Consider the following 42,391-nt stretch of genomic DNA (forward strand, 5'->3'; position numbering starts at 1 on the left):
CCCCGGGCGCCGGCGCGTCGCTGCCCGCGCCGTCCGCCGCGGCCCCCGCGCCCGGCGCCTGGATCGCCGGACACGTCGCCGAGATGACCCTTGAGGAGAAGGTCGGGCAGCTGTTCGTCCCCACCTTCGCCAGCGCCGCCGACGCCCGGGCCATGATCAAGCGCTACCGCGTCGGCGGGCTCATCTACTTCCCCGCCAACTTCGCCGGCGGCCCCGCCGCGACCGCCCGGCAGTCCAACGCGCTCCAGCAGGCCTCCGAGCTGCCGCTGCTGCTGTCGGTGGACGAGGAGCAGGGCCTGGTCAGCCGGGCGCCGTTCCTCACCCGCTTCCCCGGCAACATGGCGCTGGGCGCCACCCGCGACCCCCAGGACGCCCAGGCCGCCGCCCGGATCACCGGCACCGAGCTGCGCGCGGTCGGGATCAACCAGGACTACGCCCCCGTCGCCGACGTCAACGTCAACCCCGCCAACCCGGTGATCGGCGTCCGCTCGTTCGGGTCCGATCCCGCGCTGGTGTCGCAGCTGCTCACCGCGGCCATCGGCGGCTACCAGTCCGCCGGCGTCGCCGCCACCGCCAAGCACTTCCCCGGCCACGGCGACACCGCCACCGACAGCCACACCGGGCTCCCCGTCATCCCGCACACCCGCGCCGAGTGGGAGCGCGTGGACGCGCCGCCCTTCCAGGCCGCGGTGCGCGCCCGCGTGGACGCCATCATGTCCGCCCACATCGTCGTCCCGGGCCTCGACAGCTCCGGCGACCCCGCCACGCTCTCCAAGACGGTGCTGACCGGGCTGCTGCGGCAGCGGCTGGGCCACCAGGGCGTGATCGTCACCGACTCGCTGCAGATGCAGGGCGCGCGCAGGAAGTACGGCGACGGCGCGGTCGCCGTCCGGGCCGTCAACGCGGGCGCCGACCAGCTCCTCATGCCGCCCCGGCTGGCCACCTCCTACGGGGCCGTGCTGCGCGCGGCGCGCGACGGCACGATCCCGCGCGCCCGCCTCGACGACGCCGTCACCCGGATCCTGCGGCTCAAGGAGGCCCGCGGGCTGTTCCGCGGCACCACCGCCGACCCGGCCCGCGCGGACGCGGTCGTCGGGGCCGCGGCGCACCGCGCCACGGCGCGGCAGATCGCCGAGCGCGCGGTCACGCTGGTGCGCAACGACTCCGGGCTGCTGCCCCTCAGGAACCGGACCGTCCAGGTCATCGGGCCGCGCGGGGACGCCCTCATGGACGCGCTGCGCCGCAACGGCGTCCGGCTCGCCGCGTCCCCGGCGACGGCGGACGTCGTCGTGCTCACCACGCTGAACGCGGGCGCGGCGACCGCGGCGCGGATCCGCTCCCCGGGGCCCAAGCCGGTGGTGGTCGCGGCGCTGGGCAGCCCGTACGACCTCGACCGCTCCACCGGGGCGGCGGCGACGCTGGCGACCTACTCCTCCGGGTCGGCGGCCGTCATGGCGCTGGGCAAGGTGCTGGCGGGCACGGTGAAGCCCGCCGGGAGGCTGCCGGTGAAGGCGGGCGGACGGCCGTTCGGGCACGGGCTCACCTACCAGTAGCGCCGCGGGCGCCGGGCGGTCGTCGACGGCGGGTGATCGGACGCGCACCGAATGCAGTGACCGTGTGGACGGGCGCCCCGGAGCCTGGGAAGATCGCGCGACGGCCGTGCCTCGTATCGCAGCAGGAGGTCCCGTGTTCCCCCGCTCCCCGTTCCGGACGTCCAGGGCGTTCCGGGCGCTCGGCGCGCTCCGGGCCCGCCCGGTGCCGCTCGCGCTGCCGGTCCTGGGCGTGGGCGTGGCGCTCGGCGCGTCCCTCAGCGCGTGCGGAGGGACCGACGAGGTGACCATGCCCCCGCTGACGCCCGAGCCCGGCGACGCGCATCCTGCCGCGACCGCCGCGGCGGCGGCGCCGGCCGCGCGGACGAAGGCCGCCAGGGTGGTGCTCTACAAGTACCTGCGCGGGGTGGCGTCCGGTGACGTCAAGGTGTGCGCCTCCCTGTCGCCCGCCTACGAGCGCGCCACGTTCGGCCGGCCCGGCGGTTGCCGTACGGGACTCGCCCAGGTCAGGAGCAGGCTGCGGGCCGAGGACGTCACCGCGCTGCGCGGCGTGACCGTCCCCGCGGCCGAGGCCGGGCCGGGGGACGGCGAGGTCACCGTGCGCTTCGAGGACCTGCGGTGGAAGACCGCGCCGGCCCGTCCCGGAGGGGTGATCGCGGCCCGGTACACGCTCCAGCTGACCGGGGCCCGCTGGCTCATCATCGGCTGACCGGAACCGGCCAGGGACGGCCCGGCCGGCTCCGGACCCGTCCCCGGCCCTGTCAGAGACCGAGTTCCGGCAGGACGGGCAGCAGGGCCCGGGCGCTCTCCCGCGCCTCCGCGGCCGACCGGGCCGCCCGCGCCGCGCCCGCCGCCGCGCGGCACTGGTCCAGCGTGTGGCGGGCCAGCGCGGCCCGTACCAGCGGAAGCGTGGGCGCGCTCATCGACAGCGACGTCACGCCCAGCCCGACCAGCACGCACGCCAGCGCCGGATCGCCCGCCGCCTCACCGCAGACGCCGCAGCCCTTCCCGGCCTCGCCGGCCGCCCCGGCGGCCATCGCCACCAGGTCGAGCACGGCGGGCTGCCACGGGTCCTGGAACCCGGCGAGCCCGCCGATCTGCCGGTCGGCGGCGCACGCGTACTGGGTCAGGTCGTTGGTGCCGATGCTGAAGAACTCCACCTCCGGCGCCAGGTCGCGGGCGCGCAGCGCCGCCGCGGGCACCTCGACCATGACGCCCGGATACTCGATCCCGGCGTCGCGGCACGCACCGGCGAAGAACGCGGCCTCCGCCGCGTCCGTCACCATCGGCGCCATGACCTCCAGCTTCGCCGACGCCCCGGACGCGGCCCGGGCCAGCGCGGCGAGCTGGCCGCGCAGCACGTCGGGGTGCAGGCGCGCCATCCGCAGCCCCCGCTCGCCCAGCGCCGGGTTGGGCTCCTCCCCGGGCGGCGGCAGGAACGCCAGCGGCTTGTCGGCTCCGGCGTCCAGCGTCCGCACGACCACGCGGCCGTCCGGGAACGCCTCCAGGACCTCCCGGTACGCCCGCTCCTGCTCCTCGTCGCCGGGGGGCGTGGCACGGTCGAGGAACAGGAACTCGGTGCGGTAGAGCCCGACGCCCTCGGCGCCGTTCATCACCGCGGCCTCGACGTCGCGCGGCCCGCCGATGTTGGCCAGCAGCGGCACCCGGTGGCCGTCCGCGGTGGCGCCCGGCCCGGTGACCTCCATCAGCAGCGAGGCACGCGCGGACGCGGCGTCGCGCGCCGCCGCCACCTCCTCGTCGGCCGGGCCGACCAGCACCGTGCCCGCGCCGCCGTCGACCAGCACCCGGGCGCCCTCGGGCAGCCCGGTCGCGCCCGGCAGCGCCACCACGGCGGGCACGCCCATCGTGCGGGCCAGGATCGCGGTGTGGCTGGTCGGGCCGCCCTCCTCGGTCACGAACGCGACCACCAGCGCGGGGTCCAGCAGCGCCGTGTCGGCGGGCGCCAGATCCCGCGCGACCAGCACGAACGGCTCGTCCGACTCCGGCACGCCCGGCATCGGGAGGCCGAGCAGCCGGGCGACCGCGCGGTCGCGGATGTCGTCCAGGTCGGCCACCCGGGCGGCCAGGTACTCCCCCGCCCCGGCGAGCATGTCGCGGTAGACGCCGAACGCCTCGAAGACGGCCCGGGGCGCGGCCGTCCCCTCGTCGACCTTGGCGGCCACCCCGTCGGCCAGGCCCGGGTCGCGGGCCATCAGCGCCTGCGCGCCCAGGACCTCCTGGCCGTCCTTGTTGCCCCGCGCGGCGGCCTGCTCGCCGCGGGCCTCCAGATCGGCGGCGACCGCCTCCAGCGCCGCCAGCGCCCGCTGCTTCTCGGCCGCCGCGTCACCGCCGTGCCGGTCGCCGGCGGGCGGCTCGGGGACCGCGCCGGCGACGGTACGGACCGGGCCCGCCCCGATCCCGGGGCTGACACCGGCGCCCCGCAGCGGCTCAGGCACCCTCGGGCTCCGGCTTGTTCAGCAGCCCCTCCAGACTGTCGAGCAGTTCGTCGGCGCCCTCGCCGTCGGCGCTGATGACGACCTCCTCGCCGTGGCGGGCGTCCAGGCCCAGCACGGCCAGGATGCTCTTGGCGTTCACGGGGGCGCCCCCGCGCCTGGCCACGGTGACGTCCATCGGGGCCTTGGCGGCGGTCTGCACGAACAGCGCGGCCGGCCGCGCGTGCAGCCCCACCTTGGACTCGATCTTGACCTTGCGCTCGGTCACAGCAACTCCCTCGTCATCGCTTCCCGGTACGGCCCGGATCTCATCGGACCGGTCTCATGGGGCCCCGGCCACCGGTCACCCGCAGCGCGGGCCCCGGGACGACGTCCACTTCCTTCAGGTTCGCCACGACGTGATCGGCCCCCGCCAGCGCCTCGGCGGGCAGCGTCGTGGTGACGCCCACGCACGTCATACCCGCGGCCTTCACCGCGGCCACCCCGGCGGGGGCGTCCTCGAAGCCCACGGCCCGCTCCGGCGGCACGCCCAGCCCGGCGCACGCGGCCAGGAACCCCTCGGGGTCGGGCTTGCCCGTCGTCACGTCGTCGGCGGTCACCACGGCCGCGAAGCACTCGCGCAGCCCCAGCTCGCTCAGCAGGCCCTCGGCGTACGGGCGCTGCCCCGAGGTCGCCACGCCCAGCGGGACGCCCTCCCGGTGCAGCGCCCGCACCAGGTCGGCCGCCCCCGGCACCGGCGCCACCGCGGGCGCCCCCGGGCCGTGCTCGTACGAGATCGCCTGCTGGTACAGCTCCTCGACGCCGCGGCCCGGGAACAGGTGCAGCAGCTCGGCCAGCACCTCCCGGCCGCGCCGCCCGGCGAACGAGGCGATCACCGCCGGGTCGTGCGCGGCGCCGTGCTCCTCGAACAGCCAGGTCCACATCACGCGGTTCCGCGGCTCGGTGTCGATCAGCGTGCCGTCCAGGTCGAAGACGGCGGCGCTCAGCTCCACACGAAAAGCTCGGCCCCCCTCTCGACCGCACCGGACTCCACCACCTGGCTGAGGGCGTCGGCGCCGGCGTCCAGCGCCACCACCGCGGTCACCGGCGACCGGCCGCCCGCCTCGATCTCGGCGGGGTTCCAGCCGACCAGCGGCTGGCCCGCGACCACCTGGTCGCCCTCGGCGGCGAGCAGCTGGAAGCCCGCGCCCTTCAGCTGCACGGTGTCCACGCCCAGATGGACGAGCACGCCGTGGCCCTCCGCGTCGACGACCACGAACGCGTGCGGATGCAGCTTGACGATCTTGCCGTCCACCGGGGACAGCGCCTGGCCGGGACCGCGCTCGGGGTCGATCGCGGTGCCCGGGCCCACCATGGCCTGCGCGAACACGGGGTCGGGCACGCCGGCCAGCCCCACCGCCCGGCCGCCGACCGGGGAGAGAACACGCGTCATTGCTCCGGACTCCTTCGGTCGGGGGGTCAGTCCAGGATGTCCTCGATGTCGCTGGCGATGGTGTCGGCCTCGGGGCCCACCACCACCTGCACGACCCGGCCGCTGCGCATCACGCCGAACGCCCCGGCCGCCTTCAGCGCCGCGTCGTCGACCTTGGCGGCGTCCGCGACCTCGGTGCGCAGCCGGGTGGCGCAGGGCTCGATCTCGACGATGTTGTCGGCGCCGCCCAGCGCCGCGAGGATCGCCTCGGCCTTGTCCATGTTCACTCCGTTTTCTCTTGCGCGGATCGGGGCCCCACGGCGGAGGCGGGGGTTCCGGACGGTCAGTCGGTCTGGGTCACCTTGTTGAGGCCGCGCGGGACGTCGGGGTCGACGCCGAGCTCGCGGGCCAGCCGTTCCACCAGGATCTGCCCCGGCACGATCAGCCCGAGCGGGGCGACCCACTCGGGCAGGGACGGACCCGGCAGCGACCGCGAGCACGCCTCGGCGAGCCCCCGTCCACCCCCCACACCGTACGCGCGGGCGCCCGCCCCGCGGACCCGGTGCGCCAGCGCGATCGTGCCCTGCAGGGTCGGGCCGGACTCGGCCGCCACCAGCAGCGCCGGGGTCCGGTCGTCCACGACGGCGATCGGGCCGTGCAGCAGGTCGGCGTACGACAGGCCCATCGCGTGCAGGTAGCAGGCTTCCTTGATCTTGAGGGCGAGTTCCAGCGCGGTGCCGAACGCGATGCCGCGGCCCGACACGACCGCGCCCTGCACCTCGGCCAGCTCCGCGGCGATCGCGGGCAGCTCCTCGGACGCCTCGGTCAGCGCGATCAGCCGCCCCACCTCGTCCGGGACGCGGCGCAGGTCGTCCGCGTCCGCCCCCTCGCCGGGCCCGAGGCCGAGGCCGAGCACCGCCAGCGCGGCGAGCTGGGTGGTGTAGGTCTTGGTCGCCGGGACGGCCAGCTCCTCGCCCGCGTCGGTGACCAGCGCGACCTCGGCGGCCTCGGCCAGCGGCGAGCTCGCGCCGTTGGTGATCGCCACGGTCCGGGCGCCGCAGCCGGCCGCCCAGTCCAGCGTCTCCACGATCTCCTCGGTCTTGCCGGACTGGCTGATCGCCACCGCCAGCACCCCCGACAGGTCCAGCCTGCGGCCGTAGGCGGTCGCGATGGACGGCGCCGCCAGCGTGCCCAGCCGCCCGGCGTGCGACTCCACCAGGTAGCGGCCGTACACGGCGGCGTTGTCGGACGAGCCCCGCGCGATGAACAGCACCTGCCGCGACTCGCGCGCCAGCGCCGCGATCTCCGGCCGCCGCGGCAGGAGGCCGTCGATCGTGCGGCGCAGCGCCTCGGGCTGCTGCCCGATCTCGGTGCGCATCCGGGTCGGGCCGGTCGTGGTCATGATGCCCCTCCGAAGACTCTCTCCCCGGCGATCCAGGTGGCATGCGCCCGGTGGTCGGGCCCCAGCCACACCAGGTCGGCCGCCGCGCCGGGGGCGATGCGGCCCAGGTCGGTCCGGCCGATCAGGTCGGCCGGGACGCGGGTGGCGGCGTCGACCGCGGTGACCGGGTCGACGCCGATCGCGACCGCGTTGGCGACCGCCTCGTCCAGCCGCAGCCCGGAGCCGGCGATGGTGCCGTCGGCGCGCAGCGGCGGGCCCTCGGCGGGCATCGTGATCGGCTCGCCGCCGAGCTCGTAGGTGCCGGGCGGCATCCCGGCGGACGCCGCGGCGTCGGTGACCAGCACGGTCCGTCCGGCCGCGGCCCGGAACACCATCCGGCAGACGGGCGCCGCCACGTGGTGCAGGTCGACGATGAGACCGGGGCTCAGCCGGTCGTCGATGAGCGCCTGCACGGCCACGCCCGGGTCGCGGTGGTGGACGCCGGACTGCGCGTTGAAGATGTGGGTGACCTTGCGGGCCCCGGCGTCGGCGGCGGCCGCGACCTGGTCGGCGGTGGCGTCGCTGTGGCCCACGCTGACCAGCACGCCCGCGGCGGCCAGGGTGCGGATCGCCGCCGGCGCGCCGTCCCGTTCGGGGGCGAGCGTGACCAGCCTGACCAGCCCGGTCTCCAGCAGCGTCGCGACGGCCTCGGGGGTGGGGTCGGTGAGCCAGTCGGCGTTGTGCGCGCCCTTGCGCTCGGCCGACAGGAACGGCCCCTCCAGATGGACGCCCAGCACGCGGGTGCCGTCCTTGGGCAGGCCGGGCAGCAGGTCGCGGGCGCGGCGCAGCGCGGCGGCCTGGATCTCGACGGGCGCGGTGATGAACGTGGGCAGGAACGCGGTGACGCCGGTCTCGGGCAGCCGCCGGACGACCGTGTGCCAGCCGGTCTCGTCGGCGTCCACCAGGTCGTGCCCGTAGAACCCGTTCACCTGCAGGTCGACCAGGCCGGGGGCCAGCAGCCCGCCCTCCAGGTCGACCGCGGGCGCGCCCGCGGGGCGTCCCTCGCCGACCTCGGTGATCACTCCGTTCTCCACGCGGACGTATCCCGGGGACAGGACGCGGGTGGGACCGCCGTCCCCGGGAGAAGTGATCAAACTGCTCGCGGTGATGAGGAGTGATGCCATGCGTGCGCACTCTCTGTCCCGCCGCGCCGGCGGCCGACTGGTCAGGTACTGGTCTAGTCCGGACTAGACCAGTACGCACCATACTCCACGAAAGAGATGGAGCGACAGATAGCGCGACGTAACAGCTCGGCGTCGCGTCCGGACCGGCACCGGCCCGGGGCGGCGCCCGGGGGGCCCGGCCGCCCGACGTCCGGCCCGCCTTCCGCCGACCGGCTGTGACCTGCGAATTCTCCGATCTTGGCGGGCCCGTGACGCGATCCGGCCGTTATCCTTTCGTGCATTGACAGGGCTTCGAGGGCTGTGGTCTAGTCCGGCCTAGACCAGCACTAACAAGGCGAAGACGGCGAACCGGTAACTCCACTCATCGGCCCGGCCACGAGGAAGCCCGTGACGACCATCGACCCGCACAGCCCGGTGCCCAAGTACTTCCAGCTCCGGGCCATCCTGCTCGACATGATCGAGGGCTCGGAGCTGCCCGTCGACGCTCCGATCCCCTCCGAGCGCGAGCTGTGCGGCCGCTACGGGCTGTCCCGGATGACCGTGCGGCAGGGCGTCGACCAGCTCGTCTCGGAGGGACGGCTCTACCGCGTCCCGGGCAAGGGCACCTTCGTGGCCAGGCCCAAGATCGAGATGCCGCTGCGGCTCGTCTCGTTCACCGAGGACATGCTGGCCCGCGGGCTGCGGCCGGGCGCGGTCGACCTCGACCGCCGCACCGTCCCCGCCGACGCCAGGCTCGCCCGCATCTTCGAGGTCGAGCCGGGCACCCCCGTCCACGTCATCGAACGGCTGCGCACCGCCGACGGCGAGCCGATGGCGCTGGAACGTTCGCACATCCTCGCCTCCCTGGCCCCCGACCTGCTCGACCGCAGGCTGGCCGACCGCTCCCTGTACGGGGTCCTGGAGGCGGTCTACGGACTGGTCTTCGACGCCGGCGACCAGACCATCGACGCCGGGCTGGCCGACGCCGCCGAGGCCAGGCACCTGCAGATCTCCCGGGGCAGCGCCGTGCTGCTCCTGCAACGCCGCTCCTACTCCGGAGGTGTCTGCGCCGAACTGGGCGTGTCGACCTACCGGGCCGACCGCTACCAGGTCCACACGGCCCTCGGAAACCCGCCCAAGCGCACCTAGCCCCAGACGCCGACCGGTTCGGAACCCCCAGGAAGAACCCCGGTATTGGAGGAACCCCTGATGAGTTCGACAACCGCAGTGGACGGGAGCGCTGCGCCACGCCGAGGGTCGAGCGCCCTCGCCGTGCTGCAGCGCATCGGGCGCAGCCTCATGCTGCCGATCGCCGTGCTGCCGGCCGCCGCCCTGCTGCTCCGGCTGGGCCAGGCCGACATGCTCGGCAAGGACGGGCTCGGCTGGAACGAGGTCGCCAACGTCGTCGGCAACGCCGGCGACGCGCTGTTCGCCGCGCTACCGCTGCTGTTCGCGGTCGGCGTGGCCATCGGGTTCGCGCGCAAGGCCGACGGCTCCACCGCGCTCGCCGCCGTGGTCGGCTACCTCGTCTTCGACCGGGTGTCGAAGGTGATGTTCTCCTACAGCGACGAGCTCAAGGGCAAGGTCCTCATCACCAAGGTCGTCGACGGGGCGCCGACCGAAGTGATCGACTGGGGCGCCAAGAACCCCACCGACGTGCTGGGCGGCATCCTCATCGGCGTCCTGGCCGCGCTGCTCTACCAGCGGTTCTACCGGATCAAGCTGCCCACCTGGCTGGCCTTCTTCGGCGGCCGCCGGTTCGTGCCGATCATCACCGCGGTCGCCGCGCTCGGCCTGGGCGTCGTCATCGGGTTCCTCTGGCCGGTCCTCGGCGCCTGGCTGACCGACTTCGGCAACTGGCTCACCGGCGCGGGCGCGGCCGGCGCCGGCATCTACGGAGTGGTCAACCGGCTGCTGCTGCCGTTCGGCCTGCACCACATCCCCAACTCGCTGATCTGGTTCGTGTTCGGCGACTACCAGGGCCCCGACGGCGTGGTGCACGGCGAGATCAACCGCTACCTGGCCGGCGACCCCGACGCGGGCGGCTTCCTCGCCGGATTCTTCCCGGTGCTGATGTTCGGCCTGCCCGGCGCGGCCCTGGCCATCTGGCGGGCGGCGCCCGCGCACCGGCGGCCCGCGGTCGGCGGCATCATGATCTCCGCCGCGCTCACCGCGTTCGTCACCGGCGTCACCGAGCCGATCGAGTTCGCGTTCATGTTCGTCGCCCCGGTCCTGTACGCGGTGCACGTCGTGCTGACCGGCATCTCGATGGCGCTGCTGGAGGCCGCCGGAGCCCAGCTCGGCTTCAGCTTCTCCGCGGGCGGCATCGACTTCCTGCTCAACATGACCAAGGACAACACCAAGGGACTGCCGCTGATCGTGGGGCTCGGAGTGATCTACTTCGTGCTCTACTACGTGATCTTCAAGTTCCTCATCGAGAAGTTCGACTTCGCCACCCCGGGACGGGAACCCGAGGGCGAGGAGTCGGTGGCCGCCGATCCCGGCGCGTCACCGGAACTGGCCGGCGCCGGAAAGACGGACAAGCGCCCGAAGGGCGGCACCGAGGCCAGGCCGGCCGCGGAGGACACCACCTGACGGACCTTCCCCCAAAAGCGGGCCCTCCTTCCTCCCACACTTTCGGGAGGGCCCGCTCCGGAACGGCGGCGGGCGTCCCCACACAACGCCCGCCGCCGTTCTCCGTGCGCGGATGACCGGATACGGCCAGCCGGTATCGGCCTCCCCGCCTTGCGCTCTGGTGAGCGATTCCTCACCGCCAGGAGGCGCCTTCATGCCCGACCGCCGTCACCGTTCCCGAGCCGAACTCCGTCCCGGCACGTCCAGCCCGGCCGCCCGGCGGCTCACCGTCGTGCGCATCGTCCAGGACGGTGGCGCGCCCGCCACGGACGGCTCCCTGGCTCTGGCACGGCAGGCGCCGCCCGAGGCACCGCGAAGACCGCACCTCTCCCTGGTCGGCGACGACGACCGCCGCCCGTCCCACGAGGAGGAGGCGGCGGCCATCGTGCGGCTCGTCCTGGAAGTCCTGGCCGGCACCCGACCGCCGCGCCACCTCGCCGAGCGCGCCGTCCCGGACGTGTGGCAGGCCCTGGCCGCACGGCGGCGCGGGCCGATCACGCCTCCGCGCATCGCCCGGACACTGCTCCAGGAGCCGACGCCAGGGGTGCTGGAAATCGCGGCGGTGGTCGTCCTGAACGGCCGCACCCACGCACTCGCGCTACGCCTGGACCACCACCGCGGCCGCTGGCGGTGCACCGCCATAGAGACCACAGCAATACAACGGCCATAAACCGGCAGTCAGAAAGAAAGCGACGCCCCAGGTTAAGAGACGGCCGTGAAGAAGCGGCCATCAGGGAAAGCGACGGCGGGCTCCCGGGATATGCATCCCCGAAGGCCGCCGCCTTTCCGTCCTCACGCCCCCGCTTCACACCGGGGCGGCCTGCCGAACGCCCCTACTTGTTGCGGGGGTCGCCGTGGCAGCGCTTGAACTTCTTGCCCGAACCGCACGGGCACGGGTCGTTCCGGGAGACACCGGCGTACTCGTCCGGAGCGTCCTCGCTGTGGTGCTCGACGCCGCCCTCACCGTCGACGGTCGGCGCGGAGTACTCCAGCTTCTTCGCCCGCTTCGGCTTGTCGAGCCCCTTGGCGCGGATGACGGGGGCCTCGGTCTCCTCCTCGTCGGAGGGCACGGTGTCCTTCTCGCCCTTGGCGAGCGACACCTCCTCGTCCTCGTCCTCGTCCGCGGGCGCCTTCGCCGGGGCGGTCGTGGAGACCTCGATGACCTTGGTGCCGACCACCGGGGACTCCGGCTGCTCCTCCACCTCCACCTCGAGGTTGAAGAGGTAGCCGACCGACTCCTCCTTGATGCCGTCGAGCATGGCGTTGAACATGTCGTAGCCCTCGCGCTGGTACTCCACCAGCGGGTCGCGCTGCGCCATGGCCCGCAGGCCGATGCCCTCCTGCAGGTAGTCCATCTCGTACAGGTGCTCGCGCCACTTGCGGTCGAGCACCGACAGCACCACGCGCCGCTCCAGCTCGCGCATGACCTCCGCGCCGAGCTCCTCCTCGCGCTTGTCGTACGACGCCTGCGCGTCCTCGCGGATCTTCTCCGCCAGCGTCTCGGCGTCCAGCCCGGAGATCTCCCCGCCGACCTCCTCGACCAGGTCGTCCACCGCCACCGAGATGGGGTAGAGCTGCTTGAACGCCTTCCAGAGCTTGTCCAGGTCCCATTCCTCGGCGAAGCCCTCGCCGGTGGCGCCCGCCACGTAGCCGTCCACGACCTCGTCGATCATGTTGCGGACCTGCTCGTGGAGGTCGGCGCCCTCCAGCACCTTGCGGCGCTCGGCGTAGATGACCACGCGCTGCCGGTTCAGCACCTCGTCGTACTTCAGAACGTTCTTGCGCATCTCGAAGTTCTGCTGCTCGACCTGGCTCTGCGCCGAGCGGATCGCATTCGAGACGATCTTGGACTCGATCGGGACGTCGTCCGGGATGTTCAGCCGCGTCATGATCGACTCGACCCGGGCGGAGTTGAAGAGCCGCATCAGGTCGTCCTCCAGCGACAGGTAGAACCGGGATTCGCCCGGGTCGCCCTGCCGGCCGGAACGACCGCGCAGCTGGTTGTCGATCCGCCGCGACTCGTGCCGCTCGGTGCCCAGCACGTACAGGCCGCCCGCCTCGACGACCTCCTCGTGCTCGCCCTTCACGGCCTCCTTGGCCTTCTCCAGCGACTCCGGCCAGGCCGCCTCGTACTCCTCCGGAGTCTCCAGCGGCGACAGCCCGCGCTGGTGCAGCTCCAGGTCGGCGCGGAAGTCGGGGTTGCCGCCGAGCATGATGTCGGTGCCGCGGCCGGCCATGTTCGTCGCCACGGTGACCGCGCCCTTGCGGCCCGCCTCCGCGACGATCGCCGACTCCTGCTCGTGGTGCTTGGCGTTCAGCACCTGGTGCGGGACGCCGCGCCGCTTGAGCATCTTGCTCAGCCGCTCCGACTTCTCCACCGACGTGGTGCCGACCAGGACCGGCTGGCCCTTCTCGTGCCGCTCGGCGATGTCGTCGACGCACGCCTCGAACTTGGCCTGCTCGGTCTTGTAGACCACGTCCGCGACGTCGTCGCGGACCATCGGCCTGTTCGTCGGGATCGGCACGACCCCGATCTTGTAGGTCTTGTTGAACTCGGCCGCCTCGGTCTGGGCGGTACCGGTCATCCCGCTGAGCTTGCCGTACAGCCGGAAGTAGTTCTGCAGGGTGATCGTGGCGAGCGTCTGGTTCTCGTCCTTGATGGGCACGCCCTCCTTGGCCTCGATGGCCTGGTGCATGCCCTCGTTGTAACGCCGGCCGTGCAGGATGCGGCCGGTGAACTCGTCCACGATCAGGACCTCGCCGTTCATGACGACGTAGTCCTTGTCGCGCTTGTACAGCTCCTTGGCCTTCAGCGCGTTGTTCAGGAAGCTGACCAGCGGCGTGTTCACCGAGTCGTAGAGGTTGTCGATGCCGAGCCAGTCCTCGACCTTCTCCACGCCGGACTCGGTGATGCCGACCGTGCGCTTCTTCTCGTTCACCTCGTAGTCGCCGGGGCCGTACTGGTCGACCTGCCCGGCGGTGCTGACCAGCTCGGCCCGCTTCAGCCGCGGCACGATCTTGGAGAACTCGCCGTACCACTTGGAGTTCTGCTCGGCCGGCCCGGAGATGATCAGCGGGGTCCGGGCCTCGTCGATCAGGATGGAGTCGACCTCGTCGACGACGGCGTAGTAGTGCTCGCGCTGGACGAGCTCCTCCAGGCTCCACGCCATGTTGTCGCGCAGGTAGTCGAACCCGAACTCGTTGTTCGTGCCGTAGGTGATGTCGCAGTTGTAGGCCACCCGGCGCTCGTCCGGAGTCATCTGCGGGAGGATGACACCGACCTCGAGGCCCAGGAACTGGTGGATGCGGCCCATCCACTCGGCGTCGCGCTTGGCCAGGTAGTCGTTCACCGTGACCACGTGCACGCCCTTGCCGGCCAGCGCGTTGAGGTACGCCGGGAGCACGCAGGTGAGGGTCTTGCCCTCACCGGTCTTCATCTCGGCGATGTTCCCCAGGTGCAGCGCGGCGCCGCCCATGACCTGCACGTCGTAGTGGCGCTGGCCCAGTACGCGGCGGGCGGCCTCACGGGCGGTCGCGAAGGCGTAGGGCAGGAGCTCGTCCAGGACTTCCTTCTCGGCGTCCTTCTCGGACTTGCCCTTGTCGGTGAGCTTCGCCACCTCCTCGGCGAACTCTTCCCGGAACTTCTCGGTCTGCTCGCGCAACTCGGCGTCGCTCATCTCGAGGTAGTCGTCCTCGATCGAGTTGACCTGATCCGCGAGCTTCTTGAGCTTGCGCAGGATTTTTCCTTCGCCCGCACGAAGGATCTTATCGATGACTGGCGGCACTCTCGGAGGCTCCTTGCAGATCGTGGGTCACCGCTCCCGGCGGTACGCACACCACACGTACGATGCCCATCGTAGGCGAGACCCAGAATGGTCTAGGTCACGTCGCGACGCAATCCACAGCGCGTCCCGTTTGACCCGGCGGGTCGGAGGAAGATCTGTCGGTGCAGATCCGAGGGAGCGTGAGCATGACCGAGAAAACGCACGACGACCACCACGGCTCGCACGCGGGCCGCCCCAGCTCGTGGATCGCGGTCGGCATCATGGTCGCCGGCTTCATCGTCGGCGGCGTGGCACTGTGCGTCGGCCCGTCCTGGATCATGTTCTGGGCCGGGGTCGCGATCGTCGTCGTCGGCTTCATCGTGGGCGGAGCGGTCCACATCTTCTCCGACGTGGTGGTGGACGCCCCCCGCGTCATCCCGGAGATCGTCGACTACTCCGTCTTCGGCGGCCGCACCACCAAGCGCCGCGGCGGCGCCGCCGGAGAGACCCTGGACAAGCCCAGCGCCACCGACCCCCAGACCCACCCCCACGGCTGAACCCCGCCCCCGGCCGCAAAGCCGGGGGCGTTCTCCCCTACCCGGGCGTGTCGAGCCCCAGCGCCGACAGGGCCGTACCCGCCTCAACCGGGTGAATCCGCTCGACACGCACGTCATCGCAGCCGACCCAGGACGCGGCCTGCCGCAACGCCGTGCGCAGCGCCGCCACCGACGCCTCCGCACGAGCGGCCGTCCTGGTCGCCCACGGCTCGAACGACACCTGCCTGGCGACGAGCGTGCGGCCCTCGCGGCCCGGGTCGACCCGTCCGATCAACCTTCCACCGGCCAGGAGCGGCATCACGAAGTACCCGTGGACCCGCTTCGCCTTGGGCACGTACGCCTCCAGCCGGTGATCGAACCCGAACACCCGCGACGTCCGGGCCCGATCCCACACCAGGGAGTCGAACGGCGACAGCAGCGTCGTCGCGTGCCGCCCCCGCACCGGCGCCCCCAGCGCCTCCGGGTCGGCCCACGCCCCGTTCTTCCACCCCTCGACCCGCACCGGGACGAGCCCCGCGGCCTCCACGACCTGCTCGACCTGGTCGGCCTTGATCCGGTAGTAGTCCGCCAGATCCGCGCGCGACCCCACGCCCAGCGCCCGCCCCGTCCGCTCCACCAGCCGCGTCAGGCACTCCGCGTCGTCGGGCTCCCGCTCGAGGAGCCGCGCCGGGACGGCCCGCTCGGCCAGGTCGTACACGCGCCGCCACCCGACCCTGCGGACGCACACCACCTCGCCGATGTCCAGCAGCCACTCGATCGCGATCTTCTGGTCGCTCCACTGCCACCAGTCGCCGCCCGCCTTCGCCCCGCCGAGCTCCTTGGTGGTGAGCGGGCCGTCCACCCGGAGCCGCTTGAGGATGTCGCCGGTCACGCCCTCGGGAACCTTGTGCCAGCGCCACCCCCGCCGCCGGTACGCCCTGCGCCGGAAGGCGAACAGCGGCCAGTCCTCCATCGGCAGCACCGACGCGGCGTGCGCCCAGTACTCGAAACCCGTCCCGTCGCCCCAGTAGGCCGCCTCCACCGCGTCCCGCCCGACCGGGCCGAGCCGCGCGTAGGGCACCAGCTCGTGCGAGCGCGCCAGCACGGAGATCGTGTCGAGCTGCACGGCCCCAAGCCCGCCCAGCAGCCCCTTGACCCCGCCACCGCGCCGGAACCCCTGCCCGAGCAACCCCTGCGCCCGCAACTGAAGCCGCCGCACCTCGTCCGCCGTCAGCTCGATCTCGTCCACGCCCGCGATGCTAAAGCACAACACCGACAAACCAACATTGCCGGTTGCCCTCACCCACCCGCCACGCGGAGCGGCAGGGCGAACTGAACATGAGTGCTTGTCGAAGTGGGTGCTGGCTCGGCTTGGTCGGCGGGAGTGCCCGTCGGCGCAAAGGGTCCAGTGGGGGGCGCCAGAGTGCGGAGGCGGCTAAGTGAGCCGTGGCGTGCCGCCGAGGGCGGGTGCGTGTCCGGTTTTCAGGGGCCTGCGAAGGCGGGGGCTGCTGCCAGGAGGTGGTGGGCGAGGGTCGGGTCGCCCTCTATGGCGGCGTCCACCTCGGCGGGGGTGCGGCGGTCGGCGGCCAGCATGCAGAAGTCCAGGACGTCCAAGCGAAGCGTTGTTCGCGGGTGGTCGTCTCCGAGCGGGACGAGCCAGTCGCCGCCGCCCGGGCCTTCGAGTAGGACGCGCGCCGTCCCCGTGGTCTCGATCCCGCGGGCGGCGAGGGCGGCGGGGAGGGAGCGGACGCCCAGGTCGGCGATGGCGTGCAGGTGGTCGGGCAAGGGGACGGGCAGGCTTCGCCGGACGGCGGCGGCGATGTCCGTGGCGTGGACCCAGGTCTCGAACGCGCGGGCGACCACGGCGTTCTCCAGGCGTAGCGGCTGGCGGATCCAGACCTTGTCAGGGGTGCCGGGGCCGGTCAGGCGGGTGCAGAGGTCGCGGGCGTGCCGGCGCCAGGCGGTGCGGGTCTCCTCGGGGCTGTGCGCGCGCTCGGAGGTGATCGCGGCGGCGGTACGGGCGTCGACGTCCGACTCGGGCGGGCGCTCGCCGCTGAGCTGGTCGGCCAGGAGGCGGTCGGTGGCCATGAGGTGCGCCACCACGTCTTGCACGTTCCAGTCGTAGATGACCACGGCCGACCAGTCGGGCCCGTCGAGCTCGGCCAGCAGGACGTCCAAGGTGGAGACCTGGGCCGCGTACGGCGCGATGTGCCCGGGAAGAGGGCCCACCGGGGGCCTTCGCCGGAAGGCGGCGCCGAGGATTCCGGCCCTGAGCGCCGCCGGTGTCTCATCCACGGCCCCGCCCGGTGGTCGTCATGGGAGGTTCCCCTCAGGTGATCTCGAGGAGCTTCTCCCGGACCGCGTAGACCACGGCCTCCATCCGGGAGTGCAGCTGCAGCTTCTCCAGGATGTTGCGGACGTGGTTCTTCACGGTGTTCTCGGAGATGAACAGCTCGCGCGCGATCTCCCGGTTGCCCAGGCCGCGGGCGACCAGCCGGAGCACCTCCATCTCCCGGTCGGTGAGGCGGGGCGCGGGGACCTGCTGGGTGCGCTCCTCGCTGCGCTTGGCGAGCGCGGCGAACTCGGTGATCAGTTTGGACGCCATCGAGGGGCTGATCAGCGACTGGCCGCCGTGCACGGCGCGCACCGCCTGCGGGACCTCGTCGATGGAGATCTCCTTGAGCAGGTAGCCGCTGGCGCCGGCCTTGATGGCCTCGAAGAGGTCCTCCTCCTCGTCGCTGATCGTCAGCATCACGATCTTGGCGCTGGGCGCCGCGTCCTTGATGGCGGTGCAGGCCTCGATGCCGCTGCGGCGCGGCATCCGGATGTCCATGAGGACGACGTCGGGCAGCAGGTCGCCGGCCATCTCGACGGCCTCGTGACCGTCCCCGCCCTCGCCGATGACCTCGATGTCGTCCTCGCCCTGCAGGACCATCTCCAGGCCGCGGCGGAACAGCGCGTGGTCGTCCACGATGAGGACGCGGATGGGGTCGGTGCCCTCGCCGGCCTTGGTGTCGCCGGCGGCGGCCTGACGGGGCACCGCTGCGGCGCCGCGAGCCTGGGGATTCTCGCTCACCTGAGTCGCGGCGTGGAGGTACGCCGCTTCCCCCCTTCGGTTTCGGTGGTCTCGGGTCGTGCGGAGGGGTGCGCGGGCGGGCGGGTCCGGGGCGGGATCGCCCGCCGAGGGCCCGCTCCGCGGGCGCGCACTCGGCACACGACCCCTCGCCCCCGGACCACCGCGTCCGCGGCTTGCTTCGAGTTACGCCTTTCTAGATCATGGCACGCTCTTGGCGGTGACGTGGCGCATGTGCCACATCACTCTTCGACAAGGCGGATGACGCCGTAGTCCCAGCCTCTCCTCCTGTATACGACGGAGGGGTGCCCTGTGGCCTTGTCCCGGAAGAGGAAAAAGTCGTGACCGACCAATTCCATCTCGAAAAGGGCCTGTTCGATGCCCATCTGCTCGGCTTCGTGGAACTTCTCGCGGACGATGAGGGGGCCTTCGCCCTCCATGGGGATCGGGACGAGCTGCTCGTCCATCGCCGAGTCGACCGCCTCGTAGGCGTCGGCCTCGGCCTCCTCGGGGGCGGCCGCCGCCTTCGCGGAGTTCTTCGGCGACTGCTGCGGTGCCGGTACGGCGTCGGCGGTGGTGTCGGGGAGCGCCTCCATCATGGCGAGCTTGGCCGGGGCCCGGCTGCCGTGGTGCACCTTCCTGCGGTCGCTCTCCCGGCGCAGCCTGGACTCCAGCTTGTCCAGCGCCAGATCGAGGGCTCCGTAACGGTCGTCGGCCGCCGCCTCGGCCCGGATCACCGGGCCGCGTGAGCGAATGGTCAGCTCCACCCGCTCCCGCTGGTCGGCGAGGCGCGGATTGCGTTCCTGCGACACCTCCACGTCCACGCGCCTGACCTTGGTGGCGAGTCGTTCGATCTTGGCCAGTTTCGTGTCGACGTGACGCCGGAACCTGTCGTTGACGTCGGTGTGACGGCCCCTCACGATGATGTCCACGCGAGAACCCCCTTCTCCCGATTGCGTTGTCCACCCGTCCCGCCGCCGTTGGCGCGCGGAACGAACACCGCGACCCGATGGGGTCGCACCCGCCCGGCCGACCTGGTCTTCGTCCCCACATCCGCCTGCTGAGGGGCTCGCGGCGCTCTCGCCACTACTGCCCTTCTCCCTGTGCGGGGGATGTCGGATCCCCCGCCGGGGCAGGACTCACCTCTAAGGCGCACCGTGATCGGTCGACGAGAAGTCGCCTTACGTGGGCCGTTTCGCCTGCGCCTGGCATCGGCTTGCCGGACCGCCTGCCGTGCTCTCGACGAGCACTGCGATCCGACGCAACCACGGACCCGGGCGGGTGCCATGTCAGGAACGCTAACCCCTTACGCCTCGAATGTCAGGGGGGTGGGGCGAGGAAATACTCACGGACCGTTATCGGGAAGGCCTTCCACACCGCGTCCGGCCCCGGGGGGCCCGCTCACGAGCAGTGAATCCACGTGACCGCAGCGCATGGGAGCACCTCCTCCCGACGCAGGTCATAACCACCTGACCAGCGGGTTAGTTCGGCGAACCTGTACCGCCCACCGGGTCTGCCAAGACGCTCGACGGGCCCGCATCCACGGACAAGCCCCGTCAGGCCGGGCATCCCAGCTACGTTAGGTAACTATCCACCTCACAACCTTGTTCGTTGGCATATTCTCACCAATGACCCGTTTACCCCTCATGTCACTCTTGTCACATCCCCCCTTCGAGCCCATCCATGCCGGCGCCCAGCCGACTCACTGGTGTAGCCGCCTTCCAGCACCCCTCTGACGCGCCGTCCGCGCCAACGACCGGCACGCTGCCTCTGACGCCGTCCTCGCCAGCGCCCGGCCGGGCGGCTTCGCGGATGGTCGGGGCGGTGGCTCGGTCGGGTGGCAAGGTGGTGTCCCCCCAGGTGGGGCGGTGTCTCGTCAGGTGGGGTGGTGTCTGGGGGTTGCGGCTACGGCGGCGGCGGCCAAGACCTGCGCGCCGGAGGTGCGCAGGGCGCGGGCTGCCTCGACGAGTGTGGAGCCGGTGGTGATCACGTCGTCGGCGAGCACCACGGCGCGGCCTGCCAAGGGGAGGCCGGGTAAGGGCTCCAGAGCGCCCGCCAGATTGGACGCTCGCCGGGACGCGGGCAGGGACGCCTGGTCGGCGACCTTCCGGCGGTGCCGGAGCGCCTGGAGGAGCGTGACGGGCGCCCCGGCATTCTGCAGCTCTCTGACGGCGACCTCGGCCATGCGCCGGGTCGGGTCGTGACCGCGTAACCGGACGGAGCGGCGGGACGACGGGACCGGGACGACGACCAGCGGCTCCGACAGGGACACCGCGCTCCGGACGGATCTGGCCAATGCCCTGCCCAACGGGACGGCCAGGGACGTGCGGGCCCGCTCCTTGTGAGCCACGATGACGGCTCGTACGGGCCCCGCGTATGACGCGACCGCCCACGGGCGCGGCAGGCCCGCAGGGACCGCCTCAGGCCAGGCTGGACGGGCTGGGGCCGCCACCAGGAAGGCCAGGCAGGTCGCGCATAAGAGCACCGACGGCCGTTCGCAGCCCGCGCACGCCTGCGGCAGGACCAGATCGAGGAGGTCGGCGAAAAAATTCATGCCTCCACGATGCCGGGCGTGTCGCGGAGGGGGCCAGAGGGTGCGGGAATTGTGGATAACCGGCGTCCTCGGGTCTCGAAGGTCCGATGTTTCAGCAGGTCGGGCGGGCTTTACCGGCGGCGGGCGGGCTCCAGCGAGCGGGGGGTGAGGTTCGGGGCGGGTGGGTGGGGTTAGCGGGGGTAGGTGGGGTCGGCGGCGGGGATGTTGCAGACCCACTCGCTGAACTGTTCGCGCGGGGTGCGCTGGCGGCATACCTGCTTGACGTGGGACGAACGGGTGCCGATCAGGACGGGCTCGTCCGGGGCGGCGGCGATCGACAGGGGCATTCCGAGCGCGCCACCGCCCAGCGTGCTGATCGCGCCGCCGCTCACCGGGACGAGGTAGGCCAGCACCTGCGAGTCGAGGTTCTTGCGGCCCAGCACCGCCAGCGTGCCGTAGTCGCGCCAGGCCAGGTCGATGGCGCCGCCCAGTTCGGAGCTGACCGGGAGGAACGAGCCCACGTCGGTGCCGCCCTCGTGGACGATCCGGCCGATCTGGACCTGCGCGCGGCCGTCCACGTGCACGATCGCGGCGGCCCGTACGCCGTCGCGGGAGACACGGAAGGCCAGGACCTGCCGCCCGCCGAGTCCCCAATGCGCCACCCGCGCCGGAGCCTGGCCGCGGCGTTCGCGTACCCAGAGCCAGGACTTGTCGCCGGACGACTCGACCGTCCACAGCCGGCCGTGGCGGTCCCAGGACGGCGGGGTGAAGCGGGAGCCCGCGCCGGACGGGCGGAGCAGGGTGCGGATGTTCGCCGCGCCCGCGACCAGGTCGCCGACCAGCACCTGGTCGCCGCGCGGGCTCAGCCCGGCGACCTCGACGTAGTCGGGGGCGACGGCGGGACGGACCAGGCGGCCGCCCGTGCCGGTGGCGACCGGCTGCGGCTGGTCCTGCAGGAGCTGGCTGAGATGGCCGGCGGCGCCGATCACGTAGGCGGTCTGGTCGGCGGCGGTGCCGTCGGGGTCGTTGACCTGCCAGGAGCGGACGGACTGGGTGCCGCTCGCGCCCTCCGGCGCGACCGTCTCACCCTCGATCTGCAACCGCCACTGCTTGATCTCCGACAGCTGCCGGAACGTCCAGCTGAGCTGCGCCGACATCCGCTCCACGTTGCCGCCGCGGGCCTCGCCGGTGAGGTCGACGGTGGCGACGTCCTTGCTGACGGTGACGCCGCGGCCGCGCAGCCGGCTGCCGCGGGGGAACGCGCTCTCGACCGCCGGGTCGAGCCAGGAGGTGGGGCCGTTCAGCAGCGCCCCGACCAGGTGGGCGGCCAGGTCGCGGCGGTTCACCAGGGGCAGGAAGATCCCGTTCGGGACGAGGGTGCGCTGGTCGGGGGCGAAGAAGAACAGGTTCACGGTGCGGAACGAGCGGTCGACGTCACCCTTGGTCAGCAGCAGCCCGTTCTCCACCTCGGCCGGCAGGCCGGTGATCCGCCACAGGCCGTGCGCGGTGCGGCCGACCTGGAACGTCACCTCGACGGTCTTGGGGTCGGCGGTGTACTGGCCGCCGGGGTCGATGGTGCCGAGCTGCTGCCCGCGCACCCGCACGGTGGCGCCGGTGGCGGTCTCCTTGACGATGTCGGGGTCCTGCCGGTCCTGCAGGACGGTCACGGCGGGACGGTCGTCCGGCCGCCACAGCCCCGGCCCGGACATGTACGCGCGGGCCACCGCGTGGTCGTCGTCGAAGCTGGCGGAGGCGGCCAGGAAGCCCGACACGATCTGCCGCGGCCCCCATTCGGGACGCGGCCGCACCGGGATCAGCCGGACATAGGGGTCGTCGACCTGGTCGGCGCCCTCCGCGCGTTTCCCCGAGACGACGCGGCCGCCGCTCGGCACGCCGGCGCACCCGGCGAGGAGCGAGGCCACCGCGGCCAGCGCCACGACATGCCGGAAGGTCCGGATCAATCTCCCGCCTCCAGCTCCGCGAACAGGGGGCGGGGGCTGCCCGCGCCCGGCGGTACGAGCGGCAGCGGGGAGCCGCGCAGTTCCGCGCCCGCCACCCGCGGCAGCGAGAGCCGGAACTGGGAGCCCTCCCCTGGCTCGCCCCACGCCTGGAGCCAGCCGCCGTGCAGCTGGGCGTCCTCGCGGGAGATCGACAACCCGAGCCCGGTGCCTCCGGTGGTGCGGGCGCGGGCGGGGTCGGCGCGCCAGAACCGGTCGAAGACCATCTGGCCCTCGCCGGGCTTGAGGCCGACGCCGTGGTCGCGGACGGCCACCGCGACCGCGTCGCGGTCGGCGGCGACGGTCACCACGATGTCCTCGCCCTCGCCGTGCTCGACGGCGTTGACCAGGAGGTTCCGCAGGATCCGCTCCACCCGGCGGCGGTCGACCTCGGCCATGCACGGCTCTCCGGGCAGCTGGAACACCACCTTGCTGCCCTTGCGCTCGGCCAGCCCCTGGATGTCGCCGACGGCGCGCAGCACCAGGTCGCGCATGTCCAGGGACTCGGCGTCCAGGGTGGCCGCGCCGGCGTCGTGCCGACTGATCTCCAGCAGGTCGCCGAGCAGGGACTCGAACCGTTCGAGCTGGCTCTGCAGCAGCTCGGCGGAGCGGCCGACCGCGGGATCGGAGAAGGTGTCGCGGTACTCGTAGAGCATGTCCGCGGCGATCCGGATGGTCGTCAGCGGTGTGCGCAGCTCGTGCGAGACGTCCGAGACGAACTGCCGCTGCACCTGCGACAGGTCCTCCAGTTCGCCGATCTTCTCCTGGAGGTTGGCGGCCATGTCGTTGAACGATCTCGCCAGCCGGGCGAGGTCGTCCTCGCCCCGGACCCGCATCCGCTCCTCCAGCCGCCCCGCCGCCAGCCGCTGGGCGCCCTGCGCGGCCAGCCGCACCGGGATCACGACCTGCCGGGTGACCAGGGACGCGATCGCGGCCAGCAGCAGCACCAGCACCGCGCCGACCCCGGTCAGCGACCGGCCCACCCAGGTGAGGGTGCGCTGCTCCTCGGCGAGGGGGAACAGGTAGTACACCTCGAACTGGCCCGCCTTGCCGCCGACGATCAGGCCGGGCTCGGAGCCGCGGCCGATGTAGGACAGCTTGCCGAAGGTGTGGTCGCGGGCGCCGGAGGGGCCCTTGCTCAGCTCGTCGCGCAGCCGCTGCGGGACGCTCTCCTCGCGCAGCTCGTTGGTGGCGAACCCGTCGAAGTACGGCTCGCGCACGTCGCGGATGTAGACCTCGTACAGCCCGGACGGGCCGCTGCGGGCCTTCAGCCCGTTCACCACGCTCTCCAGCCGCCCCCCGGAGTCGTCGGAGGGGGTGCCGAGGTCGCGCTGGACGGCGCCGAGGCCCTCGTCGAGCTGGAGCAGCGCCTGCTTGATCTTGCCGTCCATCAGGGCGGTGGTGATCTGCTGCATGAGGAACAGCCCGAGGATCGCCACCACGATCGCGGAGATGAACAGCGTGGAGGTGACCACCCGGACCTGGATGGAGCGGCGCCAGCGCGTGTAGGCACGCCGGACCGCGCCGCGGACCACCCGGCGCACGCTGCCGAGCCCGCGACGAACGAGCCGCTTCAGCCTGTTCATCGCGGGGAGCTGCTCCGTTCCGGAGGGAGGGTCAGGCGGGGCCGGCCTTGTAGCCGACGCCGCGTACGGTCACGACGATCTCGGGCCGTTCCGGATCCTTCTCGATCTTGGCCCGGAGCCGCTGGACGTGCACGTTGACCAGGCGGGTGTCGGCGGCGTGCCGGTAGCCCCAGACCTGCTCCAGCAGCACCTCGCGGGTGAACACCTGGCGCGGCTTGCGGGCCAGGGCGACCAGCAGGTCGAACTCCAGCGGGGTCAGCGGGATGTGCCGGTCGCCGCGCTTGACCGAGTGCCCGGCGACGTCGATGGTGATGTCGCCGATCTGCAGCGTCTCGGGGGCGGGCTCGTCGGTGCGGCGCAGCCGGGCGCGCACCCGGGCCACCAGCTCCTTGGGCTTGAACGGCTTGACGATGTAGTCGTCGGCGCCGGACTCCAGGCCGAGCACCACGTCCACCGTGTCGCTCTTGGCGGTGAGCATCACGATCGGGACGCCGGACTCGGCGCGGATCTGGCGGCACACGTCGATGCCGTCGGCGCCGGGCAGCATCAGGTCGAGCAGCACGAGGTCGGGCCGGGTCTCCCGGAACGCCTCGAGCGCCTTGTCGCCGTCGTGGACGAACGACGGCTCGAAACCCTCGCCCCTCAGCACGATGCCCAGCATCTCGGCGAGAGCGAGGTCGTCGTCGACGACCAGTACGCGTCCTCTCATGGCCCTCATCGTCACAAAGTCGGGGTGCGGTGGAGTGTGCAGGAAGGGGAAGACACACCTTGGCGTGCCAGGTTACCCGCGTTTGCCTCGTACATGACCCTTCCTGGACGGGCCGGTGACGCCCGCCCGGCCGGGACGGGTCCGGCTCGGACCGTCCAAAGGCCGGATTGTAAACAACGAGCGGCGCCGCGTTTCCCGGTTTGACCTCGATCGGCGGGCCGGGCCCGCCGCGCGTCCGGGCCGGTACGGGCAATCGCGGCAGCTCGCCCGTGACAGGATGACCTGACGAGTCATCGCACGGGGAGCAGACATGCCGACACCGGACGGTTGGGACGAGCGTGCCGTCCCGGGCGGCGGCGCGGCCGGGAACGAGGGCGCCGTGCCGTCCGAGGAGGTGCCCGGCGCCGGGGGCGGCGGGGTGGCGCTGGGGGGCGAGATCCCGTTCCGGCCGCTGTCGATCTCGGAGATGCTGGACGGCGCGGTCGCCTGCGTCCGCCTCTACCCGCGGGCCGTCCTCGGCCCCTCGGTCGCGATCACCACGGTGATCCAGGTGGCGGGGTCGCTGGCGGCGTTCTTCTTCGTGGGGCGGACGGCGCGGGACGAGGTGTCGCCGGGCTGGGTGGTGCGCTCCATCGGAACCCAGTTCACGCTGGGGATCTTCGGGCTGGTGCTGTCGGCGTTCGGGATCGTGCTGCTGGCCGGGCTGCTGGGGCCGGTGCTGGGGCGCGGGCTGTTCGGGATGCCCGTCACGCTGCGCGGGGCCTGGCGCGACCTGCGGCCCAGGCTGGGGCGGCTGGTCGCGGTCGGCGCGGCGGTCACGCTGGTGCCGCTGCTCGGCATGGCGCTGCCGGTGCTGCCGTTCGCGCTGTTCGTGGCGGTGGACGCGCATCCGGCGCTGGGCGTGCTGGCGGCGCTGGCGGGGTTCCCGCTCGGCGCGGCGCTGATGGTGTGGCTGTACGTGCTGCTGGTGCTGGCGGCGCCCGCCGTGGTGATGGAGCGGGAGAGCGTCGGCGGGGCGCTGCGCAGGGCCTGGACGCTGTCGAAGGGCCGCTGGTGGCGCACGTTCGGGACGCTGCTGCTGGCGATCCTGGTGACCGTGTTCATGGGGTTCTTCGCGCTGCGGATCCCGTTCCTGCTGGTGGAGCTGCTCTTCTTCGGCGGCGGGGGCGCGGGCGAATCGCAGGCGCTGCTGGCCATGGCGGTGGACACGGTGGGGCGCATCGTGAGCTGGTCGGTGGTGCTGCCGTTCGACGCGGGCGTGATCGCGCTGCTGTACTTCGACCGGCGGATGCGCCGCGAGGGCCTCGACCTTGAGCTGCGCACGCGCGCGCACGAGCGGCGGCGGGCGAACGGCCGGGCGCCCGCGGAGGGCGCGTCCCATGACGGAGGCGGTGTGGAGGACGAGGGGTTCTTCGAGCACTGGCGTCCCGACCTCGCGGAGCACGCGGCCACCCCGTACGGGCTCCAGCGGTACGGATCGGGGGCGTTGTCCTGATGCTCGACCCGATCGGCCGCGACGAGGCCCAGGAGATGGCCCGCCGCGAGCTGGAGAAACCGATCTACCACCGTGACCGGCCGTCCTGGCTGGAACGGGTCCTGGACCGGGTGGGCGACTGGCTGCGCGACCTGTTCAACCGGTCCGCCGACCCCACCGCGCACGGCAACGACGGCGGCTGGGTGTCGCTGGTGGTGATCCTGCTCCTGGTGGCGGCCGCGATCGCGCTGGTCGTCTGGCTGATGTGGGGGCGCGGGAACGTCCGCTCCCGCCGCGAGGCGCTGCTGGAGGAGAAGCCGACCACCGCCAGGGACCACCGGGCCGCCGCCGAGGAGTTCGCGGCGGCCGGCGACTGGCCCAACGCGATCCGGGAACGGCTCCGCGCCATCGCCCGCGACCTGGAGGAGCGCGCCGTGCTGGCGCCGGAGCCGGGCCGCACCGCCGACGAGCTGGCCGCGGAGGCGGGCGAGGCGCTGCCCGAGCTGGCCGGCCACCTGCGCGGCGGCGTGCGGATCTTCGACGACGTCTGGTACGGCGACCGGCCCGGCAGCGCCGAGGAGTACGCCCAGATGAAGGCACTGGACGACCGCGTGCGCGCCACCAGGCCCCGCCCGCTCGACGAGGACGAGGACGCGGCCCTGGCCGGCGCCGGGGCCGAGGACGGGGGCCTGCGATGGTGACCGCGACGCGGCCGCCGGAGGCACCGCCCGGCGGCACCCCCTCCGCGGGCCAGGTCGCCGCGCACCGCTGGCGCGCCTCGCGGGGCGTGCTCCTGGCCCTGCTGGCGCTGGTCGTGGTGGCGATCGGGCTGGCCGCGCTGCGCCCGTCCGGCACCGCCCAGGACCAGGACCCCGAGTCGCCCAGCCCGGACGGCACCCGGGCGCTCGCCGAGATCCTCAAGCAGCGCGGCACGCCGGTGCACGTGTCCCGGCGGGCCGAGGACGCCGCCCGCAACGCCGGCCTCGGCACCGTCCTGGTGATCACCCGGCCGGAACGGCTCACCGGCGCCGACGTCCAGCGGCTGCGCGCCGTCCGGGGCGACCTGCTGCTGGTGGAGCCGACCCGGGACGTCCTGGAGGGCCTGGCGCCCGGCGTCGAGCGCGCCGGCAGCAGCTTCGAGTCGATCGGCACCCCCGACTGCGCCCTGCGGGAGGCGACGCTGGCCGGGCGGGTCCTGTTCGACCGCTCCGACACCTACGCGCTCCCGCCCGGCGGCACCGGCTGCTACGAGGCCGACGGGCTGTACCGGCTCGTCCAGACACGGACCGGCGACCGCACGGTCACCGTGCTCGGCTCGCCCGAGCCGCTCACCAACGACATGCTCGACGAGGAGGGCAACGCCGCGCTGGGCATGAACCTGGCGGGCGCCCGCACCTCGGTCGTCTGGCTGATCCCCGACCAGCCCGCGCCGGGCAGCGGCAGCGAGGAGGAGACGGTCACCGACCTGCTCCCGTTCGGGGTCAAGCTGTTCATCCTGCAACTGCTCATCGCCGTCGTGCTGGTCGCCCTGTGGCGGTCCCGGCGGCTGGGACCGGTGGTGGCCGAGACGCTGCCGGTCGTCGTCCGCTCCGCCGAGACCGTGGAGGGCCGGGCCCGCCTCTACCGGGCCCACCGCGCCCGTGGCCGCGCCGCCGACGCGCTGCGCTCCGGGGCCCGGCAGCGGCTCGTCCCGCTGCTCGGGCTGCCCCGCAGCGCCGCCGAGGACCCCGCGTCCGCGCGGGAGATCGTCGCCGCCGTCGCGCAGCGCACCGGCTACGACGAGGCGATGGTCGGCGTGGCCCTGTACGGTCCTGAACCGGCGGACGACGGCCAACTCGTCGGGCTCACCGACCTCCTCGACGACCTGGAAAGGCAGGTACGCCACTCGTGAACCACCCAGTCGGACTCGACAAGGACGGCGGCGCGGCGCCGTCCGACACGCTCCCGCCCGGCGCGGCCGCCGACCCGGAGGCCCGGCGCCGCGCCGAGGGCGCCCGCGCCGCCCTGACCGCGCTGCGCGCCGAGGTCGCCAAGACGGTGGTCGGCCAGGACTCGGTGGTCACCGGGCTGGTCATCTCGCTGCTGTGCCGCGGCCACGTGCTGCTGGAGGGCGTGCCCGGCACCGCCAAGACGCTGATGATCCGCACCCTGGCGCGGGCGCTCGACCTGGACTTCAAGCGGGTCCAGTTCACGCCCGACCTGATGCCCGGCGACGTCACCGGCTCGCTGATCTACGACAACCGGACCGCGGAGTTCGAGTTCCGCGAGGGCCCGGTGTTCACCAACCTGCTGCTGGCCGACGAGATCAACCGCACCCCGCCCAAGACGCAGGCGTCCCTGCTGGAGGCGATGGAGGAGCGGCAGGTCTCGGTCGAGGGGTCGCCGCGTCCGCTGCCCGACCCGTTCGTGGTCTGCGCGACGCAGAACCCCATCGAGTACGAGGGCACCTACCCGCTGCCCGAGGCCCAGCTCGACCGCTTCCTGCTCAAGCTGACCGTGCCCGTCCCCACCCGGGACGAGGAGATCGCGATGCTGCAGCGGCACGCGACCGGGTTCGACCCGCGCGACCTGTCGGCCGTCAGGCCGGTCGCGGGCGCCGACGAACTGGCCGCGGGACGGGAGGCGGTCCGCACCGTCCACCTCGACCCGAAGGTCGCCGCCTACGTCGTCGACCTGTGCCGCGCCACCCGGCAGTCCCCGTCGCTGGCGCTGGGCGTGTCCCCGCGCGGCGCCACCGCGCTGCTGGCGACCTCCCGGGCCTGGGCGTGGATGTCGGGCCGCGACTACGTGACGCCCGACGACGTCAAGGCGCTGGCCCGCCCCACGCTGCGGCACCGCGTCCAGCTGCGCCCCGAGGCCGAGCTGGAGGGCGCCACCGCCGACGGCGTCCTGGAGGGCATCCTGTCCCACGTCCCGGCGCCGCGCTGAGCAGGCCGACGTGACCCGTGAGGAAGGGGGCGCGGCATGGCACTGACCGGACGTCTCGGGCTGCTGGCCCTCCTCGGCGCCGTCCTGCCGATCTTCCTGCCGAGCTGGTGGACGCTGCTGGGCGTCTGGGCCGCGCTGCTGCTGGGCGTGGCCGCCGACCTGGCGCTGGCCGGGAACGTACGCGCGCTGAAAATGCACCGCGACGGCGACACCAACGTCCGGCTCGGCGAGACCGCCCGCGCCGGCCTGGTCGTGGAGAACCTCGGGCGACGCCGCGTCAAGGCCGTCGTCCGCGACGTGTGGCCGCCCAGCGCGGGCGCGACGCCCCGCACCGTGCGGGTGGACGTCCCCGCGGGCGAGCGCCGCCGCGCCGACGTCACACTGCGGCCCACCCGGCGCGGCGACCGCAAGGCCGTGACCGTCACGGTGCGCTCGGCCGGGCCGCTCGGCCTGGCCGCCCGCCAGCTGTCACGCCCGGCGCCGTGGACGGTCCGGGTGCTGCCCGCGTTCCCGTCCCGCCGCCACCTGCCCGCCAAGCTGGCCAAGCTGCGCCAGCTCACCGGCCAGCACGTGGCGCTGATCCGCGGCCAGGGCACCGAGTTCGACTCGCTGCGGGAGTACGTGGACGGCGACGACGTCCGGTCCATCGACTGGCGGGCCACCGCGCGGCGCGCCGACGTCGTCGTCCGCACCTGGCGCCCCGAGCGGGACCGCCGCCTCTACCTCGTCCTCGACACCGGCCGCACCTCCGCCGGCCGGGTCGGCGACATCCCGCGCCTGGACTGCTCGATGGACGCAGCGCTGCTGCTGGGCGCGCTCGCGTCCCGGGCCGGAGACCGCGTCGACCTGCTCGCCTACGACCGCCGCGTCCGCGCCCGGGTGGAGAGCGCCTCCCGCACCGACCTGCTCCCCGCCATGGTGCAGGCGATGGCGCCGCTGGAGCCGGAACTGATCGAGAGCGACGCGGCGGGCATGGTGTCCACGCTGATGTCGCGGGTCCGGCAGCGCTGCCTGATCGTGCTGCTCACCGAGCTGAACCCGGCCGCGATCGAGGAGGGCCTGCTGCCGCTGCTCCCCCAGCTCACCGCCCGCCACCTGGTCATGCTGGCCGCCGTGAGCGACCCCCGGGTCGGCGAGATGGCCGGCACCCGCGGCGACCTGGCCTCCGTGTACGACGCCGCCGCCGCCGAACGCGCCCGCGCCGACCGCCGCCGCCTCACCGCCGAACTCCGCTCCTACGGCGTAGAAGTCGTCGACGCACCCCCAGAAGAGATAGCCCCCGCCCTGGCCGACGCCTACCTCGCCCTAAAAGCCGCCGGACGCCTGTGACTGTGTTTATGGTCGCCCTGTGTTTATTGGTCGCCCTGCGGCGTCGGGCGCGGGGCGCCCTCCTTCTCCGGGCGACGCGCGATCGCTGCATCGCTTCGACTCGCCTGGCGGCTCGCTGCGCGATCGGTTTCTCGCGGGCTCGAAACCGGCTTCGCACGCGATCGCAACGGTTGGGGTCGCCGGCGGCTGAGGAGAGACGGTTGGCGTCCCTGTTCAACTGGAGGTGCTGAGTTGGGTGGCGGTGGTCGGTTAACCGCTGGTCGGGGCGAGGTCGGGGCGGAGTTCGGCGTCGCCGGTCTCGCCCTGGCGGACGGCGCGGCGGCCCAGGACGATCACGTAGGCGAGGAAGGCCAGTTCGGCGACCACGCCGATGCCGATGCGCAGCCAGGTCGTGTGCACCCAGCCGGTCACGAAGCCCTCGATCAGCCCGGATACCAGCAGCACGCCGACCAGGCCGAGGGCGATGCCGACGGCGGCGCGGCCCTCCTCGGCGAGGGCGTGGCCGCGGCGGCGGGGGCCGGGGTCGATGACCGTCCAGCCGAGTTTGAGCCCGGCGGCGCACGCCAGGTACACGGCGGTCAGCTCCAGCAGGCCGTGCGGCAGGATCAGGCCGAAGAAGATGTCGCCCTTGCCGTGCGCGAACATCAGGCCCGCCGTGATGCCCAGGTTGGCCTGGTTGAGCAGCAGCACGTAGACCGTCGGGATGCCGAGCAAGATGCCGAAGATCAGCGCGACCGCCGACACCCAGGCGTTGTTGATCCAGACCTGGAAGGCGAACGAGGCCGCCGAGTGCTCGACGTAGTAGTTGGCGAAGTCGTGGTCGACCAGCTCGCGGATCTCGTGCGGGGTGGCGATGGCCGCCTGCACCTGGGGGTTGCGCGCCACCCAGATCGCCAGGACGAGGGCGAACAGGTTGCCGAGCACCGCGCAGCCCAGCCACCACCAGCGCATCCGGTACGCGGTGGCCGGGAACGACACCGTGGCGAAGCGCGAGACGTCCCGCCACAGCGGCGCCTGCGCCCCCGCGACCGCGGCGCGGCCCCGGGCCACCAGCGACGACAGCCGGCCCACCAGCATCGGGTCGGGCGAGCTGGACCGCACCACCGACAGGTGGGTGGCGGTGCGCTGGTAGAGCTCGACCAGCTCGTCGATCTCCTCCCCGGTCAGCTTCCGGCTGGAGTTGATCAGCCGCTCCAGGCGCTGCCACTCGGCGTTGTGCGCGGCCACGTAGGCGTCGACGTCCACCCGGCGAGACTAACGCCTCGCCCGCCGGTGCGGGCAAAATGGACTCCGGCACCCCACTCCCGAGGAGGGAGCCCAGCCATCGCTCCTCAGCCACCGGCGACCCCAACCGCCGCGATCGCGTGCGAAGCCGGTTTCGAGCCCGCGAGAAACCGATCGCGCAGCGAGCCGCCAGGCGAGTCGAAGCGATGCAGCGATCGCAGCGTCGCCCGCCGAAGGAGGGCGTTCAACGCCCGACGCCAAGGGCGACCAATAAATAGGGAGGGATCGTGACCCAACTCGTCACCGGCGAGGCCGTGGCGCTCGACATCCGGGTGGCGCGGCTGGCCAGCCGGGGGTGCGCCCTCCTTCTGGACCTGTTCTTCCAGATGATGATCCTCAACCTGGCGCTGTACATCGTCGGGATGACCACGCTGATCGCCGACGAGGCGTGGGCGGTGGGGCTGAGCATCCTGACGGTCGCGGCGGTGCTCGTCGGGTATCCGTGCGCGTTCGAGACGCTGTCGCGCGGCCGCACGCTCGGCAAGCTGGCCGTGGGGCTGCGGGTGGTCGCCGACGACGGCGGCCCGATCCGGTTCCGGCAGGCGCTGGTGCGGGCGCTGGCCGGGTTCCTGGAGTTCTTCGTCCTGTACGGGGCGCCCGCGCTGCTCACCTCGCTGTTCAACCGGCGCGGCAAGCGGCTGGGCGACGTGTTCGCCGGGACGGTGGTCATCCAGGAGCGGATCCCGCACTCGGCGATGCACGGGCCGGTGGCCGTCATGCCGCCCCAGCTGGCCGAGTGGGGCCGCACGCTGGAGGTCTCGATGCTGTCGGACGAGCTGGCGATGACCGCCCGGCAGTACCTCGCGCGGTTCTGGGAGCTGCGCCCCGAGGTCCGCGACGAGCTCGGCCGGCGGATCGCCGCGCAGGTCGCCGAGGTGGTGAGCCCGCCGCCGCCCCCGGGCGTGCGCCCGGAGATCTTCATCTCGGCCGTGCTGGCCGAACGGCGCCGCCGGGAGGAGTGGCGCCTCTGGCAGCGCCAGGCGCGGCGCATGCGCAAGCTGGGCGTCGCGTGGCCGAACACCGGGCAGGCCGCCGCTCCCGTGCCGGTGATGGCGATGGCCGGGGGTCCTCCGGCGGCTCCGGTACGGCAGGGGCCGCCCGCGCCGCCGCCGTTCAGCGCCCCGGTGCCGGGACAGCCCCGGTTCCTGCCCCCGCCCAACTACGGCGCGGGGCCGTACCAGCAGGTCCTGACCGCGCCTCCGCCCGGCCAGTACGGGCCGCCGACCGGCGGGTGGCCCCAGCAGGGGGCGTACAACACGGCGCCGCCCCCGCCCGAGCAGCGCTGATCAGGGAAGGGCCAGGTTGGGCGGACTCTCCAGCTCGGCCAGCTCGATGCCCGGGGCGTTCAGGACGACGTCCCCGGCCAGATGGATCTCCTGGCCCTCGCCCGTGGCGAGGTCGGCCACCTCGTACCGCGCCACGGGCAGCGGCCCGGTCTCGGTGTCGTACGGCGTCACCTCCGCCAGCCGCCAGCGCCGGTCGACGGTGAGCGCGGACAGGGCCGTCCCCGTGACCTGGACGAGCCGGACGTCGGCGTGCTCCCCCGCCGCCAGCCCCAGCGTCCGCGACACGGCCACCAGGAAGCCCGGCGACTCCCCCAGGAACCCCACGGCGCGCACCGCGCGCTCGGCCGCCTCGGAGCCGCCGCCCCGCACCCAGACCAGGTCGCGGCCCGTGACACCGCCGCGGATCCACCACCCGGCGCTCACGAACTCCACCCGGATCTGCCGCCACCGCGAGTCCACCACCAGGTCCACGCGCAGCCCGTCGGACCGCTCCCCCACGTACCGCCAGCCGCCGGCGCCGGGCGCGCACTGGAAGCGCTCTTCGAGGTCGCCGTCGAGATGCAGGTAGGTTCCGCGCGGCACTAGGAGCCGATCCGCCAGGAGTGCAGGTAGTCCTCCTGCTCGGCGGTGAGGGTGTCGATGGAGATCGCCATCGAGGCCAGCTTGAGCCGGGCCACCTCGGTGTCGATCGCCTTCGGGACCTCGTGCACGGCCGGTTCCAGCGTCGCGTGCTCGGCGGCCAGCCACGCGCACGTGAGGGCCTGGTCGGCGAACGACATGTCCATCACCGCCGCCGGATGCCCCTCCGCCGCCGCCAGGTTGACCAGCCGCCCCTCGGCCAGCAGCACCAGCCGCCGCCCGTCGGCCAGGACGTACTCGTCGGCCTGCGGGCGCACCCCCCGGTGCACCTCCACCGACAGCTCGGCCAGCGCCCGCACGTCGATCTCGATGTCGAAGTGCCCCGAGTTGGCGAGGATCGCTCCGTCCTTCATCACCCGCAGGTGCTCGCCGCCGATCACGTCCCGGTTGCCGGTGACCGTGATGAACACGTCGCCGTGTGCCGCCGCCTCCGCCATCGGCTGGACGGAGAAGCCCTGCAGCGCCGCGTCCAGCGCCTTCACCGGATCGATCTCGGTGACGACCACCCGGGAGCCCAGGCCGCGCGCCCGCTCGGCCAGGCCGCGCCCGCAGTACCCGAACCCGGCGATCACCACCGTCTTCCCGGCCAGCAGCGTGTTGGTGGCCCGGACGATGCCGTCCAGCGTGGACTGCCCGGTGCCGTACCGGTTGTCGAACATGTGCTTGGTGTCGGTGTCGTTCACCGCCACCATCGGGAAGCGCAGCACGCCCTCCCGGGCCATCTGGTGCAGCCGGATGACCCCGGTGGTGGTCTCCTCGCAGCCGCCCTTGACCGTGCCGAGCAGGTCGGTCCGCTCGATGTGCAGCGTGTTGACCAGGTCGCAGCCGTCGTCCAGCACCAGGTCCGGCCCGGTCTCCAGGGCCTGGTGGATGTGCCGGTAGTAGCCCTCCCGGTCGGTGCCGGACCGCGCGAACACCTCGGCCCCGTACTCCTGGACGAGCGCCGCGGCGGTGTCGTCCTGCGTGGACAGCGGGTTGGACGCCGCCAGCGCCACGCTCGCCCCGCCCGCCTGGAGCGTCCGGATCAGGTTGGCGGTCTCGGTGGTGACGTGCATGCACGCCGCGACCCGGAGCCCGTCCAGCGGCCGCTCAGCCGTGAACCGCTCGCGGATCTGCCGGAGCACCGGCATGGTCCGGTCGGCCCACTCGATCCGCTTGACGCCCTCGTACGCCAGCGAGGCGTCCGCAATATCGCTCACCATGATCCTTAAACGAACAACTGCCGGACAGGCCGTAAACCCCTGTCCGGCAGTGTCCCATCTACCTCAGCCGCCCTGCCTCAACCCCCGGCGGCCTCAACCGCCGCGATCGCGTGCGAAGCCGGTTTCGAGCCTGCGAGAAACCGATCGCGCAGCGAGCCGCCAGGCGAGTCGAAGCGATGCAGCGATCGCAGCGTCGCCCGGAGAAGGAGGGCGTCCAACGCCCGACGCCGCAGGGCGACCAATAAACACAGCAGCGATCGCGCGTCGCCCGGAGAAGGAGGGCGTCCAACGCCCGACGCCGCAGGGCGACCAATGAACTCAGTAGCGGTAGTGGTCGGGCTTGTAGGGGCCTTCGACGTGGACGCCGATGTAGGCGGCCTGCTCCTTGGTGAGCTCGGTCAGCTTGACGCCGAGGGCGTCCAGGTGCAGCCGCGCGACCTTCTCGTCCAGGTGCTTGGGCAGCACGTACACGCCGACCGGGTACTCCTCGGTCTTGGTGAACAGCTCGATCTGCGCGATGACCTGGTTGGTGAAGGAGTTGGACATGACGAACGAGGGGTGGCCGGTGGCGCAGCCCAGGTTCATCAGCCGGCCCTCGGCCAGGACGATGATCGAGTGCCCGTCCGGGAACCGCCACTCGTGCACCTGCGGCTTGATCTCGATCTTCTCGATGCCGGCGATCTTGGCCAGCCCGGCCATGTCGATCTCGTTGTCGAAGTGCCCGATGTTCGACACGATCGCCTGGTGCTTCATCCGCTCCATGTGGTCGGCGCGGATGATGTTGAAGTTGCCGGTCGTGGTGACGAAGATGTCGACCGTGTCGACGACGTCGTCCAGCGTGCTCACCTGGAAGCCGTCCATCGCGGCCTGGAGCGCGCAGATCGGGTCGATCTCGGTGACGATCACGCGGGCGCCCTGGCCCTTGAGCGCCTCGGCCACGCCCTTGCCGACGTCGCCGTAGCCGGCGACCAGCGCGACCTTGCCGCCGATCAGGACGTCGGTGGCCCGGTTCAGGCCGTCGATCACGCTGTGCCGGCAGCCGTACTTGTTGTCGAACTTGGACTTGGTGACCGAGTCGTTGACGTTGATCGCCGGGAACGCCAGGGTGCCGGCCTTGGCCATCTCGTAGAGACGGTGCACGCCGGTGGTGGTCTCCTCGGTCACGCCCTTGATCTCGGCGGCGGCCGCCGTCCAGCGGCCGTCCTTCTCCGCGATGGTGCGGCGCAGGGTGTCGAGGATGATCCCCCACTCCTCGGGGTCCTCGGCGGTGGCGGTGGGGACGGCCCCGGCCTTCTCGTACTCGGCGCCCTTGTGGACGAGCAGGGTGGCGTCGCCGCCGTCGTCGAGGATCATGTTCGGGCCCGTGCCGTCCGGCCACTGGAGGGCCTGGTCGGTGCACCACCAGTACTCCTCCAGCGTCTCGCCCTTCCAGGCGAACACGGGGACGCCCTTGAGGGCGTCGGCGGTGCCGTCCTTGCCGACGACGACGGCCGCGGCGGCGTGGTCCTGGGTGGAGAAGATGTTGCAGGACACCCAGCGGACGTCGGCGCCGAGCTCCACCAGCGTCTCGATCAGCACCGCGGTCTGGATGGTCATGTGCAGCGAGCCCATGATCTTGGCCCCGCGCAGCGGCTTCGCCTCGGCGTACTCGGCGCGTACGGCCATCAGCCCCGGCATCTCGTGCTCGGCGAGCCGGATCTCCCGGCGCCCGAAGTCGGCCAGCGACAGGTCGGCGACCTTGTAATCCATGCTTGCGTAACTCCTCGTGTCCACTGGGGTCGGCGCCCGCCGCAGGTCCCGCGAGCGCGGGCGGTCCGGGTCTGCCCGCGAGTCTAGGCCCGGCCCGGCCCGGAAGGCACGGCCGGAGCTGACTTTCTGACACAGATTTGTCAGAATCACCCTATGCGCATCACGGAGGCCGCCCGCCGTCTCGGCACCTCGCCCCGCATGCTCCGCTACCGGGAGAGCCTCGGGCTGCTCCCCGCCACGCGCGACGCCCCCGCGGGCGGGCACCGCCGCTTCGGCGACGCCGAGCTGCGCGCCGTGGCGCTCGCGCTCGCCCTGGAGAAACGCTTCGACATCGGCCCGGCCGAGCTGGCCTTCGGCCTCCGCGTCCTGGCCGAGCCGGACGCCCAGGCCCGCGTCCGCGAACTCGGCGAGCGCATCGGCAGGCTCTCCGCCCCGCCCACCCGCGCCCTGGACTTCGAGAAGGAGAAGGCGCTGCGCCTCCTCCAGCAGCGGCAGCGCCCCCGCCCCCGCTGAACGGGCGGCGGGACGGCTCCGCCCGTCAGACGGGCGGGCGGCGGGCCTCGTTCTCGCCCGGGACCACCACCCCGGACTCGTACGCCAGCATCACCGCCTGCGCCCGGTCGCGCAGGCTCAGCTTGGTGAACACCCGGGCCACGTGCGTCTTCACCGTGTGCTCGCTCACCACCAGCCGCGCGGCGATCTCCCCGTTGGACAGGCCGCCCGCGATCAGCACCAGCACCTCGGTCTCCCGCGCCGTCAGCGTCGCCAGCTCCGACGGCGCCTGCGGACGGTTGCGGCGCTGCTTGGTGAACTCGCGGATGAGCCGCCCGGTGACCTGCGGGGCCAGCAGCGAGTCGCCGCGCGCCACGACCCGCACGGCCGAGACCAGCTCGTCGGCGGTGGCGTCCTTCAGCAGGAAGCCGCTGGCGCCCACGGCCAGCGCGTCGTAGACGTACTCGTCCACGTCGAAGGTGGTCAGCACCAGGACGCGGACGCCCTCGGCGCCGGGCTGGGCCAGGATGCGCCGGGTGGCCTCGATGCCGTCCATCCCGGGCATCCGGATGTCCATCACCACGACGTCCGGCCGCCGGGACTCGGCCAGCCGCACCGCCTCCCGGCCGTCGCCCGCCTCCCCGACCACCGAGATGTCCTCCTGGGCGTCCAGCAGGGCGGCGAATCCGGCCCGCACGATCGTCTGGTCGTCGACGATCAGAACCTTGATCACACCGGCCCCCCGTGACGGGCGCCGGACCGCCGTCCGGCACGGGCCGTCCCCACCGTGTCCGGGGGGAGGGCCTCCCGGACGCCCAGGGGAAGGGCGGGCTCAGGGACGACCGTGCGGCGGCGCCTGCGAACCGGGTTCACGGGTGGGGGTCTCCTCCCTCGTCAGCGGAAGCTCGGCCTCCACCACGAACCCGCCCTCGGCGGCCGGGCCGGCGGAGAACCGTCCGCCCAGCATGGTCGCACGTTCCCGCATCCCCACGAGGCCATGTCCGCCGTCCGGAACGCCCGAGGACGGGGTTTCCAGGCGAGTTCGCCCTGCCTGACCGGTTCCGGCGCCCGGGGGATCCAGTACCGCCGTACGGGACGGCGTCCCGTCCCGGTTCAGGACCATGGTGGGCGCGGAGGCGCCGTCGTCGAGGACGCGCACCGCCAGCCGGTCGGGCAGGTAGGTCAGCTCCACCCTGACCCCCGCGCCCGGCGCGTGCCGCCGCGCGTTGGTCAGCGCCTCCTGGACGATCCGGTACGCCGACAGCTCCACCGTGGTCGACAGCGTCCGCGGATCGCCCCGCACCTGCATGTCCACCCGGCCGCCCGCGCCGCGGTGCTGCTCGACCAGCTCGGGCAGCCGGTCCAGCCGGGGCTGCGGTGCCGACTCGGGCTCGGCCTTCGCGTCGGCCCGCAGCACGCTCAGCAGCCGCCGCATCTCCACCAGCGCCTCGCGGGCCGTCTTGGCGATCTCGGTGTAGCCGTCGCGGGCCTCCGGCGAGAGGTTCTGCATCGTGTACGGCGCGGTCTCCGCCTGCACCGCGATCATCGAGACCGAGTGCGCCACCACGTCGTGCAGCTCCCGGGCGATCCGGGCGCGCTCGCGCATCACCGCCTGCTCCCGCTGGACGGCGGTCAGCCTGGTCAGCGTCTCGGTGTTGCGCTCGTCCGCCTCGGCCCGGGTGCGTCCCGCCGTCTCCACCACCCGGCGCGCGTCGCCCAGCCCGACGGCCGCCAGCACGGCGACGACGGCGGCCGGCCAGGGGATGTCGTCGAGGGTGCCGGTGGACAGGTAGACCACCGCGATCGTCACGAGCCCGCCCACCGCGAGCGCGCCCGCCGACTGCCGGGGCAGCTGCCGGGCCAGCGTGTACAGCGTGTAGAGGGCGGCGAACGCGGTCGTCACCAGGAGGGCCTGGCCGGTGAGGAGGCTGGCGGCGAACGCGCCGAGCGCCACGGCGGCCACCGGCCGCAGGTTCTCCCGCCGCCACACCAGCGGCAGCGTGGCCGCCACCGCGAACCCGCCCGCCACGCTCAGCGGCGTGTCCACCTGCGGCGCGAGCTCGGCGAGCGCGGCGATGGTCAGCGCGAGCCCGGTGAGGGGCGCGAAGTACCACGCCTGGCGGAACTCGCTCCAGGCGTTGATCCACCGCGGCAGCGGCGCCGTCTGGGTGGTCGAGGCGATCCGGGTGCGCCCGTCGGGCTGCTGCTGCTGGGCGCGGCGCCCGGTCAGCCTGCCGGCGATCCCCGTCCCGAGCGGCTTGAGCAGCCGTCCGATCCCGGTCAGGATCCACAGCAGCAGCTGGCCCACGCCCGCCACGATCCGGCCCGACAGCCGCCACGCGTGGTGGGCGACCGCCGGCCCGAACCCGCTCGGCGTCCCCCGGTCACGGGGCGGCGCGGTCTGGGAGTGGTCGTCGCTGGTCACCACTCAATACTGACCGCTGCACGGCCCTTGTCACCTCACCGTGCGGTGTTATGCGCCCGGCCTGTATCCCCCTCGAGGACGACATCGTTTCCCTCCTCTGGGGGGACGTGCGGCGGACCAGCGGGGACGTACTGTCTTAATCGTGATCGAGCCGGTGGCCCCACCGACCTAGGGGGTTCGGCGGAGCCGCCACGGTCACGCCAGAACCGCCCGGCTTCAGGGGTCCGGGCGGGGAGCATGGGAAGGCGCCTCGCCGGTCGACCGTCCGGTGTGCTTCGCAGAGGCACGGCCGGTCAAGCCTGGGCTGGGGTCGACCGGTACAACGGCCGATCGGCGGGGAAGCCGCCCTCCCGCTCACGAGCCGCCATCGGACTCCGATGGCCCCGCCTTCCGCCGATCGCGGCGATCTCTCGCGTGGCCCGCAGACCACCATCCGCCTGACCGCCTCCGGATCTTCCGGGGGCTTTCGCTTTTCCGGGGGACGTTCCGGGGGCGGTCAGGGGACGGCGGACGGATCCGCGAGCCGGTGCCTTGCTCAGGAGGTGGCAGGGGTTTCGGGGGCGGGGCTCTTCAGGTCGGCCTCGTCCAGGGCCGGCTCCAGGTAGATCAGCCGGGCCTCGGGGAACTGGGCGCGGATCTTCGCCTCGGCCGCGTCGATGCCGCGCGCCACGTCCGCCGCCGTGTCGTCGTGATGCACCGCGATCTTGGCGGCGATCAGCATCTCCTCCGGGCCGACGTACTGGGTGCGGATGTGCATGACGTGGTCGACCTCGTCCACCGACTCCAGCGCCCCGATGATGCGCTCCTCCTGCTCGGGGTCGGCGCCCTCGCCGATGAGCAGGCTCTTGGTCTCGACCGCCAGGATGATCGCGATGGAGGCCAGCAGCACGCCGATGCAGACGGTGCCGACGCCGTCCCACACCAGGTCGCCGGTGACGACCGCCATGGTCACACCGCCCAGCGCCAGGATCAGGCCGACCAGCGCGCCCAGGTCCTCCAGCAGGACCACCGGCAGCTCGGGGGCCTTGGCCCGGCGGATGAACTGCCACCACGACTGCTCGCCGCGGACGCGGTTGGACTCCACGATGGCGGTGCGGAACGAGAACGTCTCCATGATGATCGCCGCGATCAGCACGCCGAACGCCCAGGCGGGCGAGTCCATCTTGGCGCCCGGGTGCTCGATCGCCTCATGGATCTTGTGGTAGCCCTCGTACAGCGAGAAGACGGCGCCGACGGTGAACAGCACCACCGCCACCACGAACGCGTAGAAGTAGCGCTCCCGGCCATAGCCGAACGGGTGCCGCGGGGTGCGGCGGCGCTCGGACCGCTTCTTGCCGACCAGCAGCAGGCCCTGGTTGCCCGAGTCGGCCAGGGAGTGGATGCCCTCGGCCAGCATCGACGAGGAGCCCGTGAAGCCGAACGCGACGAACTTGGCGGTGGCGATTCCGAGGTTGGCGGCCAGCGCGGCGACGATCGCCTTGGTTCCGCCTTCTGCACTCATCTACGAAATCCTCGCTTTGAGCTCTTGGATGGCCGTGACGGGAGTGGGATCGACCCCCAGCGCGATAGCCAAGTAAACCGTGATGTAGTCCGCCAGCGCGATCATTGTCGCGATTCTTTCCAGCGGATGGTCGCCCTCGGCCGGGATCTCGGTGATCGCCACACCGCGCCCCCTGGCGAGCTCGACCGCCACCTCCCGGCGCCTGGCCACCTGCGGATGCTCGTCGCCGTCGCGCAGCACCACCAGATGGAGCCCGTGCTCGGACTCCTCGGCCCGGTCGCGGAAGAAGTCGTCGGCGTCGTCGGCGTCGGCGGCCGGGCGGCCGCCGGCGGCGAAGAACCCGTCGAACGCCACCACCTGGTTGTGCCCGGCCTCCGGCAGCTCGCCGTAGACCCCCGGGTACTTGGCGTTCTCGTTGAGCTGGCAGCAGAACCGGTACGCCGCCGTGCCCGCCAGCTGGGACGTCCCCCACACCAGCGGCACGTCGCCCATGAGATCGAGCGCGGCCCGCTTGGCCGGGTTCACGAACGACTCGCTGGCCGGACGGCACCGGTGGGCGACCTCCTCCAGCCGCTCGGCCGCCGACTCCAGCACCTCGTCGCGCACGTCGGTCAGCCCCAGCGCCCGGGCCGCCAGCAGCAGCGGAACGGTCAGCCCCCACAGCGTCGAACGCGGCTGGCCCACCGAACGCACCGGCACGAACAGCCCGCGGCTGCGCTCGGCCAGCCCCGCCAGCGGCGACTCGGCGCCGCCCACGAACACCATCCGGCACCCGCGCCGGGCCGCCTCCGCCGCCACGGCGAGGGTCTCCTCGGTGCCGCCCGAGCACGACACGGCCATGACCACGTCGGCCGCGCCCACCCAGCCCGGCAGCCGGTAGCCCCGGACGGTCACGATCGGCACCGGGCAGCCCGCGCCGCAGACCGCGGCCAGCACGTCCCCGGAGATCCCCGAGCCGCCCATCCCGGTCACCACGATCGCGCGCGGCCGCCCGTCCTCGGCGACCGCGTCGACGCGCGCCTCGGCGGCCAGCCGCCGGGCCTCCCGGATCTGCGCCGCCGACGAGGCCACCTGCCGCAGCATGCCGCCCGGGTCGGCCGACTCGATCGCCTCCGGCTCGTCGAGCCGGGTCGGGTCGACGCCGCCCATCACCGCACCGCCTCAGCCAGGGCGGTGCGGCGCCCCTGCGGCTCCCACCGTGCTCCCCGGTCGCCTCCGGGACGCCCCGACGCACCGCCTTCCCTCGTCGCAGGCTCCTCAGTCCAGGCGGTGCGGCGCCCCTGCGGCTCCCA

37 protein-coding genes are annotated in these 42,391 nt (G+C 73.1%); 13 read left to right on the forward strand and 24 right to left on the reverse strand.

The window, feature by feature from the left end; translation table 11 throughout:
* Nucleotides 1-1,553, forward strand: a 1,553-nt coding sequence (locus ACFPZN_RS45685) for a glycoside hydrolase family 3 protein (RefSeq protein ID WP_378289467.1), incomplete at its 5' end; no start/stop codon positions are given.
* 133 nt (nucleotides 1,554-1,686) lie between these two features.
* The gene (locus ACFPZN_RS45690) at nucleotides 1,687-2,259 is read left to right on the forward strand and encodes a hypothetical protein (RefSeq protein WP_378289469.1); all 573 of its coding nucleotides are present in this window, start codon (nucleotides 1,687-1,689) and stop codon (nucleotides 2,257-2,259) included.
* A gap of 52 nt (nucleotides 2,260-2,311) precedes the next feature.
* Here ACFPZN_RS45690 and ptsP read toward each other — a convergent pair whose 3' ends face one another.
* From ptsP to nagA, 7 genes are read right to left on the reverse strand one after another with little or no spacing between them, the layout of a single operon-like run.
* Entirely contained in the window at nucleotides 2,312-4,006 is a 1,695-nt protein-coding gene (gene ptsP, locus ACFPZN_RS45695; RefSeq protein WP_378289471.1) for a phosphoenolpyruvate--protein phosphotransferase, read from the reverse strand.
* Complete coding sequence (locus tag ACFPZN_RS45700) at nucleotides 3,999-4,271, reverse strand: HPr family phosphocarrier protein (protein ID WP_378289473.1); 273 nt, start codon at nucleotides 4,269-4,271, stop codon at nucleotides 3,999-4,001. The genes ptsP and ACFPZN_RS45700 overlap by 8 nt, the downstream gene beginning before the upstream one ends.
* Nucleotides 4,272-4,311: 40 nt before the next feature.
* Complete coding sequence (locus tag ACFPZN_RS45705) at nucleotides 4,312-4,995, reverse strand: HAD family hydrolase (protein WP_378289475.1); 684 nt, start codon at nucleotides 4,993-4,995, stop codon at nucleotides 4,312-4,314.
* Nucleotides 4,986-5,435: a PTS sugar transporter subunit IIA gene (locus ACFPZN_RS45710; RefSeq protein WP_378289477.1), complete on the reverse strand. Its 450-nt coding sequence runs from the start codon at nucleotides 5,433-5,435 to the stop codon at nucleotides 4,986-4,988. Before ACFPZN_RS45710 ends, ACFPZN_RS45705 begins: the two co-directional genes overlap by 10 nt.
* Nucleotides 5,436-5,461: 26 nt before the next feature.
* The gene (locus ACFPZN_RS45715) at nucleotides 5,462-5,761 is read right to left on the reverse strand and encodes a PTS sugar transporter subunit IIB (RefSeq protein ID WP_378289536.1); all 300 of its coding nucleotides are present in this window, start codon (nucleotides 5,759-5,761) and stop codon (nucleotides 5,462-5,464) included.
* Nucleotides 5,758-6,816 carry an SIS domain-containing protein gene (locus ACFPZN_RS45720; protein WP_378289479.1) on the reverse strand — a complete coding sequence of 353 codons (1,059 nt, stop codon included), beginning with the start codon at nucleotides 6,814-6,816 and terminating at the stop codon, nucleotides 5,758-5,760. The genes ACFPZN_RS45715 and ACFPZN_RS45720 overlap by 4 nt, the downstream gene beginning before the upstream one ends.
* Nucleotides 6,813-7,979, reverse strand: coding sequence for an N-acetylglucosamine-6-phosphate deacetylase (gene nagA / locus ACFPZN_RS45725; RefSeq protein WP_378289481.1), 1,167 nt, complete (start codon nucleotides 7,977-7,979; stop codon nucleotides 6,813-6,815). The genes ACFPZN_RS45720 and nagA overlap by 4 nt, the downstream gene beginning before the upstream one ends.
* A 387-nt stretch (nucleotides 7,980-8,366) precedes the next feature.
* Between nagA and ACFPZN_RS45730 the strand changes: the two genes are divergently transcribed.
* The 3 genes from ACFPZN_RS45730 (at nucleotide 8,367) to ACFPZN_RS45740 (ending at nucleotide 11,262) form a co-directional block, all read left to right on the forward strand.
* Nucleotides 8,367-9,107: a GntR family transcriptional regulator gene (locus ACFPZN_RS45730; protein ID WP_378289483.1), complete on the forward strand. Its 741-nt coding sequence runs from the start codon at nucleotides 8,367-8,369 to the stop codon at nucleotides 9,105-9,107.
* 60 nt (nucleotides 9,108-9,167) lie between these two features.
* Nucleotides 9,168-10,553, forward strand: a complete 1,386-nt coding sequence (locus tag ACFPZN_RS45735) for a PTS transporter subunit EIIC (RefSeq protein WP_378289485.1) — start codon at nucleotides 9,168-9,170, stop codon at nucleotides 10,551-10,553.
* A 193-nt stretch (nucleotides 10,554-10,746) separates the two neighbouring features.
* A complete protein-coding gene (locus ACFPZN_RS45740; RefSeq protein ID WP_378289487.1) occupies nucleotides 10,747-11,262 on the forward strand; it encodes an Rv3235 family protein in 516 nt (171 codons plus the stop codon).
* Between the two features lie 163 nt (nucleotides 11,263-11,425).
* Here the strand turns inward: ACFPZN_RS45740 and secA are convergent, their stop codons facing one another.
* Nucleotides 11,426-14,377: a preprotein translocase subunit SecA gene (gene secA / locus ACFPZN_RS45745; protein ID WP_378289489.1), complete on the reverse strand. Its 2,952-nt coding sequence runs from the start codon at nucleotides 14,375-14,377 to the stop codon at nucleotides 11,426-11,428.
* Between the two features lie 185 nt (nucleotides 14,378-14,562).
* Here secA and ACFPZN_RS45750 point away from each other — a divergent pair, with 185 nt between their 5' ends.
* The gene (locus ACFPZN_RS45750; protein ID WP_378289491.1) at nucleotides 14,563-14,913 is read left to right on the forward strand and encodes an HGxxPAAW family protein; all 351 of its coding nucleotides are present in this window, start codon (nucleotides 14,563-14,565) and stop codon (nucleotides 14,911-14,913) included.
* Between the two features lie 37 nt (nucleotides 14,914-14,950).
* On the opposite strand, the gene ACFPZN_RS45755 is transcribed toward ACFPZN_RS45750, so the two are convergent.
* The 8 genes from ACFPZN_RS45755 to mtrA form a co-directional block, all read right to left on the reverse strand.
* Nucleotides 14,951-16,141 (reverse strand): winged helix-turn-helix domain-containing protein, encoded by a 1,191-nt coding sequence (locus tag ACFPZN_RS45755; protein WP_378289493.1) that lies wholly within the window; start codon nucleotides 16,139-16,141, stop codon nucleotides 14,951-14,953.
* A gap of 233 nt (nucleotides 16,142-16,374) precedes the next feature.
* The gene (locus tag ACFPZN_RS45760; protein WP_378289495.1) at nucleotides 16,375-17,187 is read right to left on the reverse strand and encodes a maleylpyruvate isomerase family mycothiol-dependent enzyme; all 813 of its coding nucleotides are present in this window, start codon (nucleotides 17,185-17,187) and stop codon (nucleotides 16,375-16,377) included.
* 34 nt (nucleotides 17,188-17,221) lie between these two features.
* Nucleotides 17,222-17,968, reverse strand: coding sequence for a response regulator (locus ACFPZN_RS45765; RefSeq protein ID WP_464041728.1), 747 nt, complete (start codon nucleotides 17,966-17,968; stop codon nucleotides 17,222-17,224).
* A gap of 239 nt (nucleotides 17,969-18,207) precedes the next feature.
* Nucleotides 18,208-18,897, reverse strand: a complete 690-nt coding sequence (gene hpf / locus ACFPZN_RS45770; protein ID WP_378289499.1) for a ribosome hibernation-promoting factor, HPF/YfiA family — start codon at nucleotides 18,895-18,897, stop codon at nucleotides 18,208-18,210.
* 944 nt (nucleotides 18,898-19,841) lie between these two features.
* A complete protein-coding gene (locus ACFPZN_RS45775) occupies nucleotides 19,842-20,315 on the reverse strand; it encodes a ComF family protein (RefSeq protein ID WP_378289501.1) in 474 nt (157 codons plus the stop codon).
* Between the two features lie 374 nt (nucleotides 20,316-20,689).
* Nucleotides 20,690-22,459, reverse strand: a complete 1,770-nt coding sequence (locus ACFPZN_RS45780; RefSeq protein WP_378289503.1) for an LpqB family beta-propeller domain-containing protein — start codon at nucleotides 22,457-22,459, stop codon at nucleotides 20,690-20,692.
* Nucleotides 22,456-24,081 (reverse strand): MtrAB system histidine kinase MtrB, encoded by a 1,626-nt coding sequence (mtrB, locus tag ACFPZN_RS45785; RefSeq protein WP_378289505.1) that lies wholly within the window; start codon nucleotides 24,079-24,081, stop codon nucleotides 22,456-22,458. The genes ACFPZN_RS45780 and mtrB overlap by 4 nt, the downstream gene beginning before the upstream one ends.
* A gap of 31 nt (nucleotides 24,082-24,112) precedes the next feature.
* On the reverse strand, nucleotides 24,113-24,790 hold the full coding sequence (gene mtrA, locus ACFPZN_RS45790; protein WP_021598338.1) for an MtrAB system response regulator MtrA: 678 nt from the start codon (nucleotides 24,788-24,790) through the stop codon (nucleotides 24,113-24,115).
* 310 nt (nucleotides 24,791-25,100) lie between these two features.
* On the opposite strand from mtrA, the gene ACFPZN_RS45795 reads away from it, so the two are divergent.
* From ACFPZN_RS45795 to ACFPZN_RS45815, 5 genes are all read left to right on the forward strand, one after another.
* Nucleotides 25,101-26,285 carry a hypothetical protein gene (locus ACFPZN_RS45795; protein WP_378289507.1) on the forward strand — a complete coding sequence of 395 codons (1,185 nt, stop codon included), beginning with the start codon at nucleotides 25,101-25,103 and terminating at the stop codon, nucleotides 26,283-26,285.
* The gene (locus tag ACFPZN_RS45800; RefSeq protein ID WP_378289509.1) at nucleotides 26,285-26,965 is read left to right on the forward strand and encodes a DUF4129 domain-containing protein; all 681 of its coding nucleotides are present in this window, start codon (nucleotides 26,285-26,287) and stop codon (nucleotides 26,963-26,965) included. Before ACFPZN_RS45795 ends, ACFPZN_RS45800 begins: the two co-directional genes overlap by 1 nt.
* Nucleotides 26,959-28,155 (forward strand): DUF4350 domain-containing protein, encoded by a 1,197-nt coding sequence (locus ACFPZN_RS45805; RefSeq protein ID WP_378289511.1) that lies wholly within the window; start codon nucleotides 26,959-26,961, stop codon nucleotides 28,153-28,155. Before ACFPZN_RS45800 ends, ACFPZN_RS45805 begins: the two co-directional genes overlap by 7 nt.
* Nucleotides 28,156-28,268: 113 nt before the next feature.
* Nucleotides 28,269-29,192 (forward strand): AAA family ATPase, encoded by a 924-nt coding sequence (locus ACFPZN_RS45810; protein ID WP_378289538.1) that lies wholly within the window; start codon nucleotides 28,269-28,271, stop codon nucleotides 29,190-29,192.
* Between the two features lie 36 nt (nucleotides 29,193-29,228).
* Nucleotides 29,229-30,521 (forward strand): DUF58 domain-containing protein, encoded by a 1,293-nt coding sequence (locus tag ACFPZN_RS45815; RefSeq protein ID WP_378289513.1) that lies wholly within the window; start codon nucleotides 29,229-29,231, stop codon nucleotides 30,519-30,521.
* 249 nt (nucleotides 30,522-30,770) lie between these two features.
* Here ACFPZN_RS45815 and ACFPZN_RS45820 read toward each other — a convergent pair whose 3' ends face one another.
* Nucleotides 30,771-31,766 (reverse strand): stage II sporulation protein M, encoded by a 996-nt coding sequence (locus ACFPZN_RS45820; protein ID WP_378289516.1) that lies wholly within the window; start codon nucleotides 31,764-31,766, stop codon nucleotides 30,771-30,773.
* A gap of 266 nt (nucleotides 31,767-32,032) precedes the next feature.
* On the opposite strand from ACFPZN_RS45820, the gene ACFPZN_RS45825 reads away from it, so the two are divergent.
* Nucleotides 32,033-33,091 (forward strand): RDD family protein, encoded by a 1,059-nt coding sequence (locus tag ACFPZN_RS45825; protein ID WP_378289518.1) that lies wholly within the window; start codon nucleotides 32,033-32,035, stop codon nucleotides 33,089-33,091.
* Here ACFPZN_RS45825 and ACFPZN_RS45830 read toward each other — a convergent pair whose 3' ends face one another.
* The 3 genes from ACFPZN_RS45830 to ahcY (ACFPZN_RS45840) form a co-directional block, all read right to left on the reverse strand.
* Complete coding sequence (locus ACFPZN_RS45830) at nucleotides 33,092-33,673, reverse strand: hypothetical protein (protein WP_378289520.1); 582 nt, start codon at nucleotides 33,671-33,673, stop codon at nucleotides 33,092-33,094.
* Nucleotides 33,673-34,932: an adenosylhomocysteinase gene (gene ahcY / locus ACFPZN_RS45835; protein WP_378289522.1), complete on the reverse strand. Its 1,260-nt coding sequence runs from the start codon at nucleotides 34,930-34,932 to the stop codon at nucleotides 33,673-33,675. Before ahcY (ACFPZN_RS45835) ends, ACFPZN_RS45830 begins: the two co-directional genes overlap by 1 nt.
* A gap of 318 nt (nucleotides 34,933-35,250) precedes the next feature.
* Nucleotides 35,251-36,681 carry an adenosylhomocysteinase gene (gene ahcY, locus ACFPZN_RS45840; RefSeq protein WP_378289524.1) on the reverse strand — a complete coding sequence of 477 codons (1,431 nt, stop codon included), beginning with the start codon at nucleotides 36,679-36,681 and terminating at the stop codon, nucleotides 35,251-35,253.
* 153 nt (nucleotides 36,682-36,834) lie between these two features.
* Here ahcY (ACFPZN_RS45840) and ACFPZN_RS45845 point away from each other — a divergent pair, with 153 nt between their 5' ends.
* On the forward strand, nucleotides 36,835-37,194 hold the full coding sequence (locus tag ACFPZN_RS45845; RefSeq protein WP_378289526.1) for a MerR family transcriptional regulator: 360 nt from the start codon (nucleotides 36,835-36,837) through the stop codon (nucleotides 37,192-37,194).
* Nucleotides 37,195-37,219: 25 nt separating this feature from the next.
* Here the strand turns inward: ACFPZN_RS45845 and ACFPZN_RS45850 are convergent, their stop codons facing one another.
* The 4 genes from ACFPZN_RS45850 to ACFPZN_RS45865 all read right to left on the reverse strand — a co-directional run bounded on the left by ACFPZN_RS45850 (nucleotide 37,220) and on the right by ACFPZN_RS45865 (nucleotide 42,248).
* On the reverse strand, nucleotides 37,220-37,906 hold the full coding sequence (locus ACFPZN_RS45850; RefSeq protein WP_378289528.1) for a response regulator transcription factor: 687 nt from the start codon (nucleotides 37,904-37,906) through the stop codon (nucleotides 37,220-37,222).
* A gap of 99 nt (nucleotides 37,907-38,005) precedes the next feature.
* Complete coding sequence (locus tag ACFPZN_RS45855; protein ID WP_378289530.1) at nucleotides 38,006-39,598, reverse strand: sensor histidine kinase; 1,593 nt, start codon at nucleotides 39,596-39,598, stop codon at nucleotides 38,006-38,008.
* Between the two features lie 535 nt (nucleotides 39,599-40,133).
* Nucleotides 40,134-41,099 carry a cation diffusion facilitator family transporter gene (locus ACFPZN_RS45860; RefSeq protein ID WP_378289532.1) on the reverse strand — a complete coding sequence of 322 codons (966 nt, stop codon included), beginning with the start codon at nucleotides 41,097-41,099 and terminating at the stop codon, nucleotides 40,134-40,136.
* On the reverse strand, nucleotides 41,100-42,248 hold the full coding sequence (locus ACFPZN_RS45865; RefSeq protein WP_378289534.1) for an SIS domain-containing protein: 1,149 nt from the start codon (nucleotides 42,246-42,248) through the stop codon (nucleotides 41,100-41,102).
* Nucleotides 42,249-42,391: the final 143 nt, after the last annotated feature.

It is taken from the genome of Actinomadura rugatobispora (assembly GCF_042656285.1).
Taxonomy (GTDB): domain Bacteria; phylum Actinomycetota; class Actinomycetes; order Streptosporangiales; family Streptosporangiaceae; genus Spirillospora; species Spirillospora rugatobispora.

Excerpts from the sequence above, each read along its gene's own strand:
- ACFPZN_RS45710 (WP_378289477.1), bottom strand. The coding sequence starts at position 5,435 with ATGACGCGTGTTCTCTCCCCGGTCGGCGGCCGGGCGGTGGGGCTGGCC.
- ACFPZN_RS45720 (WP_378289479.1), bottom strand. The coding sequence starts at position 6,816 with ATGACCACGACCGGCCCGACCCGGATGCGCACCGAGATCGGGCAGCAG.
- nagA (WP_378289481.1), bottom strand. The coding sequence starts at position 7,979 with ATGGCATCACTCCTCATCACCGCGAGCAGTTTGATCACTTCTCCCGGG.
- ACFPZN_RS45735 (WP_378289485.1), top strand. The coding sequence starts at position 9,168 with ATGAGTTCGACAACCGCAGTGGACGGGAGCGCTGCGCCACGCCGAGGG.
- ACFPZN_RS45740 (WP_378289487.1), top strand. The coding sequence starts at position 10,747 with ATGCCCGACCGCCGTCACCGTTCCCGAGCCGAACTCCGTCCCGGCACG.
- ACFPZN_RS45750 (WP_378289491.1), top strand. The coding sequence starts at position 14,563 with ATGACCGAGAAAACGCACGACGACCACCACGGCTCGCACGCGGGCCGC.
- mtrB (WP_378289505.1), bottom strand. The coding sequence starts at position 24,081 with ATGAACAGGCTGAAGCGGCTCGTTCGTCGCGGGCTCGGCAGCGTGCGC.
- mtrA (WP_021598338.1), bottom strand. The coding sequence starts at position 24,790 with ATGAGAGGACGCGTACTGGTCGTCGACGACGACCTCGCTCTCGCCGAG.
- ACFPZN_RS45795 (WP_378289507.1), top strand. The coding sequence starts at position 25,101 with ATGCCGACACCGGACGGTTGGGACGAGCGTGCCGTCCCGGGCGGCGGC.
- ACFPZN_RS45800 (WP_378289509.1), top strand. The coding sequence starts at position 26,285 with ATGCTCGACCCGATCGGCCGCGACGAGGCCCAGGAGATGGCCCGCCGC.
- ACFPZN_RS45805 (WP_378289511.1), top strand. The coding sequence starts at position 26,959 with ATGGTGACCGCGACGCGGCCGCCGGAGGCACCGCCCGGCGGCACCCCC.
- ACFPZN_RS45815 (WP_378289513.1), top strand. The coding sequence starts at position 29,229 with ATGGCACTGACCGGACGTCTCGGGCTGCTGGCCCTCCTCGGCGCCGTC.
- ahcY (WP_378289522.1), bottom strand. The coding sequence starts at position 34,932 with ATGGTGAGCGATATTGCGGACGCCTCGCTGGCGTACGAGGGCGTCAAG.
- ahcY (WP_378289524.1), bottom strand. The coding sequence starts at position 36,681 with ATGGATTACAAGGTCGCCGACCTGTCGCTGGCCGACTTCGGGCGCCGG.
- ACFPZN_RS45845 (WP_378289526.1), top strand. The coding sequence starts at position 36,835 with ATGCGCATCACGGAGGCCGCCCGCCGTCTCGGCACCTCGCCCCGCATG.
- ACFPZN_RS45860 (WP_378289532.1), bottom strand. The coding sequence starts at position 41,099 with ATGAGTGCAGAAGGCGGAACCAAGGCGATCGTCGCCGCGCTGGCCGCC.
- ACFPZN_RS45865 (WP_378289534.1), bottom strand. The coding sequence starts at position 42,248 with ATGGGCGGCGTCGACCCGACCCGGCTCGACGAGCCGGAGGCGATCGAG.